Raw genomic sequence first — 56,641 nt, 5'->3', positions numbered from 1 at the left:
CGACGGCCACCGGCATCGACCAGAGCCGCACGACTCCCCAGGCCAGGACGAACAACGTCACGCAGGTCCCCATCATGGCGAAATACACGTGCCGACGGTGTGCGTACATAGCTCCAGGGTAGGTCGGGACATGCCGGAGGGCCGCGCCCTGTGCAGACCTGTGCGGGGTGCGGCCCTCCGGTTGATCAGGGGCTTCTCAGACCGCGATCGCGACCTCCGCGAGGCCGCCCTGCTGGGCGACGACCGTGCGGTCGGCGGTGGCGCCGGGGACGAGCGCACGCAGCGTCCAGGTGCCCTCGGCCGCGTAGAAGCGGAACTGTCCGGTGGCGGAGGTCGGAACCTCCGCGGTGAACTCGCCGGTCGAGTCCAGCAGGCGGACGTATCCGACCACCGGCTCGCCGTCGCGCGTCACCTGACCCTGGATCGTGGTCTCACCGGGCTTGATCGTCGAGGCGTCCGGGCCGCCGGCCTTCGCTCCGCACATGTCTTTCTCCAAGAGGGGTCTGACCGGAAGGAAGGCCGGTCGGGATCGGGATGCTTCGCTTACTTGTTGGCGCCGAGCTCGATCGGGACGCCGACGAGGCTGCCGTACTCGGTCCAGGAGCCGTCGTAGTTCTTGACGTTCTCCACGCCCAGCAGCTCGTGCAGCACGAACCAGGTCAGGGCCGAGCGCTCGCCGATGCGGCAGTACGCGATGGTGTCCTTGGCCAGGTCGACCTGCTCGTCGGCGTAGAGCTCCTTGAGCTCGTCGTCCGACTTGAAGGTGCCGTCGTCGTTGGCGTTCTTCGACCACGGGATGTTGCGGGCGGACGGGACGTGGCCCGGACGCTGCGACTGCTCCTGCGGCAGGTGCGCGGGAGCGAGCAGCTTGCCGCTGAACTCGTCGGGCGAGCGGACGTCGACCAGGTTCTGCGCGCCGATGGCCGCCACCACGTCGTCGCGGAAGGCGCGGATGGACGTGTCCTGCGGCTTGGCCTTGTAGTCGGTCGTGGCGCGCTCCGGCACCTCCTCGACCAGCTCGCGGGCGTCCAGCTCCCACTTCTTGCGGCCACCGTCGAGCAGCTTGACGTTGTCGTGGCCGTACAGCTTGAAGTACCAGTAGGCGTAGGACGCGAACCAGTTGTTGTTGCCGCCGTAGAGGATCACCAGCGTGTCGTTGGCGATGCCCTTCGCGGACAGGAGCTTCTCGAAGCCCTCCTGGTCGACGAAGTCACGGCGGACCGGGTCCTGGAGGTCCTTGGTCCAGTCGATCCGGATCGCGTTGCGAATGTGGTTCTTCTCGTACGCGGACGTGTCCTCGTCGACCTCGACGATGGCGATGTCGGCGCTGTCGAGGTTGGCCTCGACCCAGTCGGCGTCGACCAGGACGTCGCTGCGGCTCATGCTTGTTCTCCTCCGGGGCAGTTGCGGCGGGGGTGTGCAAGAAAAGAAGGGTGCGCGGCCGGGTCTCGCCGGCGGCCGGCGCACGGATGCCCTCGGGTGAGGGCGCCGGGAGGGCGCGGAGGGCCGGCGGCGCCTCCGCTCAGAAGGGGCGACAGAGCATGGCGGCGACGCGGCACAGGTCTACTGCCCGCCGCTTCGTGAGATCCGCCTGTCGCTGCATCATGTCGTCGATCGTAGGGACGCACAGGTGGGCATGTCACCAGCACTCCGAATGGTGAGATGCGATCGTCCGGATACTGGGACGGGGCGGACACGAAGAGCGCCCGGGCCGTGGGGGGCACGGCTTCCGGGCGCTTGTATCCGTCGTCACATCTGCGGTGCGGACGACTCCGTCTCGCCTGTCGGACGTCTGCCTTCCACCGTCGGGGTACTACCCGGCCAGGTTGACGTTGGAACCCTTCACCGTGATCTCCACACCGTTCGTCCCGGCCTTGACCTGGTCGAGCTGGATCCCGCCGGGCAGGTCGTCGATCTTCTGCTGGAAGTCGGTGATCGAGCGCACCTCGTTCTCGGCGGCCTGGACCCCGCCGAAGCTGGGCAGCGAGTCGGCGTGCACGCGGACGGTGTCGCCCTGGACGGTGACCGTGCTCAGCACGTAGACGGGCTCCGGCAGCTCGGTGCCGAGGACGGTGGCCTCGACGGCGACCTTGATCTTGCCGTTGCCGCCGTCGGAGAGCCCCACGACGTTGGCCGTGACGCCCTGCACCACCTCGGTCGGCTCGGACTTCGCCGTCTTGAGCAGTTCGGCGTAGGTGATGGACGCGGTGCCGGTGGCGCTCGACGCGGTCGCGGAGCTGAAGTCGCTGGAGAAGTCGACGCCCTTCATGTCCGCGTTCAGATCGTCGAGGCGGATCGTCTGGCCGCTGGTGCCGGTCGCCGCCTCGTAGTCCTTGATGCCGACCTCGACGTCGTCCAGGGAGCCGCCGACGACCTGGGTGAGGAACGGGAAGCCCTTGATGGACACGTCCGGGGTGGTGGCGAGGCCCTCGTTCGTCTTCAGCTTGTCGGCGACCTCGCCCTCCGCGAAGTTCACGGCGAGGCGGTCCGCGAGCACGAACAGACCGCCCAGGACCACGACGACGACCAGCAGTATTCGAAGCGCACGCATGCGGTAGTTCCCCCACCCGGTTGGCCAAAAGTCAATGAGGCCTCACGGTAACCCTCGGTACGGACGCCACCGCCGATTTGTCGATCAGCTGTGACAGTCTTTACCGCTCCCCGCAGCTCGCTCCGCAGATCTTCCCGGGGCTCACCCCAGCGACCGTCCCAGCACGTAGACCGCGGGTGCGGCGGCGGCCAGCGGCAGGGCCACGCCCGCCGTGAAGTGGACGAAGCGGGAGGGGTAGTCGTAGCTCGCGACCCGGTGGCCGATGAGCGCGCAGCCCGCCGCGCCCGCCCCGAGCAGCGCGCCCGCGGCGCCCAGGTCCGTCAGCTCGCCGACCGCGATGCCCGCGCCCGCCGCGGCGAGCAGGGCCACCACGACCGAGGCAGGGGTGGGCAGCGGCAGCGCGCGGGCCAGCAGGGCCACCGCGACCGCGGCCGCCCCGACCGACACCGCGTCCGGCTCGGCGCCGAGGTACCCGGTGGCGAGGACGGCCAGCGCGGCGGAGGCGACGGTCGCCATCAGGCCGTACATGCGCTCGTCGGGGTCGGCGTGCGAGCGCAGTTGGAGGACCAGGCAGAGCAGGACCCAGACGCCCAGGGTGCCGAGGATCGCGGCGGGCGCGTTCTCCCGGCCGGCCACGAGCAGGGCGACGTCCGAGACCAGCGCGCCCAGGAAGGCGAGCGCGATGCCCTGCCGGGCCGGCCACATGCCGTTCAGCCGGAACCAGCCCGCGGCCGTGACGGCCTGGAGCGCGACGAGCGGGACGAGCAGGGCGTACGAGCCGATCGCCGCCGAACCGGAGAGCAGCAGACCGAGCAGCGCGGTGAGCGCGGCGGGCTGCATGCCCGGCTCGATGATCGGCGACCGCCCCTCCAGCCGGGCGCGCTGGGCGTCGGTGACGCGGGCGTTGCCGGCGAGGGTGGCGGGACCGTAGGTCGCGGCGGTGCCGCCCGCGTCGGGCGCCGGGGCGGACACAGGTGCTGCGGGCATGGGTGCGGGCATGGGTGCGGGTGCGGGTGGGGGTGCGGTGGGCAGGTACGCGGCGGGGCGGCCGTATCCGTCGTCGGAGCGGCCGTACGCGGGCTGCGGGTCGCCGTAGGCCGGGGCCTGGTCGGCCGGGGCGACCGGGGTGACCGGCGCCTGGACGCTCGTCTCCCAGGTCTGGCCCTGCCACTGCTGCGTGTACTGGAGGTGGGCCTGTGGGTCGTCGTACCCCTGCTGCTGCCCGGGCCACGCCTGCTGGGCCTGCTGAGCGTGCTGAGCCTGCTGGGCGGCCTGCTGAGCCTGGGCGTCGTAGCCCTCGTACCCGTCGTACCCCTCGTACGGCGGGTACTGCTGATACTGCTGGTCGTACGGCGGGTCGTACGGCTGGTCGGTCATCTCACCCTCCTGCGAACGGCGGGAGCACCTCGACCGTGCCGCCGTCGGCCAGCCGTACCGTCTCATGTGCGCGGGTGCCCACGGGGTCACCGTCGACGAGGAACGAGCATCGCTGCAGGACACGCACGAGTTCGCCGGGGTGTCGCGCACGGGCGGCGTCGAGGGCCTCGGCGAGGGTGTCCGCGTCGTGCGGCTCCTCGGCGACCCCGGCCGCTGCCTTCGCGGCCGCCCAGTAGCGCACCGTGACCTTTGGCATCGGTTCCTTCAATCGATCGGCTGTGTACACGGTCAGGCTAGCCGCCCTGTGCGGCCGCCCAGTCCCCGATGCGGGCCAGCAGTGCGTCGTCGGCCGCGTGCTCGGCGTGGCCCATGCCGTGCTCCAGCCAGAGTTCGCCGTGCCCGGCGGCGGCGTCGGCCAGCATCCGGGGGTGGTCGAGCGGGAAGTAGCCGTCCCGGTCGCCGTGCACGATCAGCAGCGGCGTGGGGGCGATCTTCGGGACCGCCTGGACCGGCGACAGCGGCACCGGATCCCATTCGCGCCCGTGAATACGGGTGCGGAAGCCGTAGCGGCCGACCAGCCGGCCCTCGGGGCGGGTGATCAGCCAGTGCACGCGGCGCATCGCAGGCGTGCCGCGGTAGTACCAGCGGGCGGGGGCGCTGACGGAGACGACGGCGTCCACCGTCCCCGGGTGCAGCGCCGCGTGCCGCAGGACCACGGAGCCGCCCATGGAGAAGCCGACGGTCGCCACGCGCGCGTGGCCGAGCGAGCGCGCCCACTCCACGGCGGCTGCGACGTCGTGCACCTCGCGGTCGCCGACGGTGGAGTGCCCGCCGGAGCGGCCGTGTCCGCGGAAAGAGAAGGTGACGACGGCGCCGTGCCGGGCGAGGGCGGACGCCACGCGCCGCACGTGCGGGCGGTCCACGTCGCCGGTGAACCCGTGGGCGACGACGAACGCGGGGTGACCGGTGGACGGAGCGAAGGCGTCGTATACAACGCCACCCGGTTCGTATACGGAATCGAGGGAAATCCCGTCGGCGGCGGTCAGAAACGTCCGCAATGGTGTGCGACTGCCCGTCTCGGAATTCGGACGAACGGCGGAACGTGCCACATGACCTGCCGGACTGCTGCTCATGTGGGCTATTCTGCTGGACAGAGGACTCGGGCAGCGAAGCCCCCGGGTCCTTTTGTGCTTTCGGAACCGTTGTATACGAAGTGGGAACCGGGCGGGAAACGCCAGGTGACCGCGGGTGTACGGCCCCCGGGAACGCAGTGCAGTGCCGCAAGCAAGCGCAGTGCCGATAACGTCCTCGCAGGGACCGAGGAGGAACCAGACATATGAGTTCTCTGCTGCTCCTGACCAACGCCCTCCAGCCGTCGACGGAGGTGCTTCCGGCCCTCGGCCTGCTGCTGCACAACGTGCGCGTGGCACCGGCCGAAGGCCCCGCTCTCGTCGACACCCCCGGCGCCGACGTCATCCTGATCGACGGCCGGCGCGATCTGCCCCAGGTCCGCAGCCTCTGCCAGCTGCTGCGTTCCACGGGCCCCGGCTGTCCGCTCATCCTCGTCGTCACCGAGGGCGGCCTCGCGGCCGTCACCGCCGACTGGGGCATCGACGACGTGCTCCTCGACACCGCCGGACCGGCCGAGGTCGAGGCGCGACTGCGGCTGGCCATGGGCCGCCAGCAGATCGTCAACGACGACTCCCCGATGGAGATCCGCAACGGCGACCTGTCGGTCGACGAGGCGACCTACAGCGCGAAGCTGAAGGGGCGGGTCCTGGACCTCACCTTCAAGGAGTTCGAGCTGCTGAAGTACCTCGCCCAGCACCCGGGCCGGGTCTTCACCCGCGCCCAGCTGCTCCAGGAGGTCTGGGGCTACGACTACTTCGGCGGCACCCGCACGGTCGACGTCCACGTACGGCGGCTGCGGGCCAAGCTCGGTCCGGAGCACGAGTCGCTGATCGGAACCGTCCGCAACGTCGGTTATCGATTCGTTACCCCGGAGAAGGGGGAGCGCGGCGGCGAGGACGCGAAGGCCAAGACGGACCGGTCGGACCAGGCAAAGGCGGAGGATGCGGACAACGCGGCCGCCCTGGACGCCCACGAGGTCGCGGCGGAGGCGTAGTACCCGTCGGTAAGGCCACGTACCGGCTCGGGAAGGGCGTTGCTCGCGCACAGGGAAGCTCCTGAACGCCCTGCCCAGAGCGGGTCCATCCGCGTAGACTCCGCGCGTGGCCAAGGTGACTCGGGATGATGTGGCGCGACTGGCGGGGACTTCGACCGCTGTGGTCAGTTATGTCATCAACAACGGACCCCGGCCGGTCGCCCCGGCCACGCGCGAGCGTGTCCTCGCCGCCATCAAGGAACTGGGGTACCGGCCCGACCGGGTCGCCCAGGCGATGGCGTCCCGGCGCACCGACCTCATAGGCCTGATCATCCCGGACGCCCGTCAGCCGTTCTTCGGCGAGATGGCGCACGCGGTCGAGCAGGCCGCCTCCGAGCGCGGAAAGATGGTGCTGGTCGGAAACACCGACTACGTCGCCGAGCGCGAGGTCCACTATCTGCGCGCGTTCCTCGGGATGCGCGTCTCCGGCCTGATCCTCGTCAGCCACGCGCTGAACGATCTGGCGGCCGCGGAGATCGACGCCTGGGACGCGCGCGTGGTGCTGCTGCACGAGCGCCCCGAGGCCATCGACGACGTCGCCGTCGTCACCGACGACCTGGGCGGCGCCCAGCTCGCCGTCCGCCACCTGCTGGAGCACGGCTACGAGTACGTCGCCTGCGTCGGCGGCACCGCGGAGACCCCCTCCGTCGGCGACCCGGTCTCCGACCACGTCGAGGGCTGGCGGCGCGCGATGGACGAGGCCGGGATCTCCACGGAGGGCCGGCTCTTCGAGGCCCCCTACAACCGCTACGACGCCTACCGGGTCTCCCTGGAGCTGCTGGCGGGCCCGCACCGGCCGCCGGCCGTCTTCTGCTCCACCGACGACCAGGCGATCGGCCTGCTGCGCGCGGCGCGCGAGCTGCGCATCGACGTGCCCGGCGAGCTGGCGGTGGCCGGCTTCGACGACATCAAGGAGGCGGCGCTCACCGACCCGCCGCTGACGACGATCGCCTCGGACCGCTCGGCGATGGCCCGCGCGGCCGTCGACCTCGTCCTGGACGACGGTCTGCGCGTCGCGGGGTCGCGCCGCGAGCGGCTGAAGGTGTTCCCGTCCCGGCTCCTGGCCCGACGGTCCTGCGGCTGCGAGTAGTTTGCGGCTTGTATGAAGGCCTTCTGAGAAGGTCCCCCGCGCCGCGAGCGACTTCCTTATATCGGGCATACGAGGTTCTGGCGGGCTTCTCAGGGAGCACTCAGGGAGCTCTCATGGTCGCGCGCGAAGCTTCTTTCCATGACCGAGAGCATCCGCCGCAGCGGCGAGTACGAGAACTTCGAGAACCCGTACCAGGCCCCGAGCTCCGCCCCGGTGAACCCGGTGAACCCGGTGAACCCGGAGTGGCCGCCCCCGCCGGCGCACCAGCCGGTACCGCAGCAGCCCATGCCGCAGTCCGCGCAGCAGCAGGTTCAGCAGCCCGTCGTCGAGCCCACCACCGTGTGGCAGACGCACCCGCAGGCCGCCGCGGGCGGCAACGGCAACGACGGCGGAACCGCTCTCCTCACCGCCGTGGCCGCCGAGCCCGCGCCCGACAGGAAGAAGCGCGCCCGCGGCCCGCTCGCGCTGCTCGCCGCGGTGGCGATCGTCGCGGCCGCCATAGGCGGTGGCACGGCCTACGGCATCCAGGAGCTGACCGGCAAGGACGAGGTCGTCTCCTCGTCCACCACCACCAGCGTGGTGCCCTCCAGCAAGACGGGTGACGTGGCCAGCATCGCCGCGGCGGTCAGCCCGAGCGTCGTCGAGGTCAGCGCCACGCTGAGCAACGGGGCGTCCACCGGCTCCGGCGTGATCATCACCGGTGACGGCGAGATCGTCACCAACAACCACGTCATCTCGGGCGCGGACTCGATCAAGGTGAAGACCAGCGACGGCAAGTCGTACACCGCCAAGGTCGTCGGCACCGACAGCAAGAAGGACCTCGCGCTCATCAAGCTGGAGAACGCGTCCGGACTGACGGCGGCGACCCTCGGCGACTCCGACGGCGTCAAGGTCGGCGACACGGTCGTGGCGATCGGCTCCCCCGAGGGCCTGACCGGCACCGTCACCAGCGGCATCGTCTCCGCCCTGAACCGGGACGTGACCGTCTCGACGGACGAGAGCCAGAGTCAGGGCCAGGGTCAGGGACAGGGACAGGGCCAGCAGGGCGGCGGCTCGGGCAACTGGCCGTTCCAGTTCGGCGGCCAGGAGTTCAACGGCGACACCGGCACCTCCACGACGACCTACAAGGCGCTCCAGACGGACGCCTCCCTGAACCCCGGCAACTCCGGCGGCGCGCTCATCGACGCCAGCGGCAACATCATCGGCATCAACTCCGCGATGTACTCCGCCGCGGCGGACTCGTCCTCCTCCGACGCCGGCAGCGTCGGCCTCGGCTTCGCCATCCCGATCAACACCGTCAAGGCGGACCTGGCCGGCCTGCGCGCCGGCGGCTCCGACAGCTGACACCCCGTCCGGACTTCGCTGCTTCACCGAGCTTTCGCTGCTTCACCGAGCTAGGGAGTACGTCATGATCAAGCAGGTTTCGCACACGGTGACCGGTTTCGGCGCGGCGGACATCGCCCTGGCCCTCGACGTGGCGTACGCGCTGCACGAGCCGGTGGTCCCGCCCCGGGCGCCCGAGGTCGCGGCCCCGCAGCTGATGGGCCTGCGCACGTCGGCGGCCCGCCCGCATCTGCGCAAGGTTCCGCTGAACCGGCTCGCGGCGATGCGCGCCTGATCCCGCCCGGTATCCCGCCGCGTATCCCGCCGCGTATCCCGCCGCGTTCCGATCCGTCCCGGTCTTTACGCACCCGCAGGGAAGCATGCGAGGCTGAAGGCGTTCAGCAGCGCCCGCACGTCAAGCCTCCCGCCCGTCCCACCGCACCCGAGGAATCCACGCCCATGAGCTCCGCCGAAGGCGACCGTGACACCCAGCGCATCCTGATCGTCGACGACGAGCCGGCGGTGCGTGAAGCACTCCAGCGCAGTCTCGCCTTCGAGGGCTACGACACGCAGACGGCGGTGGACGGCGCCGACGCGCTGGAGAAGGCGACGGCCTACCGCCCCGACCTGGTGGTGCTGGACATCCAGATGCCGCGCATGGACGGCCTCACCGCCGCCCGGCGCATCCGCGGGGCCGGCGACACCACGCCCATCCTGATGCTGACGGCCCGCGACACGGTCGGCGACCGGGTCACCGGACTCGACGCGGGCGCCGACGACTACCTGGTCAAGCCCTTCGAACTCGACGAACTCTTCGCCCGGGTCCGCGCGTTGCTGCGGCGCAGCTCCTACGCGGCGGCGGCCGGAGCGGGCATGGTGGAAGAGGACGAGGCGCTCACCTTCGCCGACCTGCGCATGGACCTCGCGACCCGCGAGGTCACCCGGGGCGGGCGTCCCGTGGAACTGACCCGCACGGAGTTCACGCTCCTGGAGATGTTCATGGCCCACCCGCGCCAGGTCCTCACCCGTGAGCAGATCCTGAAGGCGGTCTGGGGCTTCGACTTCGAGCCCTCGTCCAACTCGCTGGACGTGTACGTGATGTACCTGCGCCGCAAGACGGAGGCGGGCGGCGAACCGCGGCTCGTGCACACCGTGCGGGGCGTGGGGTATGTCCTGCGACAGGGCGGCGCGGAGTGAAAAAGCTCGTGCGACGGTTCCGGACCCTGCCCATCCGGGCCCGGCTGTCGATGCTGGTGGCCGCCGCCGTGGCCTTCGCGGTGGCGGCGGTCTCGGTGACCTGCTGGTTCATCGTGCAGGGCAAGCTGTACGACCAGGCGGACAACGATCTGAAGAAGGTGGTCCAGCAGCCCAGGATCAAGGACCAGGTCGAGGGCATCCTCAACGCCTGCTACCAGGACACGCAGAGCACCGACCGCGACTTTCCCAGCAGCAACAGCTACTTCCAGGTCGTCAAGGCGGACGGCACGGTCTGCGTCAGCCCGTACTCGGTGGGCAAGGTCAAGGTCTCCGCCACCGACGAGAAGGTGATCGAGAACAGCGACGGCAACAACGGCGTCTTCCACAACGGCACCGCCGAGAACGGCGACCCCGTCCGGGTGCTGACCATCCCGCTCAGCACGAGCGAAGGCTCCGCGGCCCTGGTCATCGGCACCCCGCTCAAGGGCACCCAGTCCACCCTCAACGAACTCGCCCTCATCCTCCTCCTCGTCTCCGGCGTCGGAGTCATCGGAGCGGGCGCCGCCGGCCTCGCGGTCGCCCGCGCCGGGCTGCGACCCGTCGACAAACTCACCGAAGCCGTCGAGCACGTGGCCCGCACCGAGGATCTGAGCGTCCGCATCCCCGTCGAGGACGACTCCGAGGACGAGATCGCCCGGCTCTCCCGGTCCTTCAACTCCATGACGTCCTCCCTCGCCAGCTCCCACGAGCTGCAGCAGCAGCTGATCGCCGACGCCGGACACGAACTGCGCACCCCCCTCACCTCCCTGCGCACCAACATCGAGCTGCTCACCCGCAGCGAGGAGACCGGCCGTCCGATCCCCCCGGCGGACCGCAAGGCGCTGCTCGCCTCCGTGAAGGCGCAGATGACCGAGCTGGCGGCGCTGATCGGCGACCTCCAGGAGCTGTCCCGCTCGGAGGGCCAGCGCGGCGAACGCGTCCAGGTGGTCTCGCTGGAGGACACCGTCGAGTCGGCGCTGCGCCGGGCCCGGCTGCGCGGCCCCGAGCTGACCATCACCGCGTCGATCGAACCCTGGTACACCCGGGCGGAGCCGGCCGCGCTGGAGCGCGCGGTGGTCAACATCCTGGACAACGCGGTGAAGTTCAGCCCCGAGGGCGGTGTCATCGACGTGCGGCTGACCGGCGGCGTGCTGACCGTCCGCGACCACGGTCCCGGCATCCCCACCGAGGAACTCCCGCACGTCTTCGACCGCTTCTGGCGCTCCCCCAGCGCCCGCGCCCTGCCCGGCTCCGGCCTCGGCCTCTCGATAGTGGCCCGCACGGTGGAGCAGGCCGGCGGCCAGGTCACCCTGGCCCACGCGGACGGCGGCGGCACGGTGGCCACGGTCCGCCTGCCGGGCGCCCCGACCCCTCCACCGGAAGACCCCGCAACCGCTCTCTGAGCGGGTGAAGTCGGCTGCGGTGGCAGCGCCCTGAAGGGGCGCGGGGAACTGCGCGACCAGCCACGACTGCGCCGCAGCCGAACGACCGACGGCACATCGCGGCTTCCGGCGGAGCGCTCAGCGGCAACCTTTCCGAACCGGGTGGCGACTCATGCGCGGACCAACTCCCCCACCCCGCACGGAAGGCAGCCGCATGAGCGAGCACCGCGCCAAGTCGACGGCCAGATCTACGGCCACGTCGACGGCCAAGTCGACGGCCAAGCCCCGCCACCGCAGAAGGAGGACCGCGCTGGCGGTCGGCGTGCCGCTGGCCCTCACCGCCGCCGGATCCCTGGCCTACGGCACGGATCTCGGCCTGTTCGGCGCGGACGCGCAGGCGCGGGCCTCGGCCGCGACCGCAGCCGCCGCACCGGCCGCCGCATCCGCCGCCGCCCCCGCCTGGGCCACCGCCGCCGCCGACGGCTTCGCCTCGGTCGACGCCCTCGGGCAGAACGGCACCTACGGCGGCCGGGACGGCAGGACCGTCACCGTGAAGACCCTCGCCGACCTGGAGAAGTACGCGACGGCCGAGGAGCCGTACGTCATCGTCGTCGCGGCGGCGATCACCATGGACCCGGTCGGGAAAGAGATCAAGGTCAAGTCGAACAAGACGATCGTGGGCTCCGGCACCTCCGGGCACATCGTCGGCGGCGGCTTCTTCCTCGGCCAGGGCGTCCACAACGTCATCATCCGGAACCTGACGATCCGGGACGCCTACCAGGGCGTCTGGAACGACAAGGAGCACGACTTCGACGCGATCCAGATGGACGGCGCCCACCACGTCTGGATCGACCACAACGACCTGCGCCACATGGCCGACGGGCTCATCGACAGCCGCAAGGACACGACGTATCTGACCGTGTCCTGGAACAAGCTCAGCCAGGAGAACAAGGCGTTCGGCATCGGCTGGACCGAGAACACCACCGCCGACATCACGATCCACCACAATTGGATCCGCGAGACCGAGCAGCGCAACCCGTCCACGGACAACGTCGCCCACGCGCACCTGTACAACAACTTCCTGGAGGACGTGGCCGGGACGGACATCACGTCCTCCTACGGCAACTACGCGCGCGGCAGGACGAACATGCTGCTGGAGAACTCCTACTTCCAGGGCCTGACCGACCCCGTCGTGCGGGACGCCACCGCCACCCTCGTCCAGCGCGGCAACGTGTTCTCCGGGACGACCGGCAAGAACGAGAGCGGCGGCACGGGCGCGGCCTGGAACCCGAAGACGTACTACGCGTACACCCTCGACAAGGCCGCGGACGTGCCCGCCCTCCTCAAGGCGGGCGTGGGCCCCCGCACCTCGATCGGCACGGCGGCCACGACGGCCACGACGGCCACGACGGCGAGCACCGCAGCCGCCGCGGCCACCACCCTCACCGTCGCCGCCGACGGCTCCGGCCAGTACCGGACCGTCCAGGCCGCCGTGGACGCCGTGCCCGCGAACAACCCCTCCCGGGTCGTGATCTCCGTGAAGCCGGGGACCTACCGCGAGGTCGTGAAGGTGCCGGCGAACAAGCCGCACGTCACCATCCAGGGCTCGGGGGCGAGCCGCAAGGACACGACGATCGTCTACGGCAACGCGGCCGGCATGACCAAGCCCGACGGATCCGGGACCTACGGCACCCCGGGCAGCGCCACCGTCTCCGTCCAGTCGGACGACTCGCAGGTGCGCAACCTCACGGTCACCAACGACTTCGACGAGTCCCAGCACCAGGACATCGCCAACCAGGCGGTGGCGCTGCTGACGCAGGCCGACAGGATCGTCCTGGACGGGGTCATCGTCAACGGCGACCAGGACACCCTGGAGCTGGAGACCGCCGCCAAGGACAAGCCCGGCCGCGTCTACATCGCCAACTCCTACATCACCGGCAACGTGGACTTCGTCTTCGGCCGGGCGACGGTCGTCGTCGACAAGTCCGTCATCACGCTGAAGAAGCGCTGGAACGGCACGTCGGCCGGCTATGTCACCGCCCCGAGCACGCCGGCCGGCCGCAAGGGCATCCTCATCAACAGGTCGTCGATCGGCGGAGACGTGACGGCCGGCTCCTTCTACCTCGGCCGCAACTGGCACCCCGGCGGCGACACGGCCGTCGACCCGCAAACCACCGTCCGCGGCACCACGCTCAGCGCGGCGGTCAGGTCCACCCCGTGGTCGGACATGGGCGGCTTCTCCTGGAAGGAGGACCGGTTCGCCGAGTACCAGAACACCGGCGCGGGCGCGGGCGCCGCAAGCGGCGACCGTCCGCAGCTGACCGCGGCCCAGGCCGCCGACCAGGAGGTCGCGGACTGGCTCGGCGACTGGACCCCCACGGCTTCCTGACACCCCGCTGCCAGCCCTGCCACAGCCCTTCGCCGCACCGTGAGGGGATGGCGATGCGAACTGCGAGGGGAACAGAGACAAGGACGTCGGAGACAAGGACGTCGGGCACACGGACGTCGGGGACGAGGGCGTCGGAGACAGGGACCGCGGGGAGGATACTGCTGGCCGACGACGACGCGGACATCCGCGAAGGACTCGGCCGGCTCCTCCGCTTCGAGGGCTACGAGACCCTCCTCGCCGAGAACGGACGGCTCGCCCTCGACCTCGTCGGAGCGCCCGGCACCACCCCCGACCTGATCCTGATGGACGTCACCATGCCCGGCCTCGACGGCCTGGCCGCGACCCGCCGGATCCGGGCCTCCGGCTGCACCGTCCCGATCCTGATGCTCACCGGGCGCGGCGCCGTCGGCGACCGGATCGTCGCACTCGACAACGGCGCGGACGACTACCTGATGAAGCCGTTCGCCGTGGAGGAACTCCTCGCCCGGGTACGGGCCCTGCTGCGCCGCGGCGCCGGACGGCGCACGCCCCCGCCGCCCCGCACCCCCGCCGCCCGGCTGACCTTCCATGACATCGCCATGGACCTGTCCTCCCGCACGGTCACCCGGACCGGCCGCCCTCTCGACCTCACCCGCACCGAGTACTCGCTCCTGGAGTACTTCCTGCGCCATCCGGCCAAGGTCCTCAGCCGCTCCCAGATCCACAAGGACGTCTGGGGCTTCGACTTCGAGCCCAACTCCAACACCCTCGACGTGTACGTCATGTACCTGCGCCGCAAGCTGGAGCAGTACGGCGAGCCACGGCTGATCCAGACGGTCCGGGGGCTGGGCTACATGCTGCGGGTGGGCTGAGGTTTGAACGCAAAGAGGCGGCCACGTCGATGACGTGGCCGCCTCTGCGACTTACTGCGATTTACTGCGGCTTACTGCTCAGTGCTGCGTGTTGCGGTGAGTGCTACTGCACGATCGTGATCCGGTTCGCCGTCGGCGGGGCGAGCGGGGCCGTGGGCGAGGAGCCGGCCAGCAGGTACTGCTCCAGCGCGCTCAGGTCGTCGGCGCCGACGAGGTCGCCCGTGCCCTGGCCCAGCGTGGTGAAGCCGTCGCCACCGCCCGCGAGGAAGCTGTTCGTGGAGACGCGGTAGGTGGCGGCCGGGTCGATCGCCGCGCCGTTCAGCTTGATGGAGTCCGTGACGACACGGTCGGCGCCGCTCTTCGTCAGGTCCAGCGTGTACGTCAGGTTGGCGGACGGCTGCAGGATCTTCGGCGCGCTCGCGTTCGTCCCGCTCACCTGCTCCTTCAGCACCTGGATCAGCTGGGCGCCGGTGAAGTTCTGCAGGTTGACGGTGTTGGAGAACGGCTGCACGGTGAAGCCCTCGGCGTAGGTGACCACGCCGTCGCCCTCACTGCCCTTGGCCGTGTAGGTCAGGCCCGCCCGGACGCCGCCCGGGTTCATCAGCGCGAGGTCCGTCTCCGCGTCGAGCTGCCTGCCGTACCAGAGCTGGGCGTCCGCGATCAGGTCGCCCATCGGGGACTCGGTGCCCGTGTTGGGGACGTCCGCGGAGATGTAGCCGATCGCACGGTTGCCGACCGGCGCCGCCAGCGTGTTCCACTTGCTGATCAGCTCGGTCATGTCCGGCGCCTTGGCGACGGTCCGGGTGACCACGTGGTTCGCCGACTTGACGGCGGTCCGCGCGATGTCACCGGTGAAGCGGTCGTACGTCAGCGTGGTGTCCGTGTAGAGACGGCCGAAGGACGCGGCCGAGGTGACCGTGCGCGGCTTGCCCGACGGGTCGGGGATCGTGCAGGCGTACGCGGCGTGCGTGTGGCCCGTCACCAGCGCGTCCACCGCCGGCGTGATGTTCTTCGCGATGTCGACGATCGGGCCGGAGACGCCGTCGCCCGCACCCGGCGAGTCACAGTTGTAGTTGTACGAGCCGGAGGCCGGCAGGCCGCCCTCGTGGATGAGCGCCACGATCGACTTCACGCCCTGCTTCTGCAGCTCCTTGGCGTACTTGTTGATCGTCTCGACCTCGTCCTTGAACTTCAGGCCCTTGACGCCCTCGGCGGAGACGACACCGGGGGTGTCCTCCAGCGTCACGCCGATGAAGCCGATCTTGACGTCCTTCTTCTTCCAGACCCAGTACGGCTTCAGGATCGGCTTGCCGGTCTTCTCGTTCAGGACGTTCGCCGCGAGGTACGGGAAGTCGGCGCCCTTGAACTTCTTGTCCGTGTAGCAGCCGGCCGTCGGGTGACAGCCGCCCTTCTGCAGCCGGGCCAGTTCCTTGGCGCCCTCGTCGAACTCGTGGTTGCCCACGGACGTGACGTCGAGGTCGAGCTTGTTCAGCGCCTCGATGGTCGGCTCGTCGTGGAACAGGCCCGAGATCAGCGGGGAGGCGCCGACCATGTCGCCGCCGGCCGCGGTGACCGAGTACGCGTTGCCCTTGCGGGCCTCCCGCAGGTGCGTGGCGAGGTACTCCACACCGCCCGCGTCGATCGTCTTCGTCGTGCCGTCCGCCTGGATCTCCGTGACCCGGCCGGAGGAGCCGGACGGGGGCTCGAGGTTGCCGTGCAGGTCGTTGAAGGACAGCAGCTGCACGTCCTGGTAGCGGCTGGGCAGCGGCTTGGAGTGCTTGGTGTCGTGCGCGTCCGCCGGGAGCGCGGCGGCCATCGCACCGGCGGTGGCGAGACCCGCGGCGGCCGCGAGAAGGCGGTACGTACGACGTCTGCCGGTCGGATGCGGCTGGGAAGTGGCTGGCATGCGCCCCCCTGAGGTGTCTGCCTGTGGTGTCTGCGTCCCTGGGGCCGGGCCGACCTGAGAGACGTATGAGGAAGTGGCCCCGTCCGGCGCAGCCTAGGGTCAACGCGCGTAGCGCGACAGGGGGTTCTTGGTTACATCCTGGTTTCCCTTTACCCTCCGCTTGCCCTCTGGTCTGCCGTTTCGGACCGCACGTTTCCGCCTTTCCCCTTACTGCCACTTTGTACGGCCCGCCCTTTACCCTCGTACGCATGACCAGCGACGACACCGCACGGATCCCCGGCTCCCGATCGATCGAGACCACTTCCGAGCTCTCCCCCGAACAGACCGAGGCCGTCCTCGACCTGCTCGCGGAGGCCGCCCGGGCGGACGGCCAGCAGGCGGTGTCCGAACAGGGCCGGCTGCAGCTGCGCGGAGGCGCCCGCGAAGGGGTCTCCCATCTGGTCCTCACCGTCGGCGACACACTCGTCGGTTACGCCCAACTGGAGGACACCGACCCGGTCGAGGCCCCCGCCGCCGAGCTGGTCGTCCACCCCTCCCACCGGGGCCACGGGCACGGCCGGGCGCTCGGCTCCGCCCTGCTCGCCGTCTCCGGCAAACGGCTTCGGGTGTGGGCCCACGGCGGCCACGCCGCCGCCCGGCACCTCGCCCAGGTCCTGGGCCTGAGCCTGTTCCGCGAACTGCGGCAGATGCGGCGGGCGTTGACCGACCTCGAACTGTCCCGGCCGGTGCTGCCCGCGGGCGTGACCGTCCGTCCCTTCGTCCCCGGGCAGGACGACTCCGCCTGGCTCGCCGTCAACTCCGCCTCCTTCGCCCACCATCCCGAGCAGGGCTCCCTCACCCAGCGCGACCTCGACGACCGCAAGTCCGAGCCCTGGTTCGACCCCGCCGGCTTCTTCCTCGCCTTCCAGGGCGAGCGCCTCGTCGGCTTCCACTGGACGAAGGTCCATGCCGCGGAGCAGCTCGGCGAGGTGTACGTCCTCGGTGTGGCCCCCGGTGCGCAGGGCGGTGGCCTCGGCAAGGCCCTCACCACGATCGGCCTGCGGCATCTCGCGGAGCAGGGGTTGCCTACGGCGATGCTGTATGTCGATGCCGACAACAAGGCGGCGGTGTCGGTGTACGAGCGGTTGGGGTTCGTCACCCATGAGACGGATCTCATGTACCGGACGGAGACGTGAGGTTGCCTGCCGGGCGGGCGGTGTCGGTGTCGGTGTCGCCGTCCCTGGGGGCTGCCGCCCCCAGACCCCCGCTGTCGGCCTGAACGGCCTCGTCCTCAATCGCCGGACGGGCTGAAAAACATCGGTCTGCACCTCCGTCTCAGAGGTTCCGGCGTCCAGAGCACGCTCAGCGTCGCCGTCGTTCCCAGTAGCAGCGCCCATCTCAGCTGCGTCGCCGCCCAGTAGGGGTCTTGGGGTGTTCCCAGCAGGCCCCAGCGGTTCGGGATCAGTATCGCCAGCGCGGCCGCCGCGCCGAGCCAGATCGCGGTGGGCCTGCCTGCTTGCGCCGTGTCCGTGTGCGTGAAGCGGATCGCAGCCGTGGCCAGGGCCAGGGCGCCGACAGCCATCGCCGCGGCCTCCAGTGTGGCCGGGCCCAGGGCCGGGCGGGTCGGGGCGGGCAGGAGGAGCAGGGCGGCCGTCCACCACAGGGCCGTGAGGGGCGCGGCGAGGGCCAGCCGCAGGGCGGCTCGCGGGGCTCTGCCCAAGGGTGTCGCCGCGGTCGTGTTCCGGGCCGGGTCGTCCAGGAGGAAGGCGAGGCCCACTGCGCCGGTGAGGGCGGTCAGGCGCAGGGCCAACCGGCCGAGGTCGGCGTCCGGCGCCTGGTCCGGCAGCCGGGTCGTGCCCGCCAGCAGCAGGCCCAGTCCGCCGGCCGTGGACAGCGCCCGCCAGGGGAGGCTGCGCCACACCGGCTGCGCCAGGGAGCGGAGCAGCGCTCCCGAGACCGGCTGTGAGCCCTGCTGTGAGCTCGGCTGTTCTTCTCCTCCGGCTCGTCCTACTCCGATGCTTCGCACTCTTCCGCCTCCTTCGGTACCGGGACCCCCAGCAGCTTCGCCGCCTGGGCCGTGGTCGTCGTCTTGGCTGTCAGTTCCGTCCAGTGGGCCTTGACGCGGGCCGTCACCTCGGCGCGCGGGCGGGCCAGGAGTTCCCGGACGACCGTCGCCTGGTCGGCTGTCATGCTCAGCGCGTTGGTGGGGGTCAGGGCCAGCCCGGAACCTTCGGTGCTGTCGTCCAGGCGGACGTGCTGGAACGTCTCCGACGGGGTGGGGTCGGCGCCCAGGGCCAGCCACATGATGGCCACCGGCCGGGCGTCGCGGCACATCTCCTGCTCCGTCGCGCTCTCCGTGCCCGCGACGAGGACCGTGGCGACGCCGACCGCGAACTCCGGGACCCGGTTGCCGCCCCAGCGGGTGCCGACCGTCACCTCGTCGGGCGTGGTGGAGGGGTCCAGGGCGGCGTCCACCTCCACTCCGCCGTCGGTGTAGATGCGCTGGCGGACCGTCAGGTCGGCCTGCGCCGCTGTGCCCCCGGCCAGCGACTGCACGCGGTCGACCACCCCGGCCCAGTCCGACCGCACACCGCTCCACTCGGGGAACGAGCAGTACGTCGACCCGTCGTACGTCGAGCACGACTGGACCTTCTGCGGGGAATCGGACGCTGTCCTGCGCGCCGCTTCCAGGCCCGCCGTGTCGCGCGGGAACTGGCCGATCGCACCGGCCGCGGTGACCGCGAGGGCGAGGGCGGTCGCCGCCTTGACCGCTCGGGTGCGGCCGCCGCTCGCCAGCAGGGCCACGCAGGCCAGCAGGGCGCACAGGGCCGCCACATACAGCGCGTGCCAGTCCGCGGGGCGGCCGAGCAGGTCGGAGGGGACCGGATCGCCGCCGGTCTCGGTGGTGAAGAGGATCGGGGCCAGCCAGGCCGCCCACCTGCCTGCGTCCATGGCCGCGGCGGCCATGACGACGAGCAGGTAGAAGGCGATGGAGAACAGTATGGGAACGAAGGGCGAGGGCAGCAGCCGGGCCAGCAGCACTCCCAGCACACCGGCCAGCAGGACGCTCAGGGGTGCGATGGCGAGTTCCCCGAACGAGCCATGGCCGATCGCGCCGGGCTTCACCGCCTCCCGGGTGTACTCGGCCGCCACGACGAGCGCGGTGAGCGCCGCGAACGGGACCACGGAGAGCACATGGGCGAGGGTGCGCCGCCACGGTTCCATGGCCAGCACGGCGAACTGCTGCACCGTGCGCCGCTTCCGCGAGCGCAGCGCGGCCGAGTTGGCGCAGATGAGGACGGCGATGGCGAACAGCAGGGGTGCGATCTGGGTGCGGCGGTCGACCGTGTTGAGAACCGGGTAGTCGTCCATGCCGTCGTCACTCATCAGCCGCACGGCGACGAAGCCGACGTAGAGGGCGAAGTTGAGCAGTATCGGGATCTGCAGGAGCAGCTCCCGGGCCTCGAAGCGGGCGAGGGCGAGGACAGCTCCGCCGCGGCGGCCCTCGGAAGGGGGCGGCTCGGCGAGGGTGGGTGCCGGTTCCGGACGCGCCGGGGTCGTGGTGCTCATGCCGTCGCCTCCGCGCTCTCGCCGTCGAGGGCGAGCAGATAGCCGTCCTCCAGGGTGGGTTCGACGAGGTCGGCGCCGGTCGGCGGGTCGCCGATGTTGCGGAAGGAGCCGGTGCCGGTGCGCCAGCCGGCGAGGGCGTTCGGGTCGCGTTCCGTGCTGCTCCAGACCCGGCCGGCCGCGCGGGCGGTCAGCTCGGCCGGGGTGCCCTCGAAGCGGATGCGGCCGTGGGCCAGGACCACGACCCGGTGGCAGAGCATCGCCACGTCCTCCGTCTGGTGCGTGGACAGCAGCACGGTGCGGCCCTCGCCGGCCTGGGCGATCAACTCGCGGAAGCGCATGCGCTGTTCGGGGTCGAGGCCGACGGTCGGTTCGTCCAGTACGAGGAAGCCGGGGTCGCCGACGAGTGCGGCGGCGAGTGCGACGCGCTGGCGCATGCCGCCGGACAGCCGCTTGATGCGCTTGCCGCGCACCTCGGACAGATCGACGGCCTCCAGCACGCGCCGCACCTCGCGCAGCCGGGCCCCGCGGTCGGTCAGCTCCTTCAGGATCGCCACGTAGTCGACGAACTCGAAGGCCGTGAAGTCCGGGTGGAACCCGGGGGTCTGGGGGAGATAGCCGAGCGTGCGGCGCAGCGCGAGGCGGCCGGAGGCGGTGCCGGGGTCGTGGCCGAGGGCGGTGAACTGCCCGCCGTCGGGCGGCACGGCGGTGGCCAGCACCCGCAGCAGGGTGGTCTTGCCCGCGCCGTTGGGCCCGAGCAGCCCGGTGACCCCACGGCTGAGCCGCAGCGAGACCCCGTCGAGAGCTGGAGTCCCGCCGAAGCGCAGGGAAAGGTCGGTGGCCGTCAGGGTGGCGGGGCCGGGACCGGGGCCGGGGTCGAGGTGCGTTGCGGTGGTCATATGGGGCTCCTGGGAATCCGAGTCCGGTCGGCGGGCGGAGGCAAGGGCGCGAGCGGGTGCGGGGGCGGGGGCGGGCGCAGAGTCGGGGCGGGGGCGCGGTGTCATGGCGTGCCGCCGTCCCGGAAGCCGGCCATGGGGCGGGCGTCGAAGCGGTCCCGGGCCTGGTAGAGGAGGAGTGCGGCGAGGGCCGCCACCGCTGCCGCGGCCGACTGGCCTGCCGTAGTGAAGGGGGCGAGCGTGTCGTGCGCGGAGGTCTGCGCCTTCGCCACCAGCAGCAGCGTGAGCCACGCGCCGCCGACCAGGACGGGTGCGACGACCGGACCCAGCCGGGCGGTCAGCGCGAGCCCGGTCGCGGTGAGGGCGAGCGCGGGCAGCAGCCAGGTCAGGGCCAGCAGCCCGTACCCCGGAAGGGCCAGCGTCGCCAGGCCGTTGAAGGCCAGGCCCGCGGTGAGCACGGCCACCGTACGGATCATCAGCAGCCGGAAGCCGTGCAGCGGGGCGACGACGGCCATCTCGTACGTCGGGTCCAGGGACGGGCCGTACGACAGGGCGACCCCGGCGAGCGGGAGCAGCGGGGCGAGTGTGAGGAACAGTGTCGGCTGGTCGGCCATGCGCACCGCCAGTACGGTCATGACCAGCAGGAACAGCACCGACAGCAGCCAGGATCTGCGCAGCACCGGCGTCGCGGCGAGGAGCCGCGCGGTGTGGTCGGCGACGCCGAGGCGCACCAGCAGCCGTTCGAGGAGGGCCGGCCGCGGTGCGTCCAGCTCCGCGTCGAGCCGCTCCCAGGCGGTGTCGAGCGCGACGGGGTCGGTGGCCCCGGCGAGCCGCTCCCGGCACTGTGCGCACCCGGTGAGGTGGGTGTCGGCGGACCACAGCAGGGGCGGCGCCAACTCGCCGTGCGCGTAGGCGCGCAGGTCCTCTTCAGCGACGTGCCATGTCATGCCAGGTCCTCCTTCGACTGCTCGTCCGACCGCTCGTCGCCCGGGCGGGCGGGCAGGCCCACCCCGCACACGTACCGGCTCATGCCAGCGCCTCCCGCAGTTGCTTGCGGGCGCGCAGGGCCCGCGTCTTGACGGTGCCGGGCGGGATGCCGAGCAGTACGGCCGCCTCCCGGGTGGTGAGCCCGTCGATGACGGTCGCCTGCAGGACAGCCCGCAGTTCCGGCGAGAGCCGGGTGAGGGCCCCGGCGAGGTCCCCGTGCTCCACCCCCGCGAGCACGCGTTCCTCCGCCGAGGCCTCGTCCCGGTGGCGCAGGCGGGCCAGCACCTGGCGCAGCCGGCCGCGTGCGCCGTCCCCGCGCACCGCGTCGACCAGGCGGCGCGAGGCAATGCGCCACAGCCAGCCGGCCGCGTCGGGGTGGCCCTCGTCGCGGTAGCGGGCGGTGCCCCGCCACACCGCGAGGAACGTCTCCTGAACGACGTCGTCGACTATCCCGGCGTCGGCGCAGCGGCCGCGCATGCGCGCGGTCAACCACGGGGCGTACCGCCGGTACAGCTCCTCGAAGGCGTGACGGTCCCCGTCCGCTGCGATGGCCCGCAGCAGCTCCCCGTCGCTTCTCGTTTCGCTCACATCCCCTCATCGGACCGGGCCCGCCGATCGGTTCACGGTTCGCCGCACGAGTTTTTCTTGACATGCGCACCGCCCTTGCACCACCCTTTCACTACTCAATTAGTGAAAGGGTGGTTGTCCAGTGGTCGAATACCGCATCGACCGGCACAGCGGCGTGGCCACCTACGTGCAGATCGTCCAGCAGACGAAGCAGGCCCTGCGCCTGGGCATGCTGCAGGCCGGCGACAAGCTGCCCACCGCTCGCGAGGTCGTCGAGGCGACGGCCATCAACCCGAACACCGTGCTGAAGGCGTACCGCGAGCTGGAGCGGGACGGGCTGGTGGAGGCCCGGCGCGGCCTCGGCACCTTCGTACGGCGCGGGCTGAGCACCGCCCCGGCCGACTCGCCCCTGCGCGCGGAACTGGACGGCTGGGCCGTCCGCGCCCGGGAAGCCGGCCTGGACCGCGACGACGTGGCCGCGCTCTTCACCGCCGTACTCGACGAGCGGTTCGCCGTTTCCACCCCGAACGAGCACCTCCAGGGAGATCCCTCATGACCGACACCGCCATGGCGGCGACCGCGCTCGGCAAGCGTTTCGGCCGGCGCGGGGGCTGGGCGCTGCGCGACTGCACGTTCCGCCTCCCCGCCGGGCGGGTCTGTGCCGTCGTCGGCCCCAACGGCGCGGGCAAGTCCACGCTCCTCGCCCTCGCCGCCGGTCTGCTGGCCCCCACCGAGGGCAAGGTCACCGTCCTCGGCACGGACCCGGCGTCCGCACGCGCGCGTGTCGGCTACGTCGCCCAGGACAAGCCCCTGTACCCGCAGCTCAGCGTCGCCGAGACGCTCCTCGTGGGCGCCGATCTCAACCCGGGGCGCTGGGACGCCGAGACCGCCGAGGGGATCGTCGCCGCGGGTGATCTCGACCCCCGGAAGAAGATCCGCGCCCTGTCCGGCGGCCAGCGCACCCGCGTCGCGCTCGCCCTGGCCCTGGCCAAGCAGCCCGAACTGCTCCTCCTCGACGAGCCGATGGCCGACCTCGACCCGCTGGCCCGGCACGAGCTGATGGGCACCCTGATGGCGCGGGCGGCGCAGTACGGCACGACGATCGTGATGTCGTCGCACGTCGTCGCCGAACTGGAGGACTCCTGCGACCATCTGCTGCTGGTCGGCGGCGGCCGGGTGCGTCTCGCCGGTGAGATCGACGACCTGCTCGCCGCCCACGCGCGCGTGAGCACCACCGTCCCGTTGGACGACTCCGCGGCCCAGGCCCCCGCCCACACCCCTGCCCAGGCCCCCGCCCAGGCCCCCGAACTCGCCCCGCACACCGTCGTCGAGTCGCGCGTCACCGGACGTCAGCTCACCGCCCTGGTGCGTCCGGCGGGCCCGCTCGACGACGACTGGCGCACCTCGAAGCCCTCCCTGGAGGAGCTCGTCCTCGCCTACCTGCGCAACCCGCAGGCCGCCCCGCTCGCTCCGGCCCGGCCCGAGGAGGCCGCCGTATGACCACGCTCACCCTCGGCTCGGACGCGACGGCCCCCGCCGCCAAGGGCGCCCCCGCACCCGGCACCCGCTGGCTGCTGCGCCTGCACCGGCCCGCCCTGTACGGGTGGATCGGCATCGTCGCCGTCCTCGGCCTCGCCCTGATATGGCTGTGGGGCCCGCTGACCGACACGGCGATCGAGGGCTGGCGGCAGTACCGCGCATGCGACTACGGCGAGGCCTGCCCCTACGACCAGAACGCGATCGTCCGCTACAAGAGCGTGTACATGTACACGACCGGCGCACTGACCGCGCTCCCCTTCGTCGTCGCGGCCTGGGCGGGCGCCGCCCTGTTCGGCCGCGAGCTGGAGCACGGCACAGCGCAGCTCGCCTGGACGCAGAGCCTGTCCCCGGTCCGCTGGCTGGCCACCAAGCTCGCCGTGCCCGCCGTCCTGGTCGCCGCGGGCACCGGTCTGCTGGTCACGCTGCACCGCCTGATGTGGTCCAAGGGCGACGGCCGGATCGACACCGCCAAGAACTGGCACGACAGCCTGACCCTGCACACCAACGGCCCCACCACCGTCGCCCTCGCCCTCACCGCCCTGGCCGGCGGCGCCCTCGCGGGCCTGCTGCTGCGCCGCACGCTGCCCGCGCTGATGCTCGCCCTGGGCTTCGTCGCCGCCCTGCGCGTGCTGGCCGACCTGGTCATGCCCCATCTCTGGCCGGCCGTCACCTGGGTCACCAGCATCGGCGACGGCTACCGGAGCGACGGCCTCCAGGTCGACTCGGGCCTGGTCACCTCCACCGGCAAGCACATCGCCGACCCCGGCTGCGGACCGGCGTCCATCTCCGACACCTGCGCCGCCCTCTACACCGAGCTCGACGCGACCGGCTTCTACACCTCCTACCACCCCGAGTCCCACTACTGGCCGCTCCAGCTGACCACGACCGCCCTTCTGCTGGCCGTGGCCGCCGCCGTCACCGTCGCCGCGTTCGTCCTGCTCAGGCGTACGACCGCGACCACCCCGCGCACCGGACGGGAGACCTCCGTATGACCGCCGTCGCCCCAAAGCGCAACCCAAAACGCACCCCGAAGAACACCCCGGAGAACACGGCGGACAGCGGGCCCGCGCGGGCTGCCCGCGGCGGCGCCGACGGCCGCGGCTCCTGGGGCGTCGCCCATGCCGTGCTGCGGGTGCACCGGGCCGCCCTCGTCGTGTGGGCGCTCGCCGTGGCGGGCCTGAGCGGCTGCCTGGTGTTCCTCACGAAAATCGCCGCCGCGGACGAGCGCGCGGCGGCGGAGGCCTGCGAACGGGCGGGCCAGGACTGGTGCGACTCGACGATGGGCTGGACCGGCTACAGCCCGCTGGTCGAGTGGATCGGCCTGATCACCGGCTTTCTCTTCCTCGCCGTCGCCGCCTTCGCGGGCAGCGCCCTCATCGGCCGCGAACTGGAGAGCGGCACCGCGCGCCTCGCCTGGACCCAAGGCGTCTCGCCCACCCGCTGGCTGGCCGCCAAGCTCGCCGTCCCCGCCCTCACGGTGTCCGTCGGCGCCACCGTCCTGGTCCTCGTGCACCGTTGGGCCTGGGCCGCCAACCAGGATCTGCTGTTCGACGACTGGTGGGCCGAGAGCGCTTTCCTCTCCCGCGGCCCAACCACCGTCGCGTACGCCCTCTGCGCCCTCGCCGTCGGAGCCCTGACCGCGCTCCTGCTGCGCCGGACGCTGCCCGCCCTCGCCGTCTCCATGGCCGCGACCGGCCTGCTCGGCTACGTGATGGCGCAGTTCCGGTACGCCCTCTGGCCCGCTGTGACCCTCACTTCGCCCACCCAGGACGTCGACCGTCCGGACACCGCGTGGGAGCTGGGGAACGGCGCCGTGATCCACGGTCGGCGCAGCCCTGACTTCGACATCTGGCAGTGCGACGCCGCGGTCGCCGAGGGCCGTCGCTGCCTCGACGACCTGGGGTTCTCCGGCACCTACGTCACCTACCACCCGGAGTCCCACTTCTGGCCGCTCCAGCTCGTCGAGAGCGGCATCGTCCTCGCGGTGGCCGCCGCCGTGACCGCCGCCGCGTTCGTGCTGCTGCGCCGCCGCACGGCCTGAATCCGCCGATCCCGGCCGATCAGCGCCGATCCCGGGCGGCTCACGGGGTGTGCACGTCCCTCCACAGGGGGAGGACGTACACACCCCGCGCGCGTGATCGCCCCACCGGGCGCCCTGCGACCCCCGCGAGCCTCCCCCCGATATCCCGCACGCCATGTCGCCGTAACCATTGGTTCAGACGACCTTGCGAGGCTCGGCGAATGAAGCCCGCCGTGCCCGAGCCTTCACCGCCTCCCGAGGGAAATCAGCCCCAGGGAAGCACCGCCGCGCTCCCGCCCGCACGTTCCGACGCGCCTGTATCACTGCTGGCGCGGAAGAATGGGTACATGAGCCAGCCAGAGACCCAGGCCGAGATCCAGCACGCGCAGCCCTCCGTGGGCTCCATAGCCGCCCACCGCCCGCACACCGTGGCTGCCGTGGTATCCGATCTGGAGCCCGACATCGACGCCGACCTCGACACCTACGAGGAGGCGCCGTACGACGGCCCCCAGCTGCCGCAGGGCCGTTTCCTGGACCGGGAACGCAGCTGGCTCGCGTTCAACGAGCGCGTCCTGGAACTGGCCGAGGACCCGAACACCCCGCTCCTCGAACGGGCGAACTTCCTCGCCATCTTCGCCAGCAACCTGGACGAGTTCTTCATGGTCCGGGTGGCCGGATTGAAGCGCCGCATCGCCACCGGCGTCGCCACCCGTTCGGCCTCCGGTCTCCAGCCGCGCGAGGTGCTGGAGATGATCTGGGCCCGCTCGCGCGAGCTCATGGCCCGGCACGCCGCGACCTACCACGAGGACATCGCCCCCGCCCTCGCGGAGGAGGGCATACACCTGGTCCGCTGGAGCGAGCTGACGGAGAAGGAGCAGGCCCGCCTCTTCACGCTGTTCCGGCACCAGATCTTCCCGGTGCTCACCCCGCTCGCCGTCGACCCCGCGCACCCCTTCCCGTACATCTCGGGGCTCTCGCTGAACCTCGCGGTCGTCGTGCGCAACCCGGTCAGCGGCAACAAGCACTTCGCGCGCGTGAAGGTGCCGCCGCTGCTGTCCCGCTTCCTGGAGAGCAGCCCGGGCCGCTACGTCCCCATCGAGGACGTCATCGGCGCGCACCTGGAGGAGCTGTTCCCGGGCATGGAGGTGCTGGAGCACCACGCCTTCCGGCTCACCCGCAACGAGGACCTGGAGGTCGAGGAGGACGACGCCGAGAACCTCCTCCAGGCCCTGGAGAAGGAACTGATGCGGCGCCGCTTCGGGCCGCCGGTGCGCCTGGAGGTCGAGGAGTCCATCGACCGCGAGGTGCTCGACCTCCTCGTCCGCGAGCTGAAGATCAGCGAGGCCGAGGTCTACCCGCTGCCCGGCCCGCTCGACCTCACCGGTCTCTTCCGCATCCACGGTCTCGACCGCCCCGAGCTGAAGTACAAGAAGTTCATCGCCGGCACGCACCGCGACCTCGCCGAGGTGGAGTCCGCCTCCGCCCCCGACATATTCGGCGCGCTGCGCAGCCGCGATGTGCTGCTGCACCACCCGTACGACAGCTTCTCCACCTCCGTCCAGGCGTTCCTGGAGCAGGCGGCCGCCGACCCGGACGTCCTCGCGATCAAGCAGACCCTGTACCGCACCTCCGGCGACTCCCCGATAGTCGACGCGCTCATCGAGGCCGCCGAGTCCGGCAAGCAGGTCCTCGTCCTCGTCGAGATCAAGGCGCGGTTCGACGAGCACGCCAACATCAAGTGGGCGCGCAAGCTGGAGGAGGCCGGCTGCCATGTCGTCTACGGCCTCGTCGGTCTCAAGACGCACTGCAAGCTGTCGCTGGTGGTCCGCCAGGAGGGCGACACGCTGCGGCGCTACTGCCACGTCGGCACCGGCAACTACCACCCGAAGACGGCCCGGCTGTACGAGGACCTCGGCGTGCTGACGGCCGACCCCCAGGTCGGCGCGGACCTCTCGGACCTCTTCAACCGGCTCTCCGGCTACTCCCGCCGCGAGACCTACCGACGACTCCTCGTCGCCCCCAAGTCCCTGCGTGACGGCCTGATCTCACGCATCGACAAGGAGATCCAGCACCACCGCGCGGGACGGCCCGCGCACGTCCGCATCAAGGTCAACTCGATCGTCGACGAAGCCCTCATCGACTCGCTCTACCGCGCGTCCCAGGCGGGCGTGCCGGTCGACGTGTGGGTGCGCGGCATCTGCGCGGTGCGCCCGGGCGTGCCGGGCCTCTCGGAGAACATCCGGGTGCGCTCCATCCTCGGCCGCTTCCTCGAGCACTCCCGCGTCTTCGGCTTCGGCAACGGCGGGGAGCCCGAGGTGTGGATCGGCAGCGCCGACATGATGCACCGCAACCTCGACCGCCGAATCGAGGCCCTGGTCAGGGTCACGGACACGGCTCACCGGGCGTCCCTGAACCGGATGCTGGAGACCGGCATGTCCGACTCCACGTCCTCCTGGCACCTCGGCCCGGACGGCGAGTGGATCAGGCACGCGACCGACGCGGACGGCGCGCCCCTGCGCAACATCCAGGAGATGTTCATAGACGCCCGGAGGCGCCGGCGTGGCACAGCGACACCATGACCTGACGGACCCCGCGACCCAGACCGCGACCCGGACCGCGACCGGGCCCGCGCCGACGGGGGACGCCCTCGCGGGCTACCTCCGGGCCCAGGCCACGGAGTTCCTCCGCGCACTGCGGCTGCACCGGGAGACCGGGGGCGCCACGTCGAACGGCTCGTCGGGCGGCGCGTCGGGCGGCGGCGAGGAGCACCGGGTCGACGCGGCGCGCGCCCTGCGCCGCTCGGCCCGCCGCATCAGCGGCAGCCTGCACACCTTCCGGCCCCTCCTCGACCACGAGTGGTCGGAGGGGATCCGCCCCGAACTGGCCTGGCTGTCGGGCACGCTGGCCCTGGAACACGCGTACGGGGCCCGGCTGGAGCGGCTGCTGCTGGCACTGAACCGGCTGTCGGGCTCCGCCCCGGTGCCGCCCCAGGCCCAGTCCCAGGCCCAGTCCCAGGCCAAGGCTCAGGCCAAGGCCCAGACCCAGGCGGCGGGCCCGGTCCGCACCGCCTCGGGCCCCAACCGGGCCGCCGCGCACCCGGCGACCCCGGACCGCGGCAACCTCACCGTGGGCGCGGCGAAGGCCGGCGCGCTCCTGGACCGCCAGCTCACCCTCGCCCGCACCCGGGCCCACTCCACCGCCCTCCAGGCCATCGGCTCCTCCCGCTTCCACGCCGTCGCGGACAAGGTCGCCGTCCTGGCCAGCGAGGTGCCGCTGGCGCCGGCCGCCCCCACCACCGACCTGTGCCCGCTCGCCGCGGCGGCCGAGGAGCGCCTCGTCGACGCGGTCGCCGCGCTGCCGCTGGTCACCGCGGGCCACCCGTACAACGCGGAGGCCCTGATCCACGGCCTCTCCCCGGACCCGGCCCCGCATCCGCAGGACGCGCCCTGGCACCAGGTCCGTCTGCTGCTGCGCCTGCACCGGTACGCGTCCGAGGTCATGCACGGCCACGGCACCCCCCTGGACGTCCGGCTGCTCACCGCGGGCCAGGCCCTCGACCGGCACCGGGACGCCTCGGAGGCGGCGTCGGCCGCGGCGCAGGCGGCCCGTACGCCCCGGATCGCTCCCGCGACGGCGTACGCGCTCGGTGTGCTGCACGCGGACCAACGGCACGACGTGGAGGCGGCCCGGTACGCGTTCCAGCGCGCGTGGCAGAAACAGCCCATCGGCACACCCTGACCGGACCCGGCGCACCCCGACCAAACAGGCGGTGAACCCCAGGTGCCCACACCAACCCCCCGAAACCGCCCGCCCAACACCCCCAACTCCCCCACGCCCACCCCCAACAGCCCGACAACCGGCGCCCCCGACAGCCAGACCGACACCCCAGACCAGACCACCGACAGCACCCCGGACCGCCCGGCCGGCGCCCCCCAACCCCCCACCCGCAGCACCCCGGACGGCCCCACCGGCCCCGGCCCCGTCGACCCGTCCAACGGCCCCGCCGACCAGTCCGCAAGCACCGCGGGCACCGCAGCCACCGCAAGGACCGCAGGTGCCGCAGGTGCCGCGGGTGCCGCCGACTTCTCCGTCGTTCAGGCGGCCGGTTGTGTGTTGTGGCGGCGGGCAACCGCGGCGGCGGGTGGGCTGGAGATCTGTCTGGTGCACCGTCCCAAGTACGACGACTGGTCGCACCCCAAGGGCAAGCTGAAACGCGGTGAGGACCCGCTCGTGGGCGCGCTGCGCGAGGTGGAGGAGGAGACGGGCCACCGGGCCGTGCCCGGCACCCCGCTCCCCACCGTCGAGTACGAGGCGAACGGCCGCCCGAAGCAGGTCCGCTACTGGGCGGCGGAGGCCGTCTCCGGCTCGTTCGTCGCCAATCACGAGGTTGACAGGCTGGTCTGGCTCCCTCCACCGGCTGCCCGCGACCGGCTCACCCAGCCGAGGGACCGCACGCTCGTGGACGCCCTGCTGCACGTCCTGCACCTGGCATAACGGGTGGGGACCCAGGGCGGGTCACCGGAATCGCCTCGTGTCCTCGACGTGAGCGTTCCGTGACCTAACCGCACCGTCCCCAGGGGTTCACCCGCCGTTCACCCGTGCCCGTAAGCGCCTTCACCTGATCTGCCTAATTTCGGCCTTACGCGGTGCGGCACGTGAACCGAAAGGACACGCCGGACCGACCAGACTTCGCACACTCCGCACGCCGCCGGAATTCAGGACGGCGGCTCCTGGAAGGATCTTCCCCAAGTGAAGCTTCAGCGCATGAACCGGCGGGCTCTCTCCCTCGGTGCTCTCGCCGTCTCCGGCGCCCTGGCCCTCACGGCGTGCGGCTCCGACGACACCGGCTCCAGCGGCAGCGGCAGCAGCTCGTCCGCCACCACGGCGGCCGGCTCGATCAAGTGTGACGACGCCAAGGGCCAGCTCCTCGCCGACGGCTCCTCCGCGCAGAAGAACGCGATCGACGCCTGGGTCAAGAACTTCACCCAGGCCTGCTCGGGCGTCCAGGTCAACTACAAGGGCTCCGGCTCCGGCGCGGGCGTCACCGCGTTCACGCAGGGCACGGTCGCCTTCGCCGGCTCCGACTCCGCGCTGAAGCCGGAGCAGGTCACCGAATCCAAGAAGGTCTGCACCGGCGGCCAGGGCATCGACCTGCCGATGGTGGCCGGCCCGATCGCCGTCGCCTACAACGTCGCGGGCGTGGACAACCTCACGCTGGACGCGGCCACGATCGCCAAGATCTTCGATGGCAAGATCACCAACTGGAACGACGCCGCGATCAAGGCGCTCAACCCCGACGCCACACTGCCCGACCTCAAGATCCAGCCGTACCACCGCTCGGACGAGTCGGGTACGACGGACAACTTCACCAAGTACCTGATCGCCGCCACCCCGGACAACTGGAAGTACGAGGGCGGCAAGGCCTGGCAGGCCAAGGGCGGCCAGGCCGCGGCCGGCTCCTCCGGTGTCGCCCAGGGCGTCAAGCAGACCAGCGGCGCGATCGGCTACATGGAGCTGTCCTACGCGAAGGACGGCCTCGGCACCGTCGCCGTCGACACGGGCGCCTCGGCCCCGGTGAAGGCCTCCTCCGACGGCGCCACCAAGGCCGTCGCCGCCGCGCAGGTGGTCGGCACCGGCAACGACCTGTCGCTGAAGCTCGACTACGCGACCAAGGCCGACGGCGCCTACCCGATCACCCTGGTCACGTACGAGATCGCCTGCGACAAGGGCAACAAGGCCGCGACCCTGCCCGCCACCAAGGCGTTCCTCCGCTACATCGCCAGCACGGAGGGCCAGGGCATCCTCTCGGGCATCGACTACGCGCCGATCCCCGACGCCATCATCGCCAAGGTCCGCACCACCATCGAGGGCCTGAGCTGATCTGAGCGGTGCGGTCCGGCACCGGGGGAACCCGGTCCGGACCGCACCCGTCCGGTGCACCGCCGCCAGGGGCCGCCCGCAGTCCGGCCCCACCCGAGCCGCCCACAACCCGCAGGCGGCTCCGCAGACCGGAGACCCCTATGGACATATCGACACAGAAGTCAGACACGGACGACACCCCTCCCCCCACCTCGATCCGCAAAGCCGAGCAGAAGGCCGCCGCCCGCGGCGCCACCCGTCCCGGCGACCGGATCTTCCTCGCGCTCTCCCGCGGCTCGGGCATCTTCCTGCTGGTGATCATGGCCGCCATCGCGGTCTTCCTCACCTACCGCGCCTCGCTCGCGATCAGCGAGGACGACGCCAACTTCCTCACCGCCTTCGAGTGGAACACCGGCCTGGTCCCGCCGAAGTTCGGCATCGCCGTCCTGGCCTTCGGCACGGTGGTCTCGTCGGTCATCGCCATGGCCATCGCGGTCCCGATCGCCGTCTCGATCGCCCTCTTCATCACGCACTACGCCCCGCGCCGCCTGAGCGGCCCCGTCGCGTACGTGATCGACCTGCTCGCCGCCGTGCCGTCCATCGTGTACGGCCTCTGGGGCGCGCTGGTCCTCGTACCGCACATGGACGGCCTGTTCGGCTGGCTGAACAACTACTTCGGCTGGACCGGGATCTTCTCGTGGGACGAGGGCGCCCCGCGCTCGATGCTCACGGTGGGCATCCTGCTGGCCATCATGATCCTGCCGGTCATCACCAACGTGAGCCGCGAGGTCTTCCGCCAGGTCCCGCAGATGCACGAGGAAGCGGCGCTGGCGCTGGGCGCCACCCGCTGGGAGGTCATCCGCATGTCGGTGCTCCCCTTCGGCCGCTCCGGCGTGATCTCGGCCTCGATGCTCGGCCTCGGCCGCGCCCTGGGCGAGACGATGGCCGTGGCCACCGTCCTCTCCCCGGACTTCGACATCCACGCCAGCCTCCTCAACCCCGGCGGCGGCACCTTCGCCCAGAACATCGCCAGCAAGTTCAACGAGGCGACAGAGTTCGGCCGTGACGCGCTCATCGCCTCCGGTCTGGTCCTGTTCGTCATCACCCTGCTGGTCAACGGCGCGGCACGATGGATCATCTCCCGCCGCAGTGAGTACTCGGGGGCCAACGCATGAGCCACGCAAGCGCAGTAGCCGACAAGACCCCCAGCACCCTGCGAGGCGCCAGCCTCCCGAGCTGGTCCCCGTGGGCCATCGCGGCCGGTTCGCTCGCCCTGGCGGTCGTCATCGGTCTGGTCGGCGGCCTGGACAGCGAGGTCCAGTGGGGCCTGATCGCCGGCGTCCTCTTCCTCGTCGGCACGTACGGCATCGCCGCGAAGGTGGAGGGCCGCCGTCAGGCCAAGGACCGGATCGCGACGAACCTGGTCTGGGTGGCGTTCCTGCTGGCGGTCGTCCCGCTGGTCTCCCTGCTCTGGACGACGATCGAGCGCGGCGTCAAGGTCCTGGACGTCTACTTCCTCACCCACTCCATGGGCGTGGTGGCGGACAGCGAGCCCGGCGGCGGCATCTACCACGCGATCCTCGGCAGCCTGGAGCAGGTCGGCCTGGCCACGGCGATCGGTGCCCCGATCGGCATCCTGACGGCCATCTACCTGGTCGAGTACGGCAAGGGCAGCCTGGCCAAGGCGATCACGTTCTTCGTGGACGTCATGACCGGCATCCCCTCCATCGTGGCCGGCCTCTTCATCCTCAGCCTCATGCTGATGCTGGACATGCAGCCCTTCGGCTTCGCGGGCTCCCTGGCCCTGGCGATCCTGATGATGCCGGTCGTCGTACGCTCGACTGAGGAGATGCTGAAGCTCGTCCCGAACGAGCTGCGGGAAGCGTCGCTCGCCCTGGGCGTGCCGAAGTGGCGGACGATCCTGAAGGTGGTGGTCCCGACCTCGATCGGCGGCATCATCACGGGCGTCATGCTGGCGATCGCCCGCATCGCCGGCGAAACGGCCCCGGTGCTGCTGTTGGTCTTCGGAAACCCGTTCATCAACTCGAACCCCTTCGAGGGTGCGCAGGCGTCGCTGCCGCTGTACATCTACCAGCAGTACTCGCAGAGCGCGGGATCGACGGCGGCCTACGACCGTGCCTGGGCCGCATCGCTCACGCTGATCGCCTTCGTGATGATCCTGAACCTGGTGGCCCGCGGAATCGCCCGCTGGAAGGCCCCGAAGACCGGTCGCTGAAGCGGCCACACAGCGACTGATCTGATCTGATCCGATCGGGAAGTGAAGTAGAGAAAATGGCCAAGCGAATCGACGTAAGCGGTCTGACCGCCTACTACGGGTCCCACAAGGCGATCGAAGACATCTCGATGACGGTCGAGCCCCGCTCGGTGACGGCCTTCATCGGCCCCTCCGGCTGCGGCAAGTCGACGTTCCTGCGCACGCTGAACCGGATGCACGAGGTGACCTCCGGCGGCCGGGTCGAGGGCAAGGTCCTGCTGGACGACGAGGACCTGTACGGCGCGGGCATCGACCCGGTCTCGGTCCGCCGCGAGGTCGGCATGGTGTTCCAGCGCCCGAACCCGTTCCCCACGATGTCGATCTTCGACAACGTCGCGGCGGGCCTGCGTCTGAACGGCAGCTACAAGAAGTCGGAACTGGCGGACGTCGTCGAGAAGTCCCTCAAGGGCGCAAACCTCTGGAACGAGGTCAAGGACCGCCTGAACAAGCCCGGCTCGGGCCTGTCCGGCGGCCAGCAGCAGCGCCTGTGCATCGCACGAGCGATCGCGGTCGAACCGAAGGTTCTCCTGATGGACGAGCCCTGCTCGGCCCTGGACCCCATCTCCACCCTCGCGATCGAGGACCTGATCGGCGAGCTGAAGGAACGCTTCACGATCGTCATCGTGACGCACAACATGCAGCAGGCGGCGCGCGTCTCCGACCGCACGGCCTTCTTCAACCTGTCCGCCGTCGGCCAGCCCGGCAAGCTGATCGAGATCGACGACACGGAGCGCATCTTCTCCAACCCGTCGGTCCAGGCCACGGAGGACTACATCTCGGGCCGCTTCGGCTGACCGAACCCCTCAAGTCCCCTCGCGGTGCTGCATGGCGGTGCCACCGCGAGGACGCAAAGAGCCCGCCCCCCGACAGGGGGGCGGGCTCACTGCTACCCCGGGGGGAAGAAAGTCACCAAACTTGGCGGCGTCAGAGCCAAGCCCTCAAGAGCGGACGGGCGAACACCCGGGGGCGCAGGGGGCAAAGCCCCGAGACGGGGTCAACCTCTCAACCCACCGAGTCGGGCGGGCGGGTCGGCAAACACCCGGGGGTGCAGGGGGCAAAGCCCCCGCCGGGGCCCGGGGCGAAGCCCCGAAACGAGGGCAACCTCCCAACCCACCGAGTCGGGCGGGCGGGTCGGCAAACACCCGGGGGTGCAGGGGGCAAAGCCCCCGCCGGGGCCCGGGGCGAAGCCCCGGGGTGGGGCAACCTCTCGGCCTACCGCGTCGGGCGGGTGGGTGGGCAAGCCCCTACAGAAACACCAGGTTCACAATCCAAAACGCACAAGCCGCAACCCCCGCAGCCGCCGGCATCGTAATGAACCACCCAAGGACAATGTTCTTCGCAACACCCCACCGCACGGCATTGACCCGCTTCGTAGCCCCCACACCCATAATCGCCGAAGTGATCACATGCGTAGTGGAGATCGGCGCCTTGAACAGAAACGCCGTCGTGAACATGATCGACGCCCCCGTCGTCTCCGCCGCGAACCCCTGCGGCGGATCAAGCTCAATGATCTTCCGCCCCAACGTCCGCATGATGCGCCACCCACCCGCATACGTCCCGAGCGACAACATCACCGCACAAGCGATCTTCACCCACACCGGGATCGGATCATCCGCCCCCTGGACATCGCCGATGACCAACGCCATCACCACGATGCCCATCGTCTTCTGCGCGTCCTGCAGACCATGCCCCAACGCCATGCCCGCGGCGGAAACGGTCTGCGCTATCCGAAAGCCCCGCTTGGCCTTGTGCGGATTGGCCCGCCGGAACATCCACAAAATGGCCGTCATCACGAGATAGCCGGCGACCAGCCCGACCACCGGCGAGATGAACATCGGAATGACGACTTTCTCGAGCACCCCGGACCAGATGACATCCGTCCCACCGGCGAGCGCAGCGCCCACCATCCCGCCGAACAACGCGTGCGAAGACGACGAAGGCAACCCGAAGTACCAAGTGACGAGGTTCCAGACGATCGCCCCGATCAACGCGGCGAAGAGGATCCCCATCCCCTTGGACCCGTCGGGAGTCTCGATCAACCCCTTGCTGACCGTATGAGCGACGCCGCTTCCGAGGAACGCACCGCCAAGGTTCATCACCGCGGCCATGGCCAACGCCGCCCGCGGCGTCAGCGCCCGGGTGGAGACGGACGTCGCAATCGCATTGGCGGAGTCGTGAAAACCGTTGGTGTAAGTGAATCCGAGCGCGACGCCGATGGTCACGACCAGAGCAAAGGTGTCCATGAAAGGTTCAGGACTCCTTGACCGCGATGGTCTCCACCGTGTTGGCCACGTGCTCGAAGGCGTCGGCGGCCTCTTCCAGCACATCCACGATCTGCTTCAGCTTGAGCACCTCGATGGCGTCGTACTTGCCGTTGAAGAGGTGGGCGAGCAGCTTCCGGTGGATCTGGTCGGCCTGGTTCTCCAGCCGGTTGACCTCGATCCAGTACTCGGTGAGGTTCTCCATGGTCCGCAGGTTCGGCATCGCCTCGGCCGTCAGCTCCGCCGCCCGCGACAGCACCTCGATCTGCTGCTCGACGCCCTTGGGCAGTTCCTCGACGTTGTAGAGGACGACCAGGTCGACGGCCTCCTCCATGAAGTCCATGATGTCGTCGAGGCAGGAGGCGAGCTTGTAGATGTCCTCGCGGTCGAAGGGCGTGATGAACGAGGAGTTCAGCTGATGGAAAATCGCGTGCGTGGCATCGTCACCAGCATGTTCGGCGGCCCGCATACGCTCTGCGATCTCGGCCCGGGCGGAGGAGTCCGCCCCGAGCAGTTCCATCAGGAGTTTCGAGCCCGTGACGATGTTGTCCGCGGATGCGGCAAACATGTCATAGAAGCTCGTCTCCCTGGGGGTCAGACGAAATCGCACGTGGGGTCCTCAAGATGCATCGGTTTCGGTCAGGCTGATGCTAGGCGCATCATCCGGCCACGGCTAATGGGCCGTCCCCCAGTGTCGCCCATGGGACAGAGCGAGGGGCAGGGGGGCGACCGGCGGCAAAGCGACCGACGAAGTGCCTGCTCGGGCCGTATACCCACGAGAGTTCGGTACGATATACCCAGTAGGGGTATATGTCTGGAGCTGGAGCGCTGGAGGACACGATGACGACCACCGAGGCCGGCACGGAAGAGACCCTTGCCACGCCGACCCCCTCGACGGGCCAGGTCCACGGCTACCACAAACAGAAGGCCGAACACCTCAAGCGCCTGCGCCGCATCGAGGGCCAGATCCGCGGCCTGCAACGCATGGTCGACGAGGACATCTACTGCATCGACATACTCACCCAGGTGTCCGCCTCCACCAAGGCCCTGCAGTCGTTCGCCCTGCAGCTCCTGGAGGAACACCTGCGGCACTGCGTGGCCGACGCGGCCCTCAAGGGAGGCGACGAGATCGACGCGAAGGTAGAAGAAGCGACGAAGGCGATCGCCCGCCTCCTGCGCACCTGACCGCCACCCCAGTCAGGACCCGCCCCCAGCCCCCCGGCCCCCGCCCTCACCCACGCACCCACCCCTCACCCGCACAAACCCTCACCCACCCGCCCTCACGTACAGGCCCCGCCCTTCCCTTCCCCTTCTTCCCGCACCCGCAGCACCTGATCGATGCTCTCCAGGCTGAGCCGTTCCTCGCCGGCCGCGGAGGCCGCGATGATCAGCTCCCCGCACAGTTCGATCTCCGCGAGGGCCACGTGGTCCTGAACTGCCGTACCGCCGCCCGGAGCCACGCGCATCACCTCGTCTCTGCAGTCACCGACTTCCTAGAGTAGGGAGCGCTCTACACCGCGCGCATGGCACGGACGGGCTAGTCCTTGTGCCCACCCTGTGGCCGAAAACATTCGCTCAGGGGAGCCGGAGGCAGCTTCACTCGTCGGCGATCCGCCCCGCGTAGATGTCCCGCGCCGCGGGCAACCGCACATCGACGGCAGCCCCGAAGTCGTAGAGCAGGGTCGTGGAGGCGACCGCGACGGCCTCCTTCTGCTGCCCGTTGACGAAACTGAAGCGGTGCCGGACCTTGCGGATCCGCCCCTCGTCGTCGAGATAGACGTCGAACGGCACCCGCGCCGTGGCGAACCCTTTCGCCGCCGCCCGCAGCGAGTCCCGTCCGCCCACGGACGCGTCCTCGGCGGCCACCGCCAGATCGGCGGTCCCGCGATAGTGCCGCACCGCCGTCCCGGCCACCTCGGTCCTCCCCACGTACGTCGCCGTGCGCGTCCCGCGCAGCACCTCGGCGGCGGCGAACGGATCGGTGGCCCCGCCGGTCACCAGATTCCCGTCGGACAGGGCCGCCGTGTCCACCCGCACCCATTTGTCGGCCGGCACCCCGGCCCCCCGGTTCTTCATGAACAGGGCTCCGGGCGCGAGGAGTTCGGTGATCGGCCGGTGCTCGCTGGCCCCCGACGGATCCTGCGGCAGCAGCACCCTCAGCTCCCCGAGCTGCTTGCGGAAGTCGTACACGCCCTGGCCGCGGATGGTCACCCGGGTCCCGCCGGTGGCCATCTCCATCGACGTCCGGGCCTTCGAGGTGCCCGCTGCGACAAGGGCGTCGGCGGCCCGGTGCATCGTCTCGACGGGATCGGCGACCCGGCCGTCCTCGGCGGCGGCTCCGCCACCGGAACACCCGGCGGCCCCCGCACAGACCCCACAGACCCCCGCCACGATCCCCCACAGGACCGCCGCACCCACCTGCCTGCGCTGCCGCTCCGCCATGGTCTCGCTACCCCCAACCGGCACGTCCGTCACGGGCCCCTCGTCGTTCCGGCTAACGACGGCCGAGTGCCCCTCGTCACGCAGCGCCCGAAGCGTGCGACCGCCATACGGGTCTTTTACCGAACATGGGTAACGTTGTCGGTGTGACACAGCAGGACCGCTCGGCCCACCCCAACGCCGATGGGGAACACACCACCACGACCGTCGAACAGGGTCATTTCTGCCTGGCCCGCTGCACCTGCGGCTGGCGCGGCCCGGCCCGAAGAGCGAGAAGCATGGCCAGAACGGACGCGCAGCGCCACACGGACAACTGACTCACCGACCGATCGACGGGCCGACGAACGGACGTCACCATTCCGTCACCACCGCAAGCCGCTGGAACCTGTGACCTCATGCCCCCGTCTCGCTCCATGAAGTACATGAAACGAATGAAGAGCATGACGTTCATTACGTTCATGGAGCCGGCAGGCGGTAGCGGGACGAGGGAAGGCACAAGGACATGGAACGGCGTACGTTCATCGCAGGCGGCACGGCCGCGTTCGCGGCGGCAGTGACCGCCTGCAAGACGACCGTCGGCGGCGCGAACGGCCCGGCCTCGGCGACCGGAGCCGGTTCCGGCACCGGCACTGGCACCGGGTCGACGACCCCGTTCACGACCGCCGGCATCTCGGCCCCCGCCAACTGGACCGCGCTGGCCCGCGACCTGGACGGCACCCTCGTCCGCCCCGGCGAGGCCTCCTGGACCACGGCCAGCCAGCTCTACAACACCCGCTTCGACGGCCTCAAACCGGCCGCGGTGGCCTACGTCGCCCACGCCGACGACATCCGTACCGTCATGGCATACGCCCGCGCCCACAAGACGAAGGTCGCGATCCGCAACGGCGGCCACTCCTACGGCGGCTGGTCCTCCGGCGACGGCCGTCTGATCATCGACGTCTCCAAGCTGAACCAGGTCCGGGCGAGCGGCGCCTCGGCCGTGGTCGGCGCGGGCGCCAAGCTGATCGACGTCTACCGGACGCTCGCCGCGAAGGGCGTGACCATCCCGGCGGGCTCCTGTCCGACGGTCGGCGTCTCCGGCCTGGTCCTCGGCGGCGGCCACGGCGTGGTCTCCCGCGCCTACGGCCTGACCTGCGACAGCCTCACCCAGGCCACGATCGTCACGGCGGACGGCAAGCAGCTCATCGCCGACGCGACGACGAACAAGGACCTGTTCTGGGCGCTGCGCGGCGCCGGCAACGGCAACTTCGGCGTCGTCACGGAACTGCAGTTCAAAACCCACCCCGCGCCCCAGGCGGTGACGGGCTACCTCACCTGGCCCTGGGCGAAGGCGGCCGCGGTGGTGAAGGCATGGCAGGAGTGGGGTCCGTCACAGCCCGACGAGATCTGGTCCTCCCTGCATGTGGCGAACGCCACGGGCGGCACGCCCACCATCTCGGTCGCCGCGTTCTGCATCGGCACCTACGGCCAGCTCCAGAACGCGGTGGACCGACTGGCGGACCGGGTGGGCGCGCCGGCGTCGTCCGTCTCCCTGCGCCGCCGCACGTACGAGACGGCGATGGAGATCTACGCCGGCTGCTCCTCCTTCACCTCGGACGCGCAGTGCCATCTGCCGGGCTCGACGCCGGGCCGCTCCCCGCAGGGCGCGCTGGGCCGGGAGACCTACGCGGCCCGCTCGGACTTCTTCGACGTCTCGCTGACGACCGCCGGGATCCAGACGCTCCTGAAGCAGCTGACCTCGGTCCAGGGCGGCTCGGGCACCATCGCCCTGACGGCGCTGGGCGGCGCGGTGAACCGGGTCTCCCCCACGGCCACGGCGTTCGTCCACCGCCGCTCGCGCATGCTGGCCCAGTACATCGTGTCCTGGCGGGCGGGCACGGCGGGCACGGCGGCGCAGTCCTGGCTGACCACCGCCCACAAGGCGATGGCCCCGTACGCCTCGGGCGCGGCCTACCAGAACTACGCGGACCCGACCCTGCCGAACTGGCGCGAGGCGTACTACGGAGCCGCACTCCCCCGCCTGACCAAACTGAAGAAGCAGTACGACCCGAACGGCTTCTTCAACTACCGCCAGTCGCTATAGCCCTGAAGCCAGCAGCGCCCTGAAGCCCGGCAGCGCCCTGAAGCCGACCGCGCCCTGAAGGGGCGCGGGGAACTGCGCGACCAGCCACGACGGCGCCGCAGCAAAACGACGGCACAGCACGGCACATCGCAGCGCACCCAGCGGAGCGCTTACGCGGCGAGGTCGCGTTCCTCCGCGGCTATGTCCGCCCGAGCGCCGGGCACGAATCCGTCCCGCTCGGCGACCCGGGCGGCTCGGCTGCGCACCACCCAGCCGACCCGGGGCGACCGGTCGACGGCCTTCAGCACGGGGGTGAGCAGCATGGAGGCGATGGGCGACAGCAGCAGCGCGACGGCGGTCCCGAGCGCGAACCCTCCGATGACGTCGGTCGGGTAGTGCACCCCCATGTAGACCCGGCAGAACCCCTCCACGAGCGCGATCCCTATCCCCACCAGCCCGAACTTGCGGTTGGCGACGAACAGGCCGACGGCCATGGCCATCGTCAGGGTGGCGTGATCGCTCACGAAGGAGTAGTCGGTCTTGCCGGAGACGAGCACCTCCAGCCCCTGATGATCGATGAAGGGGCGGGGACGCTCGACGAATCCCCGTATGGGCACGTTCACCAGCACGGCGATCCCGGCGGCAAGCGGCGCCCACATGAGGGCGGCCACGGAGGACGCGGCCTCCTCGGCCCCGCCGCTGCGTCGCCGAACGCCCCACCAGCACCACACGATGAGCAGGATCATGGCGAGGAGCAGCCCGTACTCCCCGACGAACTCGACCACCCGGTCGAGCCAGTGCGGAGCGTCCTTGGCGAGCCCGTTGATGTCATAGAGCAGGTCTACGTCGGGGTTCGACCCGGAATCGGCGAGTCCAGCCATGGTGCTGCGGCCCCTTCGTCGTGTTCTGCTCGGCGCACCTCACATGCGCCCGCCTCAACAGGAACGCACGGCCCCCGTTGATACGTTCCACTCTCCACTGAATGATCACTCAGACGTTATCGAAGAGAGATAGATCCCCGCAGCTCAGAGGCCGGGTGGCGGCCTCTTTCACACCGTCGTGGGCAGCGCTTTCGCGCCATCTTCGGTGACCCGGGTGGCTCCGAAGTACTCCGCCGTGTCGATGGGGTCGAACCGGATGACGGCGCCCGTGTACGGCGCGTCGATCATGTACCCGCCTCCCACGTAGATCCCCACGTGGTGGATGGCCCGCGAGTCGCCGGGATCGGTGGAGAAGAACACCAGGTCCCCGGGCAGCAGTTCGCTCCGCTTGGGATGCGGCCCGGCGTTGTACTGATCGTTGGCGACCCGGGGCAAGGTGATCCCGACGCTCTCGTAGGCGGCCTTGGTCAACCCCGAACAGTCGAACCGTCCACCCTGGTCAGCGGTACCGTTCCCACCCCACAGATAGGGCGTCCCGAGCTTCTTCTGAGCGAAGTAGATGGCCCCGGCAGCCTGCTTGGAAGGATCCACCCGACTGACAGGCGCAGCAAAGCTCTTCTCGAGCGTCGTGATCGTCTTCACGTAGTTCCGGGTCTCCGCGTACGGCGGCACTCCCCCGTACTTGATGACCGCGTACGCCCCCGCGTTGTAGGACGCGAGCATGTTGTGGGTCGCGTCGCCGGGCACGTCCTTGACGTACGAGGCGAGCGTGCAGTCGTACGTCGCAGCCGACGGAATCGCGTCATTCGGATCCCAGACGTCGCGGTCGCCGTCCCCGTCGCCGTCGACGCCGTGCGTGGCCCATGTCCCCGGGATGAATTGCGCTATCCCCTCCGCCTTCGCCGGGCTTTTGGCGTTCGGGTTGAATCCGCTCTCCTGGTACAGCTGGGCGGCGAGCAGGGCCGGGTTGATCGCCGGGCAGAGGTTGCCCCACTTCTCCACGAGCCTCTGGTACGCGGCCGGCACCGCTCCCTTGGCCAGCCCGACGCTCGCGCCGCCCACGCCGTTGACGAGGTTCCCGGCGACGACGTACACGCCGACGACGAGCAGCATCATGAAGCTGAGCCCCGCCGCGGCGACGGAGCCCGCCGCGATCCACGTCCTACGCACCGTCAACCGCCCCTCGCCCACCGCGATTCCGCCCGCGTCAGTCTATGAGCTTCCCACCCGGAATCCGGTGCAACCGATGCTCTCGTAGTCGGACGGGCCGCCCTTGACGTGGTAGATGACCGCGGTCCAGTCGCCCGGGTCGTTGACCACGGGAATCGACGGGTGGACGGTGTCCTTCGAGATGTGACTCTGAAAGTCGTCGGGGTAGGTCAACTCGATGTACCCGCCGTCCTTCCAGTACGTGTAGACGTCCACAGGCTTGCTCGTGTAGCCGATGTTCTTGCTCTCCATCATCACTTCGTACGGCTTGCCCGTGTCGGCGTCGATCTCGTGCGGCGGCTTCACGCCCACCGAGACGTAGTACGGGGCGGGCTTCTCATCGTTGAGTTCCGCGTACTTGAACCGGAAGGAGATCTTGGCTCTCTCCGCGACGGTGGGGGAGTCCGGATCGTCGACGTCGCTCACGCTGGACTGGAGCTCCTTGGGCGGGCTGACGCTGCCGACCAGAGGGCATCTGCCGATCCCGTGCGCGGCGTCGTCGGGATCGGTCGACAGGGTCCAGTAGTCCCTGGAGATCCGGTCGTTCAGGATGTAGTCCGGCGCCTTCTGCGAACCGGCGCTCGCGCCGGGGGACGCGGAGGACGACGCGTCCCCGCCCGTCTCCCGGGCTTCGTTCCCGTCCCATGTCCTGAGCGCCACGGCGGTCCCCGTGCCCGCCACCACGGCGACCGCGAGGGCCACGATCCACGGCGTACGGCGCGTGCGTCGCCGCCCCGGAACGGCTGCCGGCGCGGCGGAGGGCGCGAGGGTCGGCACATACCCGGGTCCGACGGTCGGCACATACCCCGGGACGGCCGTGGGCACATACCCGGGTCCAGCGGTCGGCGCGTACGCCGGCGGGGTCGGCGCCCCGTGTCCCGGCGGAACCAACCCCGCCGCCCTGGCGGCCTGGAGATCCTGCGGCACGGCTTCGACGTCGCTGGTGAGCCGCCCGTAGAACGGATCCTCGGCGAGCGCCGAGGACACCGCGCAGCGGGCGATGACCTCGTCCAGCCCCGGCCGCTGCGCGGGGTCCTTGGCCACACAGGTCCGTATGAGCTCGGCCAGTTCCGGCTCGACCCCGCTGATGTCGATCTCCTCGTGGACCACCCGGTACGACACCGCGTGCGTGGGCCCCGAGCCGAACGGCGGCCGCCCCGTCGCGGCGTACGCGAGCGTCGCCCCGAGCGCGAACACGTCCGTGGCCGCCCCCACCTGATTGCTGATCAGCACCTCGGGCGCGGTGTACCCGGGCGTCCCCGGGGTGAGCCCGGTCTGCGTCAGGGCCGTGTCCGCCGCGCCGCGGGCGATGCCGAAGTCGATGAGCTGCGGGCCCTGAGCCGCGAGGATGACGTTCTGCGGTTTGAGGTCCCGGTGCGTCACGCCGTACGCGTGCACACTCGCCAACGCCTCGGCCAGAGCCGCGAACAACCGCCGCGCGGTGTCCAAGGGCAGCGGCCCCCGCTCCCGCACCGCCTCGCTCAGGGTCGGCCCCGCCACGTACTCGGTCGCCAGCCAATAAGGCGCCGTCTCCAGCTCGGCGTCGATGAGGTTCGCCGTGTAGGCGCTGCGTACCGCCCGGGCCGTCTCCACCTCTCGGCGGAACCGGGCCAGCGCCTCCGGGTGGTCGATGATCTCGTCCCGGATCACTTTGATCGCCACGAGCCGTCCACCGGGCGAGCGCCCGAGGTAGACCTGCCCCATGCCGCCCGCGCCCAGCCTCGCGAGGAGCGTGTGCGCGCCCATCCGCGCGGGGTCATGAGCCTTCAGTACATCCACCGAACCGACCTTGCCACACAGATCAGTTCACCCGGGAGACGATCCCCTCGCCCGACCCCCGGTGAGGTTTCTGTCGGTCGTCTCAAGGCCGCCCCTGGGGCGCGTCAAGCCGGGCCCATCGTTCGACCACGGATTGCCCACCCCTCACCATGATCGGGCAACGTACGCACAAAGGTTTCGGCATCGGTCGTACGTTCCACCCCGTGATATCCGAAGACGCTCCCCCCGGAACCGCCCGCCGCGCTCTTCTCCGCGGCGGCATGGCCGGCGCCCTGGCCCTCGGCGGCACCGCCCTCGCCACCATCCCCGCCTCCGCAACCCCCCACCCCACCGCGCCCCGCCCCGGCACAGCCGCCGAAGCCCTGCGTGAGCTGGCCGCCGGCAACCTGCGCTGGCGCACCTACCGCGAGCGGCACCCGGACGAGACCCCCGCCGTCCGCCAGAGCCTGACGACCGCTCAGCACCCCTTCGCCGTCGTCCTCGGCTGCATCGACTCCCGGGTGCCCCCGGAGCTCGTCTTCGACCAGGGCCTGGGCGACCTGATGACCGTCCGCACCGCGGGCGAGGTCCTGGACGAGGCCGTGCTCGGCAGCATCGCCTACGGAGTGCTCGAACTGGACATCCCGCTGGTCATGGTGCTCGGCCACCAGTCCTGCGGCGCGGTGAAGGCCGCCGTCCAGGCGGACCTGACCGGCGACGAGCTCCCCGCCCACATCCAGTATCTGGCCGATCAGATCAGCCCGAACATCGACCGCACCAAGGACGGCGACGCCCGCGTCGACTCGACCATCGACGCCAACATCCGAGCCGTCCGCGCCCGCCTCGCCGCCGAACCCGACCTCGCAGCGAAGATCGCCGCGGGCGAGCTGGCCGTCGTCGGCGCACGCTACGAGCTGACCACGCAGCACGTGCACCGCATCGCCTGAGCCCGCCCACCCCCTAGGGCGCCGAGGCCGCGTCCCGGTACAGTTCCGCCGCCTCGGCCCCAAGGACCACGCTGTACGAGATGTCGGCCGTGGCGCCGCCCTGCTCGTGGCCGCCGAGGATGCCGACGACCTCGTCGTCGCCGTTCACCCACGGGCTGCCGCTCGTTCCGCCGGTGAAGGCGGGGCAGTCGATGCGCTGCTGGGTGGGGTTGTGCGGGGTGGGCCGGTTGGTGCAGCGGATCGGCGCCTCGATCGAGGTGGGGTAGCCGGTGACGGTCACGGCCGTGGCCCCGGTGCGGGTGCCCGTGACGAACCGGTTGCCGCCGACGACGTCCTCGACGTCCTTCCCGCCCCGCTCCCCGAGCACGGCGAACGCGACGTCGCTGTCCTCGTCCTCCCCGTTCGCCCACCCGTCGGGCAGGACGACCCGCTGGATGCTCCAGACCCCGTGCGGAGCGACGCCGTCCCGGTACCCCGGCGCGAAGACGAGATCGCCGCCCCCGCCCCCGGCCCTGGCACGGGCCAGACAGTGCGCCGCGCTGACGATCAGGTCGTGCCGCGGGCTGTGCACCACGGACGCCGTGCAGAAGTGCTCACCGGCGAGCTTGCCGGCGTGCGCGTCGGCGGCGGTGAACAGCGTGCCGACCCGCGCGGTCTGCGCCGTCGCCACCGCGACGGCCGTCACCCCCAGGGGGCCGGGCCCCCCGTCGGCGGCCGCCTCGGAGGCGGAGGTGACGGCCAGCAGGACGACCGCACCGAGCAGCGCGTTTCGCTTCATCGGGTTCACTGTGTCCCACGAAGGTGAGAGAAGCCTCAGATACGTCTTCCGGCTCTTCCGGTCCTTCCGACGCTACCCGCACCCGGCCCGCACAACCTTCCCAGCCGTGCCCCCCCGACGCCGAGGCACCCACCCCACCGCAAGTTGTAAGTTGTTGGACCCACCTGCACAGAGCCCCTCGGCACTCACCCATGTGGGTGACATCGCTCATCACGACCCTCGAAAAGGACACCCCCGTGGCTGACATCCCCGCCGACCTCACCTGGACCCGAGCCGCCCCGCCGGACGCCACCGGACCCGGCCCCTGGTTCGAGATCGCCTTCGGCGAAGGGGACGGGGAGGACGACCCGCAGGCCCCCGTCTACCTGCGCGTGACCGACGACCCGGAGAACGTCGTCACGACCAACCGCCGCAAGTGGGACGCGTTCGTACTGGGCGTCCAGGCAGGCGAGTTCGACCACTTCGTGGAAGGACATCTCCCCGACCCTCCGCACGACCCTCCGCACGACCCCTCGTCGGCCTCCGCGTAGGTCAAGCCCCGGCCATCGCCGCACCATCCGCCCGCAACTGATCAGCAATCCCCCAACCCCCTTCGGTATGGCGGAAGTCAGGATTCCGCCGCCCGCCTTGTTGTCGCGTACTCAACAAGGCAACGTCGTCCGCGGGCCGCCGCCCGCACCACGCATCACCACCCGCACTGCCCCTGCCACCCCACTCCCAGGAGCGTGTACGTTGCGTACGACGACTGCCCCCGTCACCGCCGCCATACCCGGCAGACGACGCCGGCGCCTGCACCGCATCGGCGCCTCGGCCCTCGGCGCCGCCGCCCTCGTCTTCGCCGGTCTCGGCACCGCGGCGGCCCCAGCGAGCGCGGCCCCCACCGCCGCCCCCGCCACCGTCCCCACGGCCTCCTCGAAGGTGACCTGGGCGGCCACCCCCTGCGCCACGCCCAAGCACAAGGGCGACCTGGCCTGCCACTCCTTCCGCGTCACCGGCGGCATCACCGCCTTCCAGAAGCAGCAGGCCGAGGCCGACGGCGTCACACCCAAGGCCGCCGACGCCGCCACCCCCTCCGGCTACGGCCCGTCCGACCTCCAGGACGCCTACGGCCTGACGGACGCGGCCGCGAACAACGGTGACGGCGAGACCATCGCCGTCGTCGACGCCTACGACGACCCGAACGCCGCCGCCGACCTCGCCAAGTACCGTGCGTACTACGGCCTCCCCGCCTGCACGGTGGCCAACGGCTGCTTCAAGAAGGTGAGTCAGACCGGCTCGACGACCTCCCTGCCGACCGCCGACAGCGGCTGGGCCGAGGAGGAGTCCCTCGACCTCGACATGGCGAGCGCGGTCTGCCCGAACTGCAACATCCTGCTGGTCGAGGCGACTTCCTCGTCCATGGCCAACCTCGGCAAGGCCGTGAACGAGGCCGTGACGCTCCGCGCGAAGTTCGTCTCCAACAGCTACGGCGGCTCCGAGTCGTCGTCGGACACGAGCTACGACTCCTCCTACTTCAAGCACCCGGGCGTCGCCATCACCGTCAGCGCGGGCGACGAGGGCTACGGCGCCGAGTACCCGGCCGCGTCCAAGTACGTGACGTCGGTGGGCGGCACGGCCCTGTCGGAGAGCTCCTCCACCACCCGCGGCTGGACCGAGCAGGTCTGGAACACCAGTTCCACCGAGGGCACCGGCTCCGGCTGCTCCGCCTACGACGCCAAGCCGACCTGGCAGACCGACACCGGCTGCGCCAAGCGGACCGTCTCCGACGTCTCGGCCGTGGCCGACCCGGCGACCGGCGTCTCGGTCTACGACTCCTACGGCGTCACCGCCGGCTGGTACACCTTCGGCGGCACCAGCGCCTCCGCCCCGATCACCGCGGCCGTCTACGCCCTCGCCGGCACCCCCGGCAGCAGCGACTACCCGGCCGCGTACCCCTACGCCGCCGCCGGCACCTCCGCCCTGAACGACGTCACCAGCGGCAGCAACGGCACCTGCTCCGCGGGCGCGAGCTACCTCTGCACCGCCAGGTCGGGCTACGACGGCCCCACCGGCGTCGGCACCCCACAGGGCACGGAAGCCTTCACCGACTGACCCTCAGTCACTTCCATGGAAAACCCCCGAACGGGCCCCGGCACCCAGCCGAGGCCCGTTCGCCGTCCGTCGCCACGCCTGTGAGATGTTCGTCATGAGAACATCGAAACGTACGCTCACCCGACCAGCCGTCAGAACCGGTACAGGGCCGTGAAGTGGGCTAACGACGGAACCACACCACAGGTTCCGCACCCACCTCATTGCCCGGCGTGACCTGCCGTGATACACAGAGTGACTGTACGAGCCATTCGTACGAATCCCGCCCACCAATGACGCCAAGTCGACATACGACGGCGGCTTTGTCGGCGACAATAGGCGTGACCTCTGCACACCGGCAGGGGACTGCGGAACTACCCACCAGGGGCGGTGACTTACATGCTGTTTGCGGCCGACAAGGGCGATATCAACACCATCATCGGTGGGATCGCTCCGGACTGGGGGCCCTTCGGCAGCCTGGGCAACGAGGCCAAGGTGATGATCGAGGTCGTGATGGCGGTCGCCATCCTCCTCTGCCTGGGCATCGCCATCTGGGGCGCGGCCAAGCAACGCATCGGCGCGACCGCCCTGCGGGACACCTTCAGCGCGGAACAGGGCAAAGGCCTCATCATCGCGGGCCTGACGGGCGTCTTCATCATCGGCTCCCTGGGGACGCTGTTCACGATCGTGTACGGCATGGCCGTGTAGCCGCGTCCCCGCGCACCACCCCCAGTCCCGTCCGGGCACGCCCGGCCCGCCACCCCCACCCACCTGTCGTGCCCACCGGCTGAGGTTGCGTTTCCCTGATGTCCCTGATGTCGAGTCACCACACCGCGCCCGCGCGGGAACCAGCACGGCTACCGTCGTACTTCTACGCGTTCCGGTACGGCAGCGAGGGGGCGTTCGCGGCATGACTCCCGGCGACGAACACGACTACGGCGAATCCGCGCGCACCGACGAGGGCCACGGGTACGGCGGAACCCGCCTCCGGCTGCCCGAGAACGACCCCTACGGCGGTGCCCGCAGAGGCGGCCGCTCGTCCTCCCGCAGCCTGGTGACGGTGGTCGGCGTCGTCGTCCTCCTCATTGCGGCGATCGCCTTCGCGAACCGCGGAGGAGACGATTCCTCTTCGACGTCGACAAGCGGCGACACCGGCAACAAACCAAAGACTTCCAGCACAGCGGCAACCGGGACGAAGCCGGTGGATTCGAAGACGGGCGGCATCCCCTCGGGGTTCGCGCGCACCCAGCAGGGAGCCCAGTCGGCCGCCGCCAACTACGCGGTGGCGCTGGGCTCGACCGGCATGTTCCAGAAGGACAGCCGGCACGACCTCGTCGACACCGTCTACACCAGCGCCGCCGCGGCCAAGCTGCAGTCGGCCATGGACCAGGCGTACTCGGCGGACTTCCTTGCGAAGATGGGCCTCGACGCCGAGGGCAGGGCCCCCGAGGGCAACACCTTCGTCTCCCGTGTGGTGCCGGTGGGCACCACGGCCCAGACCTACTCCGACAGCACCGCCAAGGTCGCCGTCTGGTACCTGGGCCTCATCGGCATGTCCGGGACGACCTCCACCGACCCGGTCACCTCGTCCTGGAAGACCTGGACCTTCGACCTCGCCTGGACCGGCAGCGACTGGAAGATCGCCGACGACCAGCAGCAGGACGGTCCCGCCCCGGTCCCCGGCGACGACGCGGCCGCGACCTCCGACGAGATCAGCAAGGCCATCGAGGAGTACGGAGGGTTCACGTATGCCCGGTAAGCCGCGCCGCCTGCTCAGGCTCGCCGGAGTCGTGACGGCCGTCCAGACCTCGGCCGTCCTGCTGGCCACCCGCGCCTTCGCGGCCCCCACCCCGTCGCCCTCGCCCTCCCCCTCGCCGTCCGGCAGCCTGGACTGCAGTCTCATCTCCGGCGAAGCCAAGAAGTACTGCGAGAAGGGCAACGCGGACTCGGGCGCCACCACCAACCCCGGCGTCTCCGACACCCTCGACCCCCTCTCCTCGCTCGCCAAGGGCTGTGCCGACGCCGCCGCCTGGACCGTCGACAAGCTCAGCGAGGCCGTCAAGGACACCGCGAACGTCGACTTCACCAACGAGCGGTTCCTCAAGCAGTACGCCGTCGTCTTCGCCGCCTCGACCGTCCTGACCCTCCTGCTGTGGCTGCTGGCCGTCGCCAAACGCGCAGTGCGCGGCGTGCCGCTCACCACCGCCATCGGCGAAGCCGTCGGCTTCCTCTGGCTGACGGTCCTCGCCTCCGCCTTCACCCCCCTCATCCTCTACACCGTCGTCTCCGCCACGGACGGCATCACCGACGTCCTCGCGAAGACCACCGGCAACCAGACCGACACGTTCTTCGGCACCTTCTCCGAGGCCCTCGAAAAGGGCGAGAACATCGGCGGCGGCCCGATCATGCTGATCGTCGTCTCCATGGTGTCGATCCTCGCCGCCGGCGTGCTCTGGCTGGAGCTGGTCCTGCGGGCGGCCCTGCTCTACGTCGGCGCGCTGCTCGGCACCGTCGTCTACGCGGGCCTCGTCGACAAGCACCTGTGGAGCCACGTCCGCCGCTGGGCCGGCATCATGATCGCCGTCATCCTGGTCAAACCGGTCATCGTGATCGTCCTCGGCCTCGCCGGGGCGCTGTCCGCCGACGACGGCCCGAACGCCTTCTCCGCCGTCGTCTCCGGCCTCTCCATCATCCTGCTCGCGATCTTCGCCAGCGCGATGATCTACCGCTTCGTCCCCGGCTTCGGCGACGAGATCGCGAGCGGCCGCAACAACCGCATCATGCAGGGAGCCGAGGGCAAGGCCGCGGCCGTCATCAGCTCCCCGGCGACCCTCGTCGCCCAGGGCATCAAGACGCACAGCTCCCGTGCGGACAACAACGGCGGAGGCGGCCAGTCCGGCTCCTCCGCCGCCCGCCCCGCCAACCCCGCATCCGGCGGGGTCGCCGCGCACAGCTCGCGCAGCTCGAACGGGGGCGGCGGATCTGTCCCCTCCGCCGCACCCGCGCCCCGCGCGAGCAGCCCGGTCAACACCCCGCACGCAGGCAACACCCGCAACAGCAGTACCAACCGCACGGGAGGTGAAGGGCGTTGACGACCGAGTCCCATGTGTCCCACGGGATCACGCCCCGCCGTACATATCTGATCGGCCGCGCCCGGCCGAACGCGATCGTCGGCCGCAACCGCGAGACCGGCGAGATCGCGCTCATCGTCGTCGGCGCGTTCCTCGGCATGATGTGCGGCCTCCTCGTCCCCGTCCTCGCCCTGCGCATCGTGCTGCTCAGCGGCTTCCCGATGCTCGGACTGGCCGCGGTCTACGTGCCGTACAAGCACCGCACCTTCTACAAGTGGTTCGAGATCAACCGCAGTTACAAGCGCACCCTGCGCCAGGGGACCACGTACCGCTCGTCCGCCGCCGAGGCCGGCACCCGCATCGACGGCCAGGAGATCGAGATCGGCCCGCCCCCGGGCATCGGCCGCATCAGCTGGCTGGCCGCCCCCTTCGGCCCCGACGAGATCGCCGTCCTGCTGCACGCCGACCGCCGTACGGTGACGGCCGCCATCGAGATCGAGGGCCCGGGCGTCGGCCTGCGCGACAGCGAGGACCAGGAAGCCCTGGTCGACCGGTTCGGCACCCTCCTCAAGCATGTGGCCAACGGCGACGGCTTCGTCACCCGCCTCCAGATGCTCGCCCGCACCCTCCCCGCCGACCCCGACGCCCACGCCAAGGACGTCGCCGTCCGCGGGGACGAGAAGTCCCCCGACTGGCTGGCCCGCTCCTACGACCAGCTCCAGTCCATGGTGTCCACCAGCAGCGAGCAGCACCGCGCCTACCTCGTCGCCTGTATGCACTACACGCGCGAACTGTCCGCCGAGGCGCACGCCATGGCCCGCGCCGCCCGCCCCCAGTCCGGCCGCAAACTCGACCGCGACGCCGGTCTCGCCGTCGTCATGGCCCGCGAGCTGACCGACATCTGCTCCCGGCTCCAGGAGGCGGACATCCGCGTCCGCCAGCCCCTCGGCCAAGGCCGGCTGTCCTCCCTCGTCCACTCCATGTACGACCCGGACCACCCCATCGACCACATCCAGGCGATGACCAAGCGCAACGCCTGGCCGGCCGAGCTCGACGCCATGGAGCCGACGTACCTCCAGGCCAAGACCCGCGAGTCCTCCACCCGAGCCCCCTGGTGCCACGCCACCGCCTGGGTGAAGGAGTGGCCGATGACCCCGGTGGGCGTCAACTTCCTCGCCCCCCTGCTCGTCCACACCCCCGACGTCATCCGCACGGTCGCCGTCACGATGGACCTCGAACCCACCGAGGTCGCCATCGAGCGCATGCTCACGGAGAAGACGAACGACGAGGCGGAGGCGAGCCGCGCCGCCAAGATGAACCGCACCGTCGACCCTCGTGACGTGGCCGCCCACGGCCGCCTCGACCAGCGCGGCGAGGACCTCGCGTCCGGCGCGGCCGGCGTGAACCTGGTCGGCTACATCACCGTCTCCTCCCGCAACCCCGAGGCCCTCGCCCGCGACAAGCGGACGATAAGGGCGTCGGCGGGCAAGTCGTACCTGAAGCTGGAGTGGTGCGACCGAGAGCACCACCGGGCGTTCGTGAACACCCTCCCGTTCGCCACCGGAATCCGAAGGTAGGGGCTGATGAGCTGATGCGGGATCCGCTGTCCGTCCTCACGGACTCCTTCACCTCCTTCCTCTTCGGCAAGGTCGAGACGACCCGGCTGCCGGTGCGCACCTCCACGGGCCAGGCCCAGGCCGTCTACCTGCCCACGGCCGCCCCCGGCCTCGGCGACTCCGGCGTCATCATCGGCCGCGAGGTCTACTCCGGAAAGGGCTACATCTACGACCCCTTCCAGCTGTACGGCCAGCAGCTCCCGGCCCCGCACTGGCTGGTCCTGGGCGAGTCCGGCAACGGCAAGTCGGCCCTGGAGAAGACCTACGTCCTGCGCCAGCTCCGCTTCCGCGACCGCCAGGTCGTCGTCCTGGACGCCCAGGGCGAGGACGGCGTCGGCGAATGGAACCTCATCGCGCAGGCGCTGGGAATAACCCCCATCCGTCTGGACCCGATGGCCGCCCTGGACATGGGGATCCGCCTCAACCCCCTGGACCCGTCGATCACCACGACCGGCCAGCTGGCGCTGCTGCGCACCATCATCGAAGTCGCGATGGGCCACGGCCTCGACGAGCGCTCCGGCTTCGCCCTCAAGGTCGCCCACGCCTACGTCAACGAGACGATCGTCGACCGCCAACCGGTCCTGATGGACATCGTCGAACAACTGCGCCACCCCGAACCGGAGTCGGCGGAGGCGATGAACGTCGCCATAGACGACGTACGGGCCTGGGGCCTGGACGTGGCACTCGTCCTGGACCGCCTGGTCGACGGCGACCTCCGCGGCATGTTCGACGGCCCGACGACGGTCGGCATCGACCTGGACGCCCCCCTCATCGTGTTCGATCTGTCCCACATCGACCGCAACTCCATCGCCATGCCGATCCTGATGGCGATCGTCGGGGTCTGGCTGGAACACACCTGGATCCGCCCCGACCGGAAGAAGCGCATCTTCCTGGTCGAGGAGGCCTGGCACATCATCAACAGCCCGTTCGTGGCCCAGCTGTTCCAGCGCCTGCTGAAGTTCGGCCGCCGGCTCGGCCTGTCCTTCGTCGCGGTCGTCCACCACCTGTCCGACGTGGTCGACGGAGCGGCGGCGAAGGAAGCGGCCGCCATCCTCAAGATGGCGTCCACCCGCACCATCTACGCCCAGAAGGCGGACGAGGCCCGAGCGACCGGCCGGGTCATCGGCCTCCCCCGCTGGGCGGTGGAGATCATCCCGACCCTCACCCCCGGCATCGCGGTATGGGACGTCAACGGCAATGTCCAGGTCGTGAAACACCTGGTCACGGAGACGGAACGCCCCCTCGTCTTCACCGACCGGGCCATGACGGAAACCTCCGCCGAACAGGCGGCCGCCGACGACGACGCCCTGCTCGCCGCCGAACTCGAACAGGAACGACGAGCCGCGGCCTTCATGGAACAACACCTGGCCGACCTGGACGGCTCCTCCGAGTCGACGGTGGCATAGGCATCGGTGTAGGCGCAGAGGGACGGGGTTGTCATGAGACCGGGTGACGAGCAGCGCGGCCAGCGCCAGGGAGGCATCCCCGACGGGCTGCTCGTCGGCATACTCGCCTTCCTGCTCGGCATGACCCTGCTGGTCTGGACGGCGACCGGCCTGGCAGCCCTCTTCGCCCACGGCTCCTGGCCCGCGGGCGTCACCTTCACCCGCACCCCCCTCGCCATGCGCCACCTCGTCGCCGAGCCCCACGACATCCCCGGCGCCTGGCCGGAGGCAGCGGCGGCGGACCTCTCGGGCTACGGACTCTTCTGGGGCCTGTTCATCAGCGAACTGATGATCCTCTTCGTCCTCACGGTGTTCGGGATAGGGACGGTGGCCCGATGGCGCACGGTACGAGCGAAACACAGGACGACACCGCAGGAACCGCCCGCACGTGAGGCACCTGCGCACGAGGTGCCGACGTACGACGTACCGACGCCCAGAACAGAACCGGCCCCTGAGCCGGCGCCGGAACCGAAGCCGCTGAACCCTACGCCGGCGCCGATGCTCACACCGGCGCCGATGGAACCTCTCGGCCCGGTCGTCTACGGCCCCCCGGCCACTCGGATCGGCGCCGCGGCCCAGGCCGTCCGAGACGCCGAGGGCCCCGCCCTCGTCCTCACCTCCGACCCGGCCCTCTGGCAGGACACCAAGGACGCCAGAGCCAAGCTGGGCCCGGTCCACCTCTACGACCCCACCCACCGCTGCGACACCCCGGCCCGCCTGCACTGGTCCCCCACCGCAGGCTGCGAGGTCAAGGCGACGGCGGCAGCGAGAGCAACCGCCCTCCTGACCCCCGTACGCCCCACCGCCCGCCTGGACCAGACGGTCAGCGAAACGGCGGAAACCCTCCTGCGCAGCTACCTCCACGCCGCCGCGATCGACGGCCGCACGGTCCGCCACGTCCACCGCTGGTCCCAGGGCACCGGCATCCAGGAAGCGGTCCGCACCCTGCGCACCCACCCCAAGGCGGCCCCGGGCGCGGCCGGCGAACTCGAAGCCGCCCTGACCGCCCACCCCGAACGCCGGGACATCGCCCAGGAACTGACGGCCCGAGCCCTCTCCGCCCTCTCCACGGTCAATATCCGCGAGGCCTGCACTCCCCATCGAGCCGATGCCCTCGGCTTGGATTCCTTCGTGGACGAGGGGGGAACGCTTTACGTGGTCGGCGAATCCCTCGAGGACCCCAGGACAAACCCAGGCGCGATGCCCCTCCTGACGGCCCTCGTCTCCAGCGTGGTCGAGCGCGGCCGGACCATGGCCGAACGGTCACCCGCCGGTCGCCTCGACCCACCACTCACACTCGTCCTCGACGACGTGGCGGCCGTGGCCCCGATCTCCCGGCTCCCGGAGCTACTGGCCACCGGAGCCGACCGCGGCCTCCCCACCCTGGCCCTGCTCCGCTCCCGCGAACAGGCCCGCTCCCGCTGGCCGAACGCCGAACTCCCGGTCTGACCTCACTCGCGCTCCAGGGCCAACTCCAACTCGGTCTCCCCTTGAGCCTGCGGCAACGGCACTATGACTCCGGTCGGCTCGAACCCCGCCTTCCGATAGAACCGCTGTGCCCGCCCGTTCTCCTCATGCACGATCAGCCGGACACGCTCGGCACCCTGCGCCCACGCCCACTCCAGGCCGGCGTCGAACAGCACCTCGGTCAGCCCGATGCCCCGGCACTCCGGCTGCACGAACACACCGACGATGTGCCCCTGCCGCCGCTCGACGTCGAACCCGGCCCAGTCGGACGTCCCGGCCTCTTCCAGGAGCACGGTCAGGGTCGCGACCCACTCGCCGTCCGGCCCCTCGGCGATGATCTGCTGAGCCCCGCCGGCGCCCTCGGCAACGCCCACAGCCCGCTCCTGCCAGAAGGAGTCCGGCCGGGCCGCGGCAGTCTCGTAGGTCTCGAGAAAAGCGAGATGCGCGACCGGATCCCGCAACGCGACGAGCCGCAGTTGCTTTGCCGCAGCCCATTCGTCGGCCCGTATGGAACGGATCTTGTAGTTCATGCGGACCACGGTAGCCGAAACGCAGAAAACCCCCGTACCGAATTAACGGTACGGGGGTTTCTATAATATTTGTTCGGCGGTGTCCTACTCTCCCACAGGGTCCCCCCTGCAGTACCATCGGCGCTGTAAGGCTTAGCTTCCGGGTTCGGAAT

Annotated in this window: 55 protein-coding genes and 1 rRNA gene (1 of these 56 cut by a window edge); 32 read left to right on the top strand and 24 right to left on the bottom strand. The window is 70.7% G+C overall.

Translation table 11 applies throughout. The annotated features are described in order from the left end of the window. The 8 genes from ACWCPF_RS35255 to ACWCPF_RS35220 form a co-directional block, all read right to left on the bottom strand. Window positions 1-109: the 5' portion of a DUF3099 domain-containing protein gene (locus tag ACWCPF_RS35255; protein WP_451049180.1), read on the bottom strand. 155 nt of this gene lie to the left of the window's left edge; only the first 109 of its 264 coding nucleotides appear in the window; its start codon is at window positions 107-109; the stop codon falls past the left edge of the window. Between the two features lie 87 nt (window positions 110-196). Further along, complete coding sequence (locus ACWCPF_RS35250; RefSeq protein WP_046591460.1) at window positions 197-484, bottom strand: DUF1416 domain-containing protein; 288 nt, start codon at window positions 482-484, stop codon at window positions 197-199. Between the two features lie 59 nt (window positions 485-543). Then, window positions 544-1,383 carry a sulfurtransferase gene (locus ACWCPF_RS35245; RefSeq protein WP_451049179.1) on the bottom strand — a complete coding sequence of 280 codons (840 nt, stop codon included), beginning with the start codon at window positions 1,381-1,383 and terminating at the stop codon, window positions 544-546. 139 nt (window positions 1,384-1,522) lie between these two features. Continuing rightward, on the bottom strand, window positions 1,523-1,603 hold the full coding sequence (locus ACWCPF_RS35240) for an Ms5788A family Cys-rich leader peptide (protein ID WP_351335063.1): 81 nt from the start codon (window positions 1,601-1,603) through the stop codon (window positions 1,523-1,525). Window positions 1,604-1,813: 210 nt separating this feature from the next. After that, a complete protein-coding gene (locus ACWCPF_RS35235) occupies window positions 1,814-2,551 on the bottom strand; it encodes an LmeA family phospholipid-binding protein (RefSeq protein WP_451049178.1) in 738 nt (245 codons plus the stop codon). 141 nt (window positions 2,552-2,692) lie between these two features. Next, a complete protein-coding gene (locus ACWCPF_RS35230) occupies window positions 2,693-3,928 on the bottom strand; it encodes a hypothetical protein (RefSeq protein WP_451049177.1) in 1,236 nt (411 codons plus the stop codon). 1 nt (window position 3,929) lies between these two features. Continuing rightward, complete coding sequence (locus ACWCPF_RS35225; RefSeq protein WP_351911369.1) at window positions 3,930-4,184, bottom strand: MoaD/ThiS family protein; 255 nt, start codon at window positions 4,182-4,184, stop codon at window positions 3,930-3,932. Between the two features lie 37 nt (window positions 4,185-4,221). Further along, a complete protein-coding gene (locus ACWCPF_RS35220) occupies window positions 4,222-5,061 on the bottom strand; it encodes an alpha/beta hydrolase (protein WP_451049176.1) in 840 nt (279 codons plus the stop codon). Between the two features lie 203 nt (window positions 5,062-5,264). Between ACWCPF_RS35220 and ACWCPF_RS35215 the strand changes: the two genes are divergently transcribed. From ACWCPF_RS35215 to ACWCPF_RS35180, 8 genes are all read left to right on the top strand, one after another. After that, window positions 5,265-6,053: a response regulator transcription factor gene (locus ACWCPF_RS35215; protein ID WP_451049175.1), complete on the top strand. Its 789-nt coding sequence runs from the start codon at window positions 5,265-5,267 to the stop codon at window positions 6,051-6,053. A gap of 106 nt (window positions 6,054-6,159) precedes the next feature. After that, the gene (locus ACWCPF_RS35210; RefSeq protein ID WP_451049174.1) at window positions 6,160-7,182 is read left to right on the top strand and encodes a LacI family DNA-binding transcriptional regulator; all 1,023 of its coding nucleotides are present in this window, start codon (window positions 6,160-6,162) and stop codon (window positions 7,180-7,182) included. 138 nt (window positions 7,183-7,320) lie between these two features. Continuing rightward, window positions 7,321-8,526, top strand: coding sequence for a S1C family serine protease (locus ACWCPF_RS35205; protein WP_451049173.1), 1,206 nt, complete (start codon window positions 7,321-7,323; stop codon window positions 8,524-8,526). Window positions 8,527-8,590: 64 nt separating this feature from the next. Continuing rightward, a complete protein-coding gene (locus tag ACWCPF_RS35200) occupies window positions 8,591-8,800 on the top strand; it encodes a hypothetical protein (RefSeq protein ID WP_451049172.1) in 210 nt (69 codons plus the stop codon). 164 nt (window positions 8,801-8,964) lie between these two features. Then, window positions 8,965-9,702: a response regulator transcription factor gene (locus tag ACWCPF_RS35195; RefSeq protein ID WP_451049171.1), complete on the top strand. Its 738-nt coding sequence runs from the start codon at window positions 8,965-8,967 to the stop codon at window positions 9,700-9,702. Further along, window positions 9,699-11,144 (top strand): sensor histidine kinase, encoded by a 1,446-nt coding sequence (locus ACWCPF_RS35190; protein WP_451049170.1) that lies wholly within the window; start codon window positions 9,699-9,701, stop codon window positions 11,142-11,144. Before ACWCPF_RS35195 ends, ACWCPF_RS35190 begins: the two co-directional genes overlap by 4 nt. Before the next feature lie 193 nt (window positions 11,145-11,337). Next, complete coding sequence (locus ACWCPF_RS35185; protein WP_451049169.1) at window positions 11,338-13,512, top strand: pectinesterase family protein; 2,175 nt, start codon at window positions 11,338-11,340, stop codon at window positions 13,510-13,512. A 47-nt stretch (window positions 13,513-13,559) separates the two neighbouring features. Then, on the top strand, window positions 13,560-14,363 hold the full coding sequence (locus ACWCPF_RS35180) for a response regulator transcription factor (protein ID WP_451049168.1): 804 nt from the start codon (window positions 13,560-13,562) through the stop codon (window positions 14,361-14,363). Between the two features lie 103 nt (window positions 14,364-14,466). On the opposite strand, the gene ACWCPF_RS35175 is transcribed toward ACWCPF_RS35180, so the two are convergent. Further along, on the bottom strand, window positions 14,467-16,269 hold the full coding sequence (locus ACWCPF_RS35175) for a bifunctional metallophosphatase/5'-nucleotidase (protein WP_451049167.1): 1,803 nt from the start codon (window positions 16,267-16,269) through the stop codon (window positions 14,467-14,469). A gap of 248 nt (window positions 16,270-16,517) precedes the next feature. Here ACWCPF_RS35175 and mshD point away from each other — a divergent pair, with 248 nt between their 5' ends. After that, window positions 16,518-17,444, top strand: a complete 927-nt coding sequence (gene mshD / locus ACWCPF_RS35170) for a mycothiol synthase (protein WP_451049166.1) — start codon at window positions 16,518-16,520, stop codon at window positions 17,442-17,444. 95 nt (window positions 17,445-17,539) lie between these two features. Here the strand turns inward: mshD and ACWCPF_RS35165 are convergent, their stop codons facing one another. The 5 genes from ACWCPF_RS35165 to ACWCPF_RS35145 form a co-directional block, all read right to left on the bottom strand. Continuing rightward, window positions 17,540-18,274 carry an ABC transporter gene (locus ACWCPF_RS35165; protein WP_451049165.1) on the bottom strand — a complete coding sequence of 245 codons (735 nt, stop codon included), beginning with the start codon at window positions 18,272-18,274 and terminating at the stop codon, window positions 17,540-17,542. After that, window positions 18,256-19,818: an ABC transporter permease gene (locus ACWCPF_RS35160; protein WP_451049164.1), complete on the bottom strand. Its 1,563-nt coding sequence runs from the start codon at window positions 19,816-19,818 to the stop codon at window positions 18,256-18,258. The genes ACWCPF_RS35165 and ACWCPF_RS35160 overlap by 19 nt, the downstream gene beginning before the upstream one ends. After that, window positions 19,815-20,714, bottom strand: a complete 900-nt coding sequence (locus ACWCPF_RS35155; RefSeq protein WP_451049163.1) for an ABC transporter ATP-binding protein — start codon at window positions 20,712-20,714, stop codon at window positions 19,815-19,817. The genes ACWCPF_RS35160 and ACWCPF_RS35155 overlap by 4 nt, the downstream gene beginning before the upstream one ends. A 101-nt stretch (window positions 20,715-20,815) precedes the next feature. Beyond that, window positions 20,816-21,658 carry a zf-HC2 domain-containing protein gene (locus ACWCPF_RS35150; protein ID WP_451049162.1) on the bottom strand — a complete coding sequence of 281 codons (843 nt, stop codon included), beginning with the start codon at window positions 21,656-21,658 and terminating at the stop codon, window positions 20,816-20,818. 79 nt (window positions 21,659-21,737) lie between these two features. Continuing rightward, on the bottom strand, window positions 21,738-22,286 hold the full coding sequence (locus ACWCPF_RS35145; RefSeq protein WP_451049161.1) for an RNA polymerase sigma factor: 549 nt from the start codon (window positions 22,284-22,286) through the stop codon (window positions 21,738-21,740). 121 nt (window positions 22,287-22,407) lie between these two features. On the opposite strand from ACWCPF_RS35145, the gene ACWCPF_RS35140 reads away from it, so the two are divergent. The 11 genes from ACWCPF_RS35140 to pstB all read left to right on the top strand — a co-directional run bounded on the left by ACWCPF_RS35140 (window position 22,408) and on the right by pstB (window position 34,752). Then, entirely contained in the window at window positions 22,408-22,821 is a 414-nt protein-coding gene (locus ACWCPF_RS35140) for a GntR family transcriptional regulator (RefSeq protein WP_451049160.1), read from the top strand. Next, on the top strand, window positions 22,818-23,765 hold the full coding sequence (locus ACWCPF_RS35135) for an ABC transporter ATP-binding protein (RefSeq protein ID WP_451049159.1): 948 nt from the start codon (window positions 22,818-22,820) through the stop codon (window positions 23,763-23,765). Before ACWCPF_RS35140 ends, ACWCPF_RS35135 begins: the two co-directional genes overlap by 4 nt. Continuing rightward, window positions 23,762-24,796, top strand: coding sequence for an ABC transporter permease (locus tag ACWCPF_RS35130; RefSeq protein ID WP_451049158.1), 1,035 nt, complete (start codon window positions 23,762-23,764; stop codon window positions 24,794-24,796). Before ACWCPF_RS35135 ends, ACWCPF_RS35130 begins: the two co-directional genes overlap by 4 nt. After that, window positions 24,793-25,845 (top strand): hypothetical protein, encoded by a 1,053-nt coding sequence (locus tag ACWCPF_RS35125; protein ID WP_451049157.1) that lies wholly within the window; start codon window positions 24,793-24,795, stop codon window positions 25,843-25,845. Before ACWCPF_RS35130 ends, ACWCPF_RS35125 begins: the two co-directional genes overlap by 4 nt. A 200-nt stretch (window positions 25,846-26,045) precedes the next feature. Further along, on the top strand, window positions 26,046-28,403 hold the full coding sequence (locus tag ACWCPF_RS35120; protein WP_451049156.1) for an RNA degradosome polyphosphate kinase: 2,358 nt from the start codon (window positions 26,046-26,048) through the stop codon (window positions 28,401-28,403). Next, window positions 28,384-29,562 (top strand): CHAD domain-containing protein, encoded by a 1,179-nt coding sequence (locus ACWCPF_RS35115; protein WP_451049155.1) that lies wholly within the window; start codon window positions 28,384-28,386, stop codon window positions 29,560-29,562. Before ACWCPF_RS35120 ends, ACWCPF_RS35115 begins: the two co-directional genes overlap by 20 nt. A gap of 372 nt (window positions 29,563-29,934) precedes the next feature. Continuing rightward, window positions 29,935-30,318, top strand: coding sequence for an NUDIX hydrolase (locus tag ACWCPF_RS35110; RefSeq protein WP_451049229.1), 384 nt, complete (start codon window positions 29,935-29,937; stop codon window positions 30,316-30,318). Window positions 30,319-30,573: 255 nt separating this feature from the next. Beyond that, the gene (gene pstS, locus ACWCPF_RS35105) at window positions 30,574-31,704 is read left to right on the top strand and encodes a phosphate ABC transporter substrate-binding protein PstS (protein ID WP_451049154.1); all 1,131 of its coding nucleotides are present in this window, start codon (window positions 30,574-30,576) and stop codon (window positions 31,702-31,704) included. A gap of 140 nt (window positions 31,705-31,844) precedes the next feature. Further along, window positions 31,845-32,858, top strand: coding sequence for a phosphate ABC transporter permease subunit PstC (pstC, locus tag ACWCPF_RS35100; RefSeq protein WP_451049153.1), 1,014 nt, complete (start codon window positions 31,845-31,847; stop codon window positions 32,856-32,858). Then, on the top strand, window positions 32,855-33,919 hold the full coding sequence (gene pstA, locus ACWCPF_RS35095; RefSeq protein WP_451049152.1) for a phosphate ABC transporter permease PstA: 1,065 nt from the start codon (window positions 32,855-32,857) through the stop codon (window positions 33,917-33,919). The genes pstC and pstA overlap by 4 nt, the downstream gene beginning before the upstream one ends. Before the next feature lie 56 nt (window positions 33,920-33,975). Further along, window positions 33,976-34,752, top strand: a complete 777-nt coding sequence (gene pstB / locus ACWCPF_RS35090; RefSeq protein WP_351911339.1) for a phosphate ABC transporter ATP-binding protein PstB — start codon at window positions 33,976-33,978, stop codon at window positions 34,750-34,752. Between the two features lie 450 nt (window positions 34,753-35,202). Here the strand turns inward: pstB and ACWCPF_RS35085 are convergent, their stop codons facing one another. Both ACWCPF_RS35085 and ACWCPF_RS35080 read right to left on the bottom strand, forming a co-directional pair. After that, window positions 35,203-36,201, bottom strand: coding sequence for an anion permease (locus tag ACWCPF_RS35085; protein WP_451049151.1), 999 nt, complete (start codon window positions 36,199-36,201; stop codon window positions 35,203-35,205). Window positions 36,202-36,208: 7 nt separating this feature from the next. After that, on the bottom strand, window positions 36,209-36,829 hold the full coding sequence (locus ACWCPF_RS35080; protein WP_451049150.1) for a DUF47 domain-containing protein: 621 nt from the start codon (window positions 36,827-36,829) through the stop codon (window positions 36,209-36,211). Window positions 36,830-37,059: 230 nt separating this feature from the next. On the opposite strand from ACWCPF_RS35080, the gene ACWCPF_RS35075 reads away from it, so the two are divergent. Further along, window positions 37,060-37,404: a metal-sensitive transcriptional regulator gene (locus tag ACWCPF_RS35075; protein WP_451049149.1), complete on the top strand. Its 345-nt coding sequence runs from the start codon at window positions 37,060-37,062 to the stop codon at window positions 37,402-37,404. 95 nt (window positions 37,405-37,499) lie between these two features. On the opposite strand, the gene ACWCPF_RS35070 is transcribed toward ACWCPF_RS35075, so the two are convergent. Together ACWCPF_RS35070 and ACWCPF_RS35065 are read right to left on the bottom strand one after the other, a co-directional pair. Continuing rightward, window positions 37,500-37,685, bottom strand: a complete 186-nt coding sequence (locus ACWCPF_RS35070; RefSeq protein WP_451049148.1) for a hypothetical protein — start codon at window positions 37,683-37,685, stop codon at window positions 37,500-37,502. 130 nt (window positions 37,686-37,815) lie between these two features. Then, on the bottom strand, window positions 37,816-38,661 hold the full coding sequence (locus tag ACWCPF_RS35065) for a hypothetical protein (protein WP_451049147.1): 846 nt from the start codon (window positions 38,659-38,661) through the stop codon (window positions 37,816-37,818). A 143-nt stretch (window positions 38,662-38,804) separates the two neighbouring features. On the opposite strand from ACWCPF_RS35065, the gene ACWCPF_RS35060 reads away from it, so the two are divergent. Further along, the gene (locus ACWCPF_RS35060) at window positions 38,805-38,975 is read left to right on the top strand and encodes a hypothetical protein (protein WP_451049146.1); all 171 of its coding nucleotides are present in this window, start codon (window positions 38,805-38,807) and stop codon (window positions 38,973-38,975) included. 185 nt (window positions 38,976-39,160) lie between these two features. After that, a complete protein-coding gene (locus ACWCPF_RS35055; RefSeq protein ID WP_451049145.1) occupies window positions 39,161-40,741 on the top strand; it encodes an FAD-binding oxidoreductase in 1,581 nt (526 codons plus the stop codon). Between the two features lie 149 nt (window positions 40,742-40,890). Here the strand turns inward: ACWCPF_RS35055 and ACWCPF_RS35050 are convergent, their stop codons facing one another. The 3 genes from ACWCPF_RS35050 to ACWCPF_RS35040 form a co-directional block, all read right to left on the bottom strand. Beyond that, entirely contained in the window at window positions 40,891-41,601 is a 711-nt protein-coding gene (locus tag ACWCPF_RS35050) for a phosphatase PAP2 family protein (RefSeq protein ID WP_451049144.1), read from the bottom strand. A 168-nt stretch (window positions 41,602-41,769) separates the two neighbouring features. After that, entirely contained in the window at window positions 41,770-42,777 is a 1,008-nt protein-coding gene (locus ACWCPF_RS35045) for a C40 family peptidase (RefSeq protein ID WP_451049143.1), read from the bottom strand. Between the two features lie 36 nt (window positions 42,778-42,813). Then, window positions 42,814-44,589: a serine/threonine-protein kinase gene (locus ACWCPF_RS35040; RefSeq protein ID WP_451049142.1), complete on the bottom strand. Its 1,776-nt coding sequence runs from the start codon at window positions 44,587-44,589 to the stop codon at window positions 42,814-42,816. Window positions 44,590-44,849: 260 nt separating this feature from the next. Between ACWCPF_RS35040 and ACWCPF_RS35035 the strand changes: the two genes are divergently transcribed. Continuing rightward, window positions 44,850-45,515, top strand: a complete 666-nt coding sequence (locus ACWCPF_RS35035) for a carbonic anhydrase (RefSeq protein WP_451049228.1) — start codon at window positions 44,850-44,852, stop codon at window positions 45,513-45,515. Between the two features lie 13 nt (window positions 45,516-45,528). Here ACWCPF_RS35035 and ACWCPF_RS35030 read toward each other — a convergent pair whose 3' ends face one another. Beyond that, window positions 45,529-46,293, bottom strand: coding sequence for a trypsin-like serine peptidase (locus ACWCPF_RS35030; protein WP_451049141.1), 765 nt, complete (start codon window positions 46,291-46,293; stop codon window positions 45,529-45,531). Between the two features lie 236 nt (window positions 46,294-46,529). Here ACWCPF_RS35030 and ACWCPF_RS35025 point away from each other — a divergent pair, with 236 nt between their 5' ends. The 8 genes from ACWCPF_RS35025 (at window position 46,530) to ACWCPF_RS34990 (ending at window position 55,941) form a co-directional block, all read left to right on the top strand. Continuing rightward, on the top strand, window positions 46,530-46,823 hold the full coding sequence (locus ACWCPF_RS35025; protein WP_451049140.1) for a DUF397 domain-containing protein: 294 nt from the start codon (window positions 46,530-46,532) through the stop codon (window positions 46,821-46,823). 202 nt (window positions 46,824-47,025) lie between these two features. Then, entirely contained in the window at window positions 47,026-48,384 is a 1,359-nt protein-coding gene (locus tag ACWCPF_RS35020) for a S53 family peptidase (RefSeq protein WP_451049139.1), read from the top strand. Window positions 48,385-48,759: 375 nt separating this feature from the next. Continuing rightward, window positions 48,760-49,068: a hypothetical protein gene (locus tag ACWCPF_RS35015; protein ID WP_003991275.1), complete on the top strand. Its 309-nt coding sequence runs from the start codon at window positions 48,760-48,762 to the stop codon at window positions 49,066-49,068. Window positions 49,069-49,270: 202 nt separating this feature from the next. Further along, entirely contained in the window at window positions 49,271-50,119 is an 849-nt protein-coding gene (locus ACWCPF_RS35010; RefSeq protein ID WP_451049138.1) for a hypothetical protein, read from the top strand. Then, window positions 50,109-51,452, top strand: a complete 1,344-nt coding sequence (locus ACWCPF_RS35005; protein ID WP_451049137.1) for a hypothetical protein — start codon at window positions 50,109-50,111, stop codon at window positions 51,450-51,452. Before ACWCPF_RS35010 ends, ACWCPF_RS35005 begins: the two co-directional genes overlap by 11 nt. After that, on the top strand, window positions 51,449-53,008 hold the full coding sequence (locus tag ACWCPF_RS35000) for an SCO6880 family protein (protein ID WP_451049136.1): 1,560 nt from the start codon (window positions 51,449-51,451) through the stop codon (window positions 53,006-53,008). Before ACWCPF_RS35005 ends, ACWCPF_RS35000 begins: the two co-directional genes overlap by 4 nt. 14 nt (window positions 53,009-53,022) lie before the next feature. Further along, window positions 53,023-54,453, top strand: coding sequence for an ATP-binding protein (locus tag ACWCPF_RS34995; protein WP_451049135.1), 1,431 nt, complete (start codon window positions 53,023-53,025; stop codon window positions 54,451-54,453). A gap of 33 nt (window positions 54,454-54,486) precedes the next feature. Continuing rightward, window positions 54,487-55,941, top strand: coding sequence for a type IV secretory system conjugative DNA transfer family protein (locus ACWCPF_RS34990; RefSeq protein WP_451049134.1), 1,455 nt, complete (start codon window positions 54,487-54,489; stop codon window positions 55,939-55,941). Between the two features lie 2 nt (window positions 55,942-55,943). Here the strand turns inward: ACWCPF_RS34990 and ACWCPF_RS34985 are convergent, their stop codons facing one another. Next, a complete protein-coding gene (locus ACWCPF_RS34985; RefSeq protein ID WP_451049133.1) occupies window positions 55,944-56,489 on the bottom strand; it encodes a GNAT family N-acetyltransferase in 546 nt (181 codons plus the stop codon). A 71-nt stretch (window positions 56,490-56,560) separates the two neighbouring features. Next, window positions 56,561-56,641: ribosomal RNA gene (gene rrf, locus ACWCPF_RS34980) — 5S ribosomal RNA — on the bottom strand; the annotation flags it as partial.

This window comes from Streptomyces sp. NPDC001858 (genome assembly GCF_053594615.1).
The sequence above is the reverse complement of the archived record's forward strand: the minus strand, read 5'-3'. Positions and strand labels throughout refer to the sequence as shown.

Bases quoted from the DNA above. Each gene is read 5' to 3' on its own strand.
- ACWCPF_RS35250 (WP_046591460.1), bottom strand. From the start codon at position 484: ATGTGCGGAGCGAAGGCCGGCGGCCCGGACGCCTCGACGATCAAGCCC.
- ACWCPF_RS35245 (WP_451049179.1), bottom strand. From the start codon at position 1,383: ATGAGCCGCAGCGACGTCCTGGTCGACGCCGACTGGGTCGAGGCCAAC.
- ACWCPF_RS35240 (WP_351335063.1), bottom strand. From the start codon at position 1,603: ATGCAGCGACAGGCGGATCTCACGAAGCGGCGGGCAGTAGACCTGTGC.
- ACWCPF_RS35235 (WP_451049178.1), bottom strand. From the start codon at position 2,551: ATGCGTGCGCTTCGAATACTGCTGGTCGTCGTCGTGGTCCTGGGCGGT.
- ACWCPF_RS35230 (WP_451049177.1), bottom strand. From the start codon at position 3,928: ATGACCGACCAGCCGTACGACCCGCCGTACGACCAGCAGTATCAGCAG.
- ACWCPF_RS35225 (WP_351911369.1), bottom strand. From the start codon at position 4,184: ATGCCAAAGGTCACGGTGCGCTACTGGGCGGCCGCGAAGGCAGCGGCC.
- ACWCPF_RS35220 (WP_451049176.1), bottom strand. From the start codon at position 5,061: ATGAGCAGCAGTCCGGCAGGTCATGTGGCACGTTCCGCCGTTCGTCCG.
- ACWCPF_RS35215 (WP_451049175.1), top strand. From the start codon at position 5,265: ATGAGTTCTCTGCTGCTCCTGACCAACGCCCTCCAGCCGTCGACGGAG.
- ACWCPF_RS35205 (WP_451049173.1), top strand. From the start codon at position 7,321: ATGACCGAGAGCATCCGCCGCAGCGGCGAGTACGAGAACTTCGAGAAC.
- ACWCPF_RS35200 (WP_451049172.1), top strand. From the start codon at position 8,591: ATGATCAAGCAGGTTTCGCACACGGTGACCGGTTTCGGCGCGGCGGAC.
- ACWCPF_RS35195 (WP_451049171.1), top strand. From the start codon at position 8,965: ATGAGCTCCGCCGAAGGCGACCGTGACACCCAGCGCATCCTGATCGTC.
- ACWCPF_RS35185 (WP_451049169.1), top strand. From the start codon at position 11,338: ATGAGCGAGCACCGCGCCAAGTCGACGGCCAGATCTACGGCCACGTCG.
- ACWCPF_RS35180 (WP_451049168.1), top strand. From the start codon at position 13,560: ATGGCGATGCGAACTGCGAGGGGAACAGAGACAAGGACGTCGGAGACA.
- ACWCPF_RS35175 (WP_451049167.1), bottom strand. From the start codon at position 16,269: ATGCCAGCCACTTCCCAGCCGCATCCGACCGGCAGACGTCGTACGTAC.
- mshD (WP_451049166.1), top strand. From the start codon at position 16,518: ATGACCAGCGACGACACCGCACGGATCCCCGGCTCCCGATCGATCGAG.
- ACWCPF_RS35160 (WP_451049164.1), bottom strand. From the start codon at position 19,818: ATGAGCACCACGACCCCGGCGCGTCCGGAACCGGCACCCACCCTCGCC.
- ACWCPF_RS35155 (WP_451049163.1), bottom strand. From the start codon at position 20,714: ATGACCACCGCAACGCACCTCGACCCCGGCCCCGGTCCCGGCCCCGCC.
- ACWCPF_RS35150 (WP_451049162.1), bottom strand. From the start codon at position 21,658: ATGACATGGCACGTCGCTGAAGAGGACCTGCGCGCCTACGCGCACGGC.
- ACWCPF_RS35135 (WP_451049159.1), top strand. From the start codon at position 22,818: ATGACCGACACCGCCATGGCGGCGACCGCGCTCGGCAAGCGTTTCGGC.
- ACWCPF_RS35130 (WP_451049158.1), top strand. From the start codon at position 23,762: ATGACCACGCTCACCCTCGGCTCGGACGCGACGGCCCCCGCCGCCAAG.
- ACWCPF_RS35125 (WP_451049157.1), top strand. From the start codon at position 24,793: ATGACCGCCGTCGCCCCAAAGCGCAACCCAAAACGCACCCCGAAGAAC.
- ACWCPF_RS35120 (WP_451049156.1), top strand. From the start codon at position 26,046: ATGAAGCCCGCCGTGCCCGAGCCTTCACCGCCTCCCGAGGGAAATCAG.
- pstC (WP_451049153.1), top strand. From the start codon at position 31,845: ATGGACATATCGACACAGAAGTCAGACACGGACGACACCCCTCCCCCC.
- pstA (WP_451049152.1), top strand. From the start codon at position 32,855: ATGAGCCACGCAAGCGCAGTAGCCGACAAGACCCCCAGCACCCTGCGA.
- pstB (WP_351911339.1), top strand. From the start codon at position 33,976: ATGGCCAAGCGAATCGACGTAAGCGGTCTGACCGCCTACTACGGGTCC.
- ACWCPF_RS35085 (WP_451049151.1), bottom strand. From the start codon at position 36,201: ATGGACACCTTTGCTCTGGTCGTGACCATCGGCGTCGCGCTCGGATTC.
- ACWCPF_RS35075 (WP_451049149.1), top strand. From the start codon at position 37,060: ATGACGACCACCGAGGCCGGCACGGAAGAGACCCTTGCCACGCCGACC.
- ACWCPF_RS35070 (WP_451049148.1), bottom strand. From the start codon at position 37,685: ATGCGCGTGGCTCCGGGCGGCGGTACGGCAGTTCAGGACCACGTGGCC.
- ACWCPF_RS35065 (WP_451049147.1), bottom strand. From the start codon at position 38,661: ATGGCGGAGCGGCAGCGCAGGCAGGTGGGTGCGGCGGTCCTGTGGGGG.
- ACWCPF_RS35055 (WP_451049145.1), top strand. From the start codon at position 39,161: ATGGAACGGCGTACGTTCATCGCAGGCGGCACGGCCGCGTTCGCGGCG.
- ACWCPF_RS35050 (WP_451049144.1), bottom strand. From the start codon at position 41,601: ATGGCTGGACTCGCCGATTCCGGGTCGAACCCCGACGTAGACCTGCTC.
- ACWCPF_RS35035 (WP_451049228.1), top strand. From the start codon at position 44,850: ATGGCCGGCGCCCTGGCCCTCGGCGGCACCGCCCTCGCCACCATCCCC.
- ACWCPF_RS35030 (WP_451049141.1), bottom strand. From the start codon at position 46,293: ATGAAGCGAAACGCGCTGCTCGGTGCGGTCGTCCTGCTGGCCGTCACC.
- ACWCPF_RS35015 (WP_003991275.1), top strand. From the start codon at position 48,760: ATGCTGTTTGCGGCCGACAAGGGCGATATCAACACCATCATCGGTGGG.
- ACWCPF_RS35010 (WP_451049138.1), top strand. From the start codon at position 49,271: ATGACTCCCGGCGACGAACACGACTACGGCGAATCCGCGCGCACCGAC.
- ACWCPF_RS35005 (WP_451049137.1), top strand. From the start codon at position 50,109: ATGCCCGGTAAGCCGCGCCGCCTGCTCAGGCTCGCCGGAGTCGTGACG.
- ACWCPF_RS34995 (WP_451049135.1), top strand. From the start codon at position 53,023: ATGCGGGATCCGCTGTCCGTCCTCACGGACTCCTTCACCTCCTTCCTC.
- ACWCPF_RS34990 (WP_451049134.1), top strand. From the start codon at position 54,487: ATGAGACCGGGTGACGAGCAGCGCGGCCAGCGCCAGGGAGGCATCCCC.
- ACWCPF_RS34985 (WP_451049133.1), bottom strand. From the start codon at position 56,489: ATGAACTACAAGATCCGTTCCATACGGGCCGACGAATGGGCTGCGGCA.